Genomic DNA, 56,328 nt, shown 5'->3' on the forward strand with positions numbered 1-56,328 from the left:
GGCCCGAGAACCACAGGAGGTGCAGGTGCGCCACCGTCTCGCCCATCGCGAAGGTGATCTGGTGCAGGTCGAGCTCGCGCTTGAAGAGGATCGGCAGGCCCTCGGCCGCGGTCAGTGCGCGCGCGGTGCAGGCTTCGAGCAACTCGGCCAGCCGGTCGCGGTGGTGTTCCTGCAACTGGTCGACGCGACGGTGGATGCCGGTGAAGGGCTTGCCGTGCGAGGGCAGGCCCACCGTGTCGGCCGGCAGCGCCTTGAACTTGTCGATGCTGTCCAGGAAGAGCCGCAGCGAATTGGCCTCGGGCTCGCCCGCGTGCACGCTCACGTTGGTCGAGATGCGCGGCAGCATCATGTCGCCGCCCAGGAGCAGCTTCTGCGCGTCGCAGTACAGCGCGATGTGCTCGGGGGCGTGGCCGTAGCCGCTGATGCAGCGCCACGCGTGCCCGCCGATGGTCACGATGTCGCCGTCCATCATGCGCACGTAGCGGTCGGGCACCGCGGGCACCATGTTCGCGTAGTAGTTGGTGCGCGCGCGGATCTTGGCGATGCCTTGCGCGTCGGTCATGCCGTGCGAGGCGAAGAAGTCCGCCGCCGCATCGCCGCCCGCCAGCGTGTCGCCCGCGGTGCTCAGCACGCGGGCCACGTGGTAGTCGGTGGCGCTGATCCACAGCGGCGCGCCCCAGCGCTTGCAGAGCCAGTCGGCCAGGCCGATGTGGTCGGGGTGCATGTGGGTGACGATCACGCGCAGGATCGGCAGGCCTTCCAGCTGCGTCTCGAAGATCTGTTCCCATTGCGCGCGCGCCTCGTCGTGCGAGATGCAGCAATCGACGACGCTCCAGCCCTCCACGCCGTCGATCGCATCGCGCAGCAGCCAGAGGTTGATGTGGTCCAGCGCAAAGGGCAGCCGCATGCGGATCCAGCGCACGCCGGGCGCGACTTCCAGGGCTTCGCCGGGCCCGGGCAGGGTGTCGCCCAGGGTGTAGTGGAGTTCGCGTTCGAGGAGGTTCATGTAAGATTGACGTTTACGTAAACGTCATGTGTTGGTGGCATCATTGTAGGGAGCGGGGCACAAACCTGCTGTCGCCCTCATAACACCCCTGCATCACCCCTCCTGGCGCTTTCCGGAACGTCTTTTCACCCCGCATGTCCACGCCCACCTTCACCATCAGCGAACTCGCGAAGGAATTCGACCTCACCACGAGGGCGATCCGCTTCTACGAGGACATGGGCCTGCTCACGCCCGAGCGCGCGGGCCTGCAGCGCGTGTACAGCGCGCGCGACCGGGCGCGGCTCACGCTCACGCTGCGCGCCAAGCGGCTGGGACTGAGCCTCACGGAGGCCAAGGACATCCTGGACATGTACGACAGCCCGCGCGACACCGTGCCGCAGCTGCAGAAGTTCCTGGGCGTGCTGGGCGCGCACCGGGCCCAGCTGGAGGCGCAGATGGCCGAGCTGCAGGCCAATCTCGCGGAAGTGCGCGAGCACGAGAAAAAAGGCCGCGCCACCCTGGCGAAGGCCCAGAAAGCGGCCAAAGCCGCCCAGGCGTCCTGACCGGTACACGACTCATCGACAATCACCTCCTATGTCCGACAACAACCTCGAAGACCTGTTCGCCCACAACCGTGCCTGGTCCGCACAGATGGAACGCGACCGGCCCGGCTTCTTCACCAGCCTGGTGAAGCAGCAGACGCCGCGCTACATGTGGATCGGCTGCTCCGACAGCCGCGTGCCCGCCAACCAGATCACGGGCCTGGAGCCCGGCGAAGTGTTCGTGCACCGCAACGTCGCCAACATCGTGGTGCACTCCGATCTGAACGCGCTCTCGGCGATCCAGTTCGCGGTGGAGCACCTGAAGGTGGAGCACATCATGGTGGTGGGTCACTACGGCTGTGCGGGCGTGAAGGCCGCGCTCAGCGGCAAGCGCATCGGCCTGGCCGACAACTGGATCCGCCACATCCAGGACGTGCGCGACCGCCACAGCGTGATGATCGAGAGCCTGCCCGAAGAAGTGCGCGTCGATGCGCTGTGCGAGCTCAACGTGGCCGAGCAGGTGGTCAACGTGGCCGTGAGCACCGTGATGGTCGATGCCTGGGCGCGCGGACAGAAGGTGCTGATCCACGGCTGGACCTTCGGCGTGCACGACGGCCTCTTGCAGGACCTGGGCCTGAGCGTGGACGGCGCCAAGCCGCTCGATGCCGCGTACAAGGCCGCGGTGCAGCGCATCCGCTACAAGTGGAGCAAGCCCCTGGGCCTCTCGCCGAGCGCGCAGGCGGGTGCCGACGGCACGGACGCTGCTGCGAAGTAAACCGGCCGGGCCCATGTTCCCGCAGCGCCTCGATTCACCGCTGGCCTACGACATCGCCAAGGCGATGATCGACGGGTTCAACCGGCACTACCGGTTGTTCCGCGCCGAATCGGCGCGCGCCAAGCACCGTTTCGAGACCGCCGACTGGCACGGCCAGCAGCGCGCGCAGCGCGAGCGCATCGAGTTCTACGACCTGCGCGTGAACGAGGCCGTGGCCCGGCTCGAGAAGGAGTTCAAGGCCGGCGACCAGCCGATGGAGGTGTGGCACCAGGTCAAGCTGCACTTCATCGGCCTTTTGGTGGACCACCACCAGCCCGAGCTGGCCGAGAGCTTCTTCAACTCGGTGACCACCAAGATCCTGCATCGCGCGTACTTCCAGAACGACTTCATCTTCGTGCGTCCCGCGATCAGCACCGAGTACATCGAGCCGCGCGGCGCGCCCACTTATCGCCCTTATTACCCCGCGCACGACACGCTGGCCGACACCCTCGTGCAGATGCTCGACGACTTCGCGCTGCAGGGCAGCTACGCCGACAAGCGGCGCGATGCCGAGCGCGTGGCGCACGTCATCCTCAACCGCTTCCACCAGGTCAAGCTGCGCGCCAACTTCCAGCTGCAGGTGCTCTCGGGCCTCTTTTTCCGGAACAAGGGCGCGTACGTGGTGGGAAAGATCATGAACGGCTTCACCGAGATCCCGTTCTCGCTGCCGATCCTGCACGACAGCGCCGGCAAGTTCTACATCGACGCGGCGCTCTTCGGCGAAGACGACCTGCAGATGCTCTTCAGCTTTGCGCGCGCCTACTTCATGGTCGACATGGAAGTGCCCTCGGCCTGGGTGCAGTTTTTGCGCTCGCTCATGCCGCGCAAGCCCCGCGCCGAAATCTACAACGCGCTCGGCCTCGCCAAGCAGGGCAAGACGCTTTTCTACCGCGACTTTCTCTCGCATCTGAACTACTCGAGCGACCGCTTTCGCATCGCGCCCGGCATCAAGGGCATGGTCATGCTGGTGTTCGACCTGCCGTCGTTCCCGTTCGTCTTCAAGGTCATCAAGGACTTCTATCCGCCGCAGAAGGACACCACGCGCGAGCAGATCAAGGGCAAGTACATGCTCGTGAAGCAGCACGACCGCGTGGGCCGCATGGCCGACACGCTGGAGTACAGCGACGTGGGTTTTCCGCTGGACCGCTTCGAGCCCGAGCTGATCGAGGAGATCCAGAAGTTCGCGCCCAGCCAGCTGGAAATCGGCGACCGCGACGGCAACGGGGAGATGGAGGTCGTGGTCAAGCACGTCTACATCGAGCGCCGCATGATCCCTCTGAACATCTACCTGCAGGAAGCCTTCGACACGCTGGCCGACCCGGAGAGCCCGGCGCATGCGAAACGTGCGAAGGACCAGCTGGCGCACGCGGTGGTCGAGTACGGCAACGCCATCAAGGACATGGTCGCGGCCAACATCTTTCCCGGCGACATGCTGTGGAAGAACTTCGGCGTCACGCGCGGCGGCAAGGTGGTGTTCTACGACTACGACGAGATCGAATACATCACCGACTGCAAGTTCCGAAAGGTCCCCGCACCGCGCAACGAGGAAGACGAGATGAGCGGCGAGGTCTGGTACTCGGTGGGCCCGAAGGACGTGTTCCCCGAGACCTTCGAGCCTTTTCTCCTCGGCAACAAGGATGTGCGCGCGGCCTTCATGGCACACCACGCCGACCTGCTCGACGCTGCCTTCTGGCAGCACCACAAGGAACGCATCCAGGCGGGACAGATGCTCGATGTGTTCCCGTACGAAGAATCGCAACGCTTCCAGCACGAGGGGCACGCGACCCATTTCTGACCGGCTGCGGCACGGGCCGCAGCCGAACACTTCACTTTCACATTCCAGAAGGAGACCCTCATGTCCGAATCCATCGTCATCGTCGGCGCCGCCCGCACCCCCATGGGTGGCTTTCAAGGCGACTTTTCTTCCCTCTCCGCGCACGACCTGGGCGGCGCGGCCATCAAGGCGGCCGTCGAGCGCGCCGGCATCGCGCCCGAGAGCGTGGGCGAAGTGCTGTTCGGCAACTGCCTGATGGCCGGCCAGGGCCAGGCGCCGGCGCGCCAGGCCGCGTACAAGGGCGGCCTGCCCGACAGCGCGGGCGCGGTCACGCTCAGCAAGATGTGCGGCTCGGCCATGAAGGCCGCGATGCTCGCGCACGACATGCTCCTGGCCGGCACGCACGACGTGATCGTCGCGGGCGGCATGGAGAGCATGACCAACGCGCCTTACCTCATGCTCAAGGGCCGCGGCGGCTACCGCATGGGCCACGACAAGATCTATGACCACATGATGCTGGACGGCCTGGAAGACGCCTACCAGCCGGGCCGCTCGATGGGCACCTTCGGCGAAGACTGCGCGGCCAAGTACAAGTTCACTCGCGAGCAGCAGGACGCCTTCGCGATCGCCAGCGTGCAGCGCGCCAAGGCCGCGACCGAATCGGGCGCGTTCAAGGAAGAGATCACCCCCGTCACCGTGAAGGGCCGCGGCGGCGACACCGTGATCTCCATCGACGAAGGCCCGGGCAAGGTCAAGCTGGACAAGATCCCGACGCTCAAGCCCGCGTTCAAGAAAGAGAACGGCACCATCACCGCCGCCTCGAGCTCGTCGATCAACGACGGCGCCGCGGCGCTGGTGATGATGACCGAGTCGCATGCCAAGAAGATCGGCGCCAAGCCCATCGCCCGCATCGTCGGCCACGCCACGCATGCGCAGGAGCCCGAGTGGTTCTCCACCGCGCCGGTCGGCGCCGTGGCCAAGCTCTTCAAGAAGACTGGCTGGACCGTCAAGGACGTGGACCTCTGGGAAGTGAACGAGGCCTTCGCCGTGGTGCCGATGGCGCTGATGCACGAGCTCGATGTGTCGCACGAGATCGTCAATGTGAACGGCGGCGCCTGCGCGCTGGGCCATCCGATCGGCGCGAGCGGCGCGCGCATCATGGTCACGCTGATCCATGCGCTGAAGGCGCGCGGCAAGAAGCGCGGCGTGGCGACGCTCTGCATCGGCGGCGGCGAAGGCACCGCCGTGGCACTCGAATTGCTTTAAACAGCACGGGCCGGCAGCGTCCGAGGGAGGACGCGCCGGCTTTCGCCATCCGGCATTTCAACAATCGATATTGCGTCAGAGCAGGAAATTTCATGCGCCCATCCATCCACCGTACCGCCCTGGCCACCCTGCTGGCCACCGCCTTCCTGGCGCCCGCCGCCAGCTGGGCGCAAAAGCGCGACAACGTGCTGTTCCAGGCCGCCACCGACGAGCAGCCCGCGGTCGTCAAGACGCTGGAAAAACTCGTCAACATCGAGACCGGCACCGGTGACGCCGAAGGCATCGCCGCCGCCGGCAACTACCTCGAAGGCGAACTCAAGACGCTGGGCTTCACCGTCACGCGCAGCAAGTCGGCCGGCATCGTGGTCGGCGACAACATCATCGGCAAGCTCAAGGGCCGCGGCGGCAAGAACCTGCTGCTGCTCTCGCACATGGACACCGTGTACCTGAAGGGCACGCTCGCCAAGGCGCCGTTCAAGGTCGAGGGCGACAAGGCCTACGGCCCCGGCATCGCCGACGACAAGGGCGGCAACGCGGTCATCCTGCACACGCTCAAGTTGCTGAAGGACTACGGCGTGCGCGACTACGGCACCATCACCGTGCTGTTCAACACCGACGAGGAGAAGGGCTCCTTCGGTTCGCGAGACCTCATCCAGGAAGAGGCCAAGCTGGCCGACTACGTGCTCTCGTTCGAGCCCACCGGCGCGGGCGACGAGAAGCTCTCGCTGGGCACCTCGGGCATCGCCTACGTGCAGGTCAACATCACCGGCAAGGCCTCGCACGCGGGCGCGGCGCCCGAGCTGGGCGTCAATGCATTGGTCGAGGCGTCGGACCTCGTGCTGCGCACGATGAGCATCGACGACAAGGCGAAGAACCTGCGCTTCAACTGGACCATCGCCAAGGCCGGCAATGTGTCGAACATCATCCCGGCCAGCGCCACGCTGAATGCCGACGTGCGCTATGCGCGCAACGAAGACTTCGACGCCGCGATGAAGACGCTCGAAGAAAAGGCGCAGCAGAAGAAGCTGCCCGAGGCCGACGTCAAGGTGCTGGTCACGCGCGGCCGCCCGGCCTTCAATGCGGGCGAAGGCGGCAAGAAGCTGGTCGACAAGGCCGTGGCCTTCTACAAGGAAGCCGGCGGCACGCTCGGCGTGGAAGAGCGCACGGGCGGCGGCACCGATGCGGCCTACGCGGCGCTCTCGGGCAAGCCGGTCATCGAAAGCCTGGGCCTGCCGGGCTTCGGTTATCACAGCGACAAGGCCGAGTACGTGGACATCAGCAGCATTCCGCGCCGCCTGTACATGGCCGCGCGCCTGATCATGGATCTGGGCTCGGGCAAGTAAGCACGAAGAAGAAAGAAGAAGGAGACACACCATGCTGCTCAGTGCCGACCAGGAAGCCATCCGCGACGCGGTGCGCGATTTCTCGCAAGCCGAACTCTGGCCCAACGCCCCCAAGTGGGACCGCGAACACAGCTTTCCGAAAGAGGCGCACCAGGGCCTCGCGGCGCTGGGCGCGTACGGCATCTGCGTGCCCGAGGAGCACGGCGGCGCGGGCCTGGACTACCTCACGCTCGCGCTGGTGCTGGAAGAAATCGCGGCCGGCGACGGCGGCACCAGCACCGCGATCAGCGTGACCAACTGCCCGGTCAACGCGATCCTCATGCGCTACGGCAATGCGCAGCAGAAGAAGAAATGGCTCGAGCCGCTCGCGCAGGGGCAGATGCTCGGCGCCTTCTGCCTGACCGAACCGCAGGCCGGCAGCGATGCATCGAGCCTGCGCACCACCGCGCGCAAGGACGGCGACGGCTACGTGATCGACGGCGTCAAGCAGTTCATCACCAGCGGCAAGAACGGGCAGGTCGCGATCGTCATCGCGGTGACCGACAAGGGCGCGGGCAAGCGCGGCATGAGCGCCTTCATCGTGCCCACCGACGCGCCCGGCTACGCCGTCGCGCGCCTGGAGGACAAGCTCGGCCAGCACAGCAGCGACACCGCGCAGATCAACTTCGACGCCTGCCGCATCCCGGCGGAAAACCTCATCGGCGCCGAAGGCGAGGGCTACAAGATCGCGCTCGGCGCGCTGGAGGGCGGCCGCATCGGCATCGCCGCCCAGAGCGTGGGCATGGCGCGCAGCGCGTTCGACGTGGCGCTGGCCTATGCCAAGGAGCGCCAGGCCTTCGGCGGCTCGATCTTCGACCAGCAGGCCGTGGGCTTTCGCCTTGCCGAATGCGCAACGCAACTCGAAGCCGCGCGCCAGCTGATCTGGCACGCCGCGAGCCTGCGCGATGCGGGCCTGCCGTGCCTGAAGGAAGCGGCGATGGCCAAGCTCTTCGCGAGCGAGATGGCCGAGCGCGTGTGCAGCGCCGCGATCCAGACGCTGGGCGGCTATGGCTACGTGAACGACTTTCCGCTCGAGCGCATCTACCGCGACGTGCGCGTGTGCCAGATCTACGAAGGCACCTCGGACATCCAGAAGCTGCTGATCCAGCGCGCGCTGGCCTGACGAAGCCCCGCCGCGCGGCAGGGTGACGGTCGCGGGCCGCGACCTGTCATGTAGAGTTTCCCTTGACCAACCAAGGGGAGACAGACATGACTCAGGCAGTCGCGGCCACGCCGCCCCGTCGCCCGGGCTTCTCGATCGTTGCGGCTGCCGCGCTGGCGGCCGGCCTCGCATTCGGCGCGTTCAATGCGCCGGCGAATGCGGAAGTACTCGTCGCTTCCAGGCCCGCCGCGGCGTACCCTGCGCCGCCTTCCGCGCTGTATCCGGAGCTGTTCGCCGCGGTGCAGCTGGGGCAGGTCTTCAAGGACGGCAAGACTTTCGTCGATGCTGTTCCCAAGAGCTCGCCCGCCGCCGTCGCCGCGCAATACAAGCGCGAAAAAGACCGCCCCGGTTTCGATCTGTCCGCCTTCGTGCAGCGGCATTTCAATCTGCCGCAGGACAACGGCGACGCCTACGTCAGCGATCGTTCGCAATCGCTCGCGCAGCACATCGCCAGCCTCTGGCCGCACCTGACGCAGCAGCCGCGCAAGCCCGCCGCCGGTTCCTCGCTGCTGCCCTTGCCCGGGCCCTACGTGGTGCCGGGCGGGCGCTTTCGCGAGGTGTACTACTGGGACTCGTACTTCACCATGCTGGGCCTGCTGCAGAACGGCGAGCCGCGCGCGATACGCGACATGGTCGGCAATTTCGCGAGCCTGATCGACCGTTACGGCCACATTCCGAACGGCAACCGCAGCTACTACCTGAGCCGCTCGCAGCCGCCGTTCTATTTCAAGATGGTCGGCCTCCTGTCCACGCAGGACGAGGCCGGCGCGTATGCGCGCTACCTGCCGCAACTGCAGCGCGAGTACGCGTTCTGGATGGAGGGCGCGAAGGGCCTCGAGCCCGGCACCGCGCACCGCCGGGTGGTGGCGCTGGCCGACGGCAGTGTGCTGAACCGCTACTACGACGACCGCGCCGTGCCGCGCGACGAATCGTATGCCGAGGACGTGGCGCTCGCGAAGAAGAGCAGCCGCCCCGCCGCCGAGGTCTATCGCGACCTGCGCGCCGCCGCGGAGAGCGGATGGGACTTCAGCAGCCGCTGGTTCGCCGACGGCAAGACGCTGGCCACCATCGAGACCACCGCGGTCGTGCCCGTGGACCTGAACAGCCTGCTGTACGGCCTGGAGAACGCGATCCGCCTGGGCTGCGAGCGCGTGCGGGACGCCGCCTGCAGCAGCGATTTCACGCAGCGCGCCGAACGCCGGCGTCTGGCTGTGCAGAAATACTTGTGGAACGAAGCCGGCGGCCACTACGTGGACTACCAGTGGGTCAAGCAGCAGCCGACCGGCCGTCCGGGTGCCGCCACGCTGTACCCGCTGTTCGTCGGCCTCGCGGAACCGGCACAGGCAGCGCGCGTGGCCGAGTGGACAAGCAAGGAACTGGTGAAGCCGTATGGCCTCGTGACGACGCCGACCCCGACCGACCAGCAATGGGATGCACCCAACGGCTGGGCGCCCTTGCAATGGATCGCGGTGGACGGCCTTCGGCGCTATGGCCAGCATGCGCTCGCGCGCGACATCGCGACGCGCTGGATGGGCAAGGTGCAGCAGGTCTACGGCAGCAGCGGCAAGCTGGTCGAGAAATACAACGTGATCGACAACAGCGGCGAGGCCGGCGGCGGCGAGTACGTGCTGCAGGACGGCTTCGGCTGGACCAACGGCGTGGCCATGCAGCTGATGACGATCTATCCCGAATTGAAGCGCCCTTGACGGCCCGCAAACGCCCGTGGGGCCGGATCGCCGCCGCACTCGTGCTCGCGACGCTGGCGGCCTGGGGCTTCGTCGTCGAGCCGCGCTGGGTCGCCGCACGCGTCGAGCCGTTGGGCTCGGCGCAGTGGCAGCCGCCGGCCGGCCTCACGGTGGCGATGGCGGGCGACTGGCACCTCACCACGCGCTCGGCGTGGCGCGTCACCAGCGCGGAGCGCGCCGCGCGCATCGTCGACGAGATCAACGCGGCGCGGCCCGATGTGATCCTGCTGCTCGGCGATTTCCTCGCGGGATCGGGCGACGACGAGGCATTCTCCATCGAGGACATGGCGGCCGTGCTCGGCCGCCTGAAGGCGCCGCAGGGCGTGTACGCGGTGCTCGGCAACCACGACTGGTGGCACGACGGCGACCGCACCGCCAAGGCCTTGTCCGCGCAGGGCATCCGCGTGCTGGAGAACGCCTCGGTGCGATTGCCGGGCCACGACCTCTGGGTGGTCGGCATCGGCGACGACTCGACCGGCCATTCGCTGGCGGACAAGGCGCTGGCCGGCGTGCCCAAGGGCGCCGCGACGCTGGTCATGATGCACGACCCCTTCAGCTTCGCGACCATGCCGCGCACGCAGGGGCTGGTGGTCGCTTCGCACACGCACGGCGGGCAGATCAGCGTGCCGGGCTACGGCGCGCTGGTGGTGCCGGGCCGCGCGCCGCGCGAGTGGGCCTACGGCTGGATCGCGCACAAGGGCAGGCGCATGTACGTGACGAGCGGGCTGGGCGTGAGCATCCTGCCGGTGCGGTTCAACATGCGGCCCGAGTGGGTGATGTTCCGGTAGCGCCGCCCCGCCGCCCCGCCGTGTCATCGGTTTCGATGACAGACAGGATCACGCCGGCGGCGCAGCATGGCGATCTCTTCGTCGGAGGTCCCAGCCATGTCCATCTTCAAACCCATTTCCTTCGCCGCGGCCCTGTTGTGCCTCGGCGCATCCGCGCAAGCGCAGCCCGCCGCCGTGGACATCGCCACGCTGACCGCGAGCGATGCGATGCAGCAGCTGTGCGCCGGCACGGTGACCAGCGAGCAGTTGGTCTCTGCCTACCTTGCGCAAGCCAAGGCGAAGACAAACCTCAATGCCTTCGTCACGCTCGACGAGGCCGGCGCGCTGAAGGCCGCGCGCGCCGCCGATGCGCAGCGAAAGCGCGGCGGCGCCTGCAAGCCGCTGGCCGGCCTGCCGGTGGTCATCAAGGACAACATCCAGGTGCAGGGCCTGCCCGCCACGGCCGGTTCGCCCGCGCTCAAGGGCTTCGTGCCCGCGGCCGATGCGCCTGTGGTCGCGAAGCTGCGCGCGGCGGGCGCGGTCATCCTCGGCAAGACCAACATGCACGAGCTGGCCTTCGGCGTCACGGGCTACAACCCCGCGTTCCAGACCGGCCCCGAGGTCGGCGTGCGCAACGCCTACGACGCGAGCCGCATCGCGGGCGGATCGTCGTCGGGCAACGGCGCGGCACTCGGCGCGCGCATGGCACCGGCGGCGCTGGGCACCGACACGGGCGGCTCGGTGCGCATTCCGTGCGCGTTCAATGGCTGCGCGTCGCTGCGCCCGAGCATGGGCCGCTACTCGCAGCAGGGCATCGCGCCGATCTCGCACACCCGCGACACCGCGGGCCCGATGGCGCAGTCGATGGCCGACGTCGCGCTGCTCGACCGCGTGATCGCGGGCGGCGCGGCGATCAAGCCCGCGGACCTCAAGCGCGTGCGCCTGGGCGTGGTGCCGGCCTTCTACGCGAACCTCGATGCCGACACGCGCGCCGCCACCGATGCGGCCCTCGCCAAGCTGCGCGCGGCGGGCGTCACGCTGGTGGACGTAGAGATGCCCAAACTCATGGACCTGAACGGTGCCATCGGCTTCCCGCTCGCGCTGTACGAGGCGCACGACGACATGGTCGCGTACCTGGCGAAGTACCGCACCGGCATCGACATCGCGCAGCTCACCGCCGGCATCGCGAGCCCCGACGTCAAGGGCACCTTCGAGGCCTTCGTGATCCCGCGCAAGCTCCCCGCGCCGAACGGCACGGTCGATGCGAAGCCGGCCTACGACAACGCGATGCGCATCGCGCGGCCCGCATTGCAGAAGCTCTACCGCGACACCTTCGCGAAGAACAAGCTCGATGCGCTCGTGTTCCCGACGGTGCCGCGCGTGGCCCTGGCCGCCGCGCCCGAAGCCAGCAGCCCCGAGAACTTCGGCGCGCTGATCCAGAACACCGACCCCGGCAGCAACGCCGGCATTCCGGGTGTGCAGTTGCCCTCGGGACTCGGTGCGGCCAGCGGGTTGCCCATCGGGCTGGAACTCGACGGGCCGGCCGGCAGCGACCGCAAGCTGCTCGCCGTGGGCATGGCGGTGGAAGGCGTGCTGGGACGTTTGCCCGCGCCCAAGGCGAAGTAGGGCGGCCCCGCCGCATCAGCGCTTGGCGAGCCCCGCCAGCGCCGACCGCCGCTCGATCCCGAGCTTGTCGAAGATGCGCCGCAGGTAGGTGCGCACCGTCGGCACGCTCACCGCCATGCGCCGCGCGATCTCCTTGTCGGTGAGGCCTTCGCACACGGCGCGTGCGACGTCCTGCTCGCGTGCGCTCAACGCATTCCATGAAGTCTCCGCAGGCATCGGCACGGCAGCCGCCGTGCGCTGCGCACGCTGCAGCGCGCCGATGAACGCGGGCTCGATCAGGTCGAGCAGCCCCTTCTCGTGGTCCCCGAAATCGCCGCGCCCCTTGCGCCGCCAGATGCGCAGGTCGCCCAGCGCGCGGTCGCCCTCGAAGGCGTGCAGGTTCATGCCCCAGTGCAGCCCGTCGCGCGAGAGAAAGTCGGTGAAGAATTCCGTGCGCATCAGTTCGCGCTGCGGCATCACATCGGTCACGCGCGTGGCGCGGCGGTGCGACTGCAGCACGAAGGTGATCGGGTCGTGGTGCTGGTGCCATTCGCCGTAGCGGTCCAGGTTGGCCGGGTCCATGTTGAGCGCCACGCGGCCGTCGAAACGGCCGCTCTGGGCGTTCCACACGAAGGAGGCGAACTGGTCCGCATGCAGCAGGTCCAGCAGCGCCCAGCCCAGGCGCTCGCGGATGTCGCTTTCGCCGCGCTCCTGCGCCAGCAGCGTGAAAACGCCGCGCAGTGCCTGCTGTTCGGAGCCTGTCAGGTACATCGCCGCCTCGCTCTGGTTGTCGCCATGTAAGGCTAACGTTTAGCAAGCGCCGCGCCAAGGGTGGATGCCCCGGGGCCGTCACGGGGAGCGCGCAGAATCGCGGGCTGTACGCCCATGTCTTCGACACCGTCTTCTTCCCCTTCGCCCGAAGCGTCCCCTCCCGCATCCCCGTGGCAACGGCTGCGCGCCTACTGGGTCGAGGCGCCGAACGCCGACCCGCTGGTCGACCAGAGCCTGGCCCGCGCCTACATCGTCGATACGCGCGACACGCCGCTGTCGGCGGCCATGATCGCGGCGGTGTTCTGGGGCATGTTCCTCGTGCTGACCGGCAACCGCGGCACGCTGGTGTGGGCCGTGCTGGTGCATGCGATGCAGTGGAACATGCACCGCCACCTGCACCGGGTGGACCCCGAGGCCATCGACGTTGCCTCGGCCGCCCGCACGCGCCGGCAGCTGGAGCTGCGCATGCTGTTCCCGGGGCTGGTGTGGGCGCTGGCGCCGTGGCTCTTCTTTCCGCACGGCGACCTTGCCTACATCCTCCTGATGTACTTCTTCGTGAGCGGCACCACCGGCGTGATCATCGCCGCGCTCGCGCAGTGGTGGCTGGCCGCGGTGTGCTTCGGCGTGCCGGTGTTCCTGAGTCTGGCGCTGCGGCTGGTGCTGGAGCCGGGCAGCGTGCCGGTGATCATGGGGTGCCTGGCGGTGTCGCAGTTGCTCGCGTCGCTGCACTATGCGCGCAAGCAGAACCGGCTGATCGTGCGATCCATCGAGAACGGCTTCGAGAATGCGCGCCTGGCCGAGGCCCTGTCGCGCCAGCTCGACCATGTGGGGCAGATGGCGGCGCAGCGCGCGCGCATCTTCGCGGCCGCCAACCACGACCTGCGCCAGCCGATGCACGCGCTGGCGATCTTCGTGGACGCGCTCGACACGCGCAGCGCGCCCAGCGCCGACAACCTGCGCTTCATGCGCGACAGCGTCGATGCGCTGCGCGGCTCCATCGACGCCTTGCTGGACATCGCGCAGCTCGATGGCGGCGTGGCGCCGGTGCGGCTGGAGCCGTTGCGTCTCGACGCCTTGTTCACGTCGCTCAACGGGCGCTTCGCAGCGCTGGCCGATGCCAAGGGGCTCGCGCTGCGCATCCACCCGACCGGGGCGGTGGTCCGCGCCGATGCGCGCATGCTTGCGCGCGTGCTGGGCAACCTGGTGGACAACGCCATCAAGTACACGCCCCAAGGCACCGTGCTCGTGCTCGCGCGGCGGGTGCAGCGCCCCTCTGGCGGCGTGCCGGCCTGGCGCATCGAAGTGCGCGATTCGGGCGTGGGCATCGAGGCGCAGCACCGGGAGCAGGTGTTCGAGGAGTTCTTCCAGGTCGACAACCCCGGGCGCGACCGCAGCCGCGGCCTCGGGCTGGGCCTGTCGCTGGTGGCCGGCATGGGGCGGGTGATGGGCTCGCGCATCGAGGTGCGCTCCGCGCCGGGGCGCGGCAGCACCTTCTCGCTGGTGCTGGAGGAGGCGCCCGCACCGACCGGCGTTGTGCCCACCGAATCGGCCTTGGCGCTCGCCGGGCCCTTGGCGGGCGCCCCGGTCCGCATCCTGGTGCTCGACGACGAGCAGCCCGTGCGCGAGGCGATGCGCTCGCTGCTCTCGGGCTGGGGCCACGAGGTGGCGCTGGCCGCCAACCCGCGCGAGGCGCTGCAGCACGGCGGCGTGTTCGACCTGATGCTGAGCGACCTGCGCCTGGGCAGCGGCCTCTCGGGCCTGGCGGCCGCGCAGGCGCTGCAGGCGGTCGGCAAGGCGCGCAACGTGGTCATCCTGACCGGCGAAACCGCCCACGCCAACCGGATGGAGGTCGAGCGCGCGGGCTATGCGCTGATCTACAAGCCGGCCGATGCAAGGGCGCTGCAGGACGCCATCGCCGCGAGCCGCATCGGCTAGCTTCTCCTGGCTCCGGGGTTGCCCCATCGGAGGGATCGCCGCGAGGTGTTCCAATAGCGGTCTTCATGAGCGCCATCGATCCCACCACCGGACCTTGCCCCTGCGGCCGCACCGACCGCCGCGACAAGCCCATCGGCTACGCCCTGTGCTGTGGCCGCTATCTCGACGATTTCGAGAACACGCCCGCCCCCGACGCCGAATCGCTGATGCGCTCGCGCTATTCGGCCTTCGTGCTGCAGCGCGCCGAGTACCTGCTGGCCACCTGGCACGCGTCGAAGCGGCCGGCCTCGATCGAGTTCGAGCCGGGCGTCAAGTGGCTGGGGCTGGATATCCGCTCGCGATCGGTGCTCGATGCGGACCACGCCGAGGTCGAATTCGTCGCGCGCCAGCGCAGCAGCACGGGCACCGCCGCGCGCCTGCACGAGCGCAGCCGCTTCGTGCGAGAGGGCGAACGCTGGTACTACCTGGAAGGCGACTTGCAGCAGCCCCTGGCCTAGCGGGTTGACGCGCGGGGCCGGGGCTCGCACAATCGGCCTCGCTCCGGGGTGCACACACGTGGTGTGCTGAGATGGCAAAGCTGCCGACCCGCGAACTTGATCCGGGTCATACCGGCGTAAGAAGAGCTGCACTCCCTGACCCAGGTCCCGTCGCCCACCTTCCGCGACGGCCCCAAGTCCACCGAGCGATTGCGGAGCACCCTTTCCCTCAACAAGGAGTGCCCCGCATGAATGACCACTACAAGTTCACCTCCCTGCTCTCGCTCACGCGCGAGCCCTTTCCCGCATCGCACAAGTGCCTGATCCCGGGCAGCCGGCCCGACCTGAACGTGCCGGTGCGCGACGTGCTGCTGACCAATGGCGAGACGGTGTCGCTCTACGACACCTCGGGCCCGTACACCGATGCGAAGGTCGACATCGACGTGCGCCGCGGCCTGCCCGGCGTGCGCGATGCGTGGATCGCCGAGCGCAACGACACCGAGATCTACGACGGCCGCTCGCACCAGGCGCTCGACGAGGGCCTGAAGCACGCGCACGACCACGACGCCCAGCGCCTGGCCGAGCTGCGCGCCGGCGCCTCGGCGCTGCAGCGCACGCCGCGCCGCGCGAAGTCGGGCGCCAACGTCACGCAGATGCACTACGCACGCCGCGGCATCGTCACACCGGAAATGGAATACGTGGCCCTGCGCGAGAACGGCAAGCGCGAGTGGATGGCCGAGTACCTCGCCAACGAGGAGCGTGCGAAGCGCGTGGCCGGCAACCCGATGGGTGCGAGCATTCCGCGCATCATCACGCCCGAATTCGTGCGCGACGAGGTGGCCCGCGGCCGCGCGATCATTCCCGCCAACATCAACCATCCTGAAGTCGAGCCGATGGCCATCGGCCGCAACTTCAAGGTGAAGATCAACGCCAACATCGGCAACTCGGCCGTCACCTCGAGCATCGAGGAAGAGGTCGAGAAGCTCGTGTGGGCGATCCGCTGGGGCGCGGACAACGTGATGGACCTGTCCACCGGCAAGAACATCCACACCACCCGCGACTGGATCGTGCGCAACTCGCCGGTGCCCATCGGCACGGTGCCGATCTACCAGGCGCTGGAGAAGGTGGGCGGCGTGGCCGAGGACCTCACCTGGGAGATCTTCCGCGACACGCTGATCGAGCAGGCCGAGCAGGGCATCGACTACTTCACCATCCACGCGGGCGTGCGGCTGCCGTTCATCCACCTCACGGCCGACCGCATGACGGGCATCGTCTCGCGCGGCGGCTCGATCATGGCCAAGTGGTGCATCGCGCACCACAAGGAGAGCTTTCTCTACGAGCGCTTCGAAGACATCTGCGACATCATGAAGGCGTACGACGTGAGCTTCTCGCTGGGCGATGGCCTGCGTCCGGGCTCGGGCGCCGATGCCAACGACGAGGCGCAGTTCGCCGAGCTGCGCACGCTCGGCGAGCTCACGCAGGTCGCGTGGAAGCACGACGTGCAGACCATGATCGAAGGCCCGGGCCACGTGCCGATGCACATGATCCAGGCCAACATGGACGAGCAACTCAAGCACTGCCACGAGGCGCCGTTCTACACGCTCGGGCCGCTGACGATCGACATCGCGCCGGGCTACGACCACATCTCCAGCGCCATCGGCGCCGCGATGATCGGCTGGGCCGGCACCGCGATGCTGTGCTACGTGACACCGAAGGAACACCTCGGATTGCCCGATCGCGATGACGTCAAGCAAGGGATCATCGCGTACAAGATCGCGGCGCATGCGGCCGACGTGGCCAAGGGCCACCCCGGGGCGCGGTCGCGCGACGATGCGCTGAGCAAGGCGCGCTTCGAATTCCGCTGGCAGGACCAGTTCAACCTGGGCCTGGACCCCGACACCGCGCGCGAATTCCACGACGAGACGCTGCCGAAGGACTCCAGCAAGGTGGCGCACTTCTGCTCGATGTGCGGCCCCAAGTTCTGCTCGATGAAGATCACGCAGGAAGTGCGCGAGTACGCCGCGAAGAAGGGCGTGGCCGAGGCCGAAGCCATGGCCGAAGGCATGGAGGAAAAGTCCAAGGAGTTCATGGCGGGCGGCGGCGAGATCTACATACCGATACGCGCCGTGTCCTGAGTGCGCCGGGGGTCGTTGCTACCATGGGGGACTCCCCCGAACCCCTCCAGCGCAATGACCCCATTTCCTTTCGCCGCCGTCCTCTTCGACTGCGACGGCGTGCTCGTCGACTCCGAACCCATCACCAACCGCGTGCTCGCCGACATGCTCGGCGAGCTCGGCTGGCACCTCACCACCGAAGAGGCGATGAACACCTTCACCGGCAAGGCCGTGAAGGACGAGGCGCCCCTCATCGAAGCGAAGACCGGCTTCGCCATCACGCCCGAGTGGCTCAAGACCTTCAGGGCCCGGCGCAACGAGGCGCTCGAACGCGACCTCACCGCGATCCCCCACGCCCCCGCGGCCATTCGCCAGATCCACGCAATGCTCAAGGGCCGCATCGCGTGCGCCTCGGGCGCGGACCGCCACAAGGTCGAGCTGCAGCTGGCCAAGGTCGGGCTGCTCGACTGCTTCGAAGGGCGCATCTTCAGCGGCCATGAAATGCCGCGCTCCAAGCCGCACCCGGACGTGTACCTCGCCGCCGCCGAAGCGCTGGGCGTCGACCCCAAGCGCTGCGCCGTCGTCGAGGACACGGTCACCGGCGCGATGGCCGGCGTGGCCGCGGGTGCGACGGTGTTCGGCTACAGCACGGGCGAATCGGGCCACAGCGGCCCGGGTCCGCTGTTGAGCGTGGGCGCGGTGCGGGTGTTCAGCGACATGGCCGAATTGCCGGCGTTGCTATCGGGCTTTGGCCTGCAGGCGGCCTGAGTTTCTGGTGGAATGGTCGGCACCGTTTTCACCTCATTCGCAGGAACGAAGGAACCTCCGCCCATGACCTCCGAATACAAGACAGAACAGCCCGACCGCGCCGAGATCGACGCACGCACCGGCCCCGCCGTGGTCGAGTTCGGCACCAACTGGTGCGGCATCTGCAAAGCCGCGCAACCCAACATCGCCGAGGCCTTCGCGCAGTACCCGGACATCCCGCGCATCAAGGTCGAGGACGGCAGCGGCCGCCCGCTCGGCCGCTCGTTCAACGTGCGGCTCTGGCCCACATTGGTGTTCATGCGCGACGGCAAGGAGGTCGCCAAGCTCGTGCGGCCGGAAGACAGCCAGTCCATCGCCGACGCGCTCGCCAAGATCGCCCAGCCGGCCTAACCTCTACAGCCCCTGCGCCCGGAAGTCCCGCGGCGCATGCCCGGTCCATTGCAGGAACGCGCGCGAGAAGCTCTTCTCGTTGCGAAAGCCCACCGCCAGCGCCACCTGCTTGATCGGCCGGTTGGTGCGGCGCAACTGCTCCACCGCGAGCTCGTGGCGCACCTCGTTCTTCAGGGTCTGCAGCGAGGTGCCTTCCTCGTGCAGTTGCCGGTGCAGCGTGCGGCCCGACACGTTCAGGAGACCGGCCAGCGCCTCGGCGGTGGTGGCCTCGGCGGCGCGCGAGCGCAGCAGTTCGCGCACGCGCTGGCCCAGCAGGCGGTCGCGGCGGTACTGCAGGATGGTGAGCGGCAGCGCACGCTTGAGCATGGTGCGCAACGCGCGCTCGTCGCGCTGCAGCGGCAGCGCGAGGTAGCGCTCGTCGAAGCTGAGCGTGGCCTGCGGCGCATCGAAGCGCACCTCGGGCGTGAACATCGGCGCATAGGCGTCGCGGTGCGGCGGCGCCGCGAACGGAAAGGTGGCGCTGCGCAGCGAGATGCGCGAGTCGATCGCCCAGCACATGTAGCCGTGCATGAAGCGCAGGCTCGTGACCAGGCAGAACTCGCGGAAGGCCTCGTCCAGCGGGCGGTTCTCGGCGATGCGCAGCGTGGCCACGCCGCCCGCCACTTCGAGCGCGAGGCCGATGTCCTCGGTCAGCAGGCGGTGGTGGCGGCACCAGCGCTTGATGGCCACGCCCAGGTCGGGCGAGGTCAGCGAGGCGCGGCACAGCATGCCGTAGCTGCCCCAGGGCAGGCGCCGCGAGAACCAGCCCAGGGCCTCGTCGTCCAGCTCCTGCATGGCGTGTTCCGAGAGCGCCTCGAACTGCGCCGCCGTCACCCGCGCGCCCGGCCGGGCCAGTTCGCGCGGCGTGATCTGTGCCGCCTTCAGGGCCTCGGCGGGGTCCATGCCATAGCGCTCGTAGCCCTTGGCGATGGCTCTCACGAAGGCCATGGGGGTGACGGCGCGGGCGGGCTTCAGGAAGGCGGGCGAGGTCATGGTCGAAAGGGAAAGACGTGGCGCAATTTGCAACCATTGTGGCGCCAATTGCGGCGCGACGAGGCGTAAGCTGCAATGGTTCCAAGCGCCATTCCGCGTGGGCAGCCCTGCGCGCCGACCCCTCAGAGGAGACAACACACATGCACGATCCCGGCCTGAACTTCGACCTGGGCGAGGACATCGACTCGCTGCGCAGCGCCATCCAGGACTTCGCCGCCAACGAAATCGCGCCCCGCGCCGCCGACATCGACCGCGACAACCTGTTCCCGCACGACCTCTGGCAGAAGCTGGGCGAACTCGGCCTGCACGGCATGACGGTCAAGGAAGAGTTCGGCGGCACCGAGCTGGGCTACCTGGCGCACATCGTGGCCATGGAAGAAGTCTCGCGCGCCTCGGCCTCGGTGGGCCTGTCGTACGGCGCGCACTCCAACCTGTGCGTGAACCAGATCCATCGCAACGGCAGCGATGCGCAGAAGAAGAAGTACCTGCCCAAGCTGGTGAGCGGCGAGCACGTCGGCGCGCTGGCCATGAGCGAGCCCAACGCCGGCTCCGACGTGGTGAGCATGAAGCTCAAGGCCGAGAAGAAGAACGGCTGCTACGTGCTCAACGGCGGCAAGATGTGGATCACCAACGGCGGCGACGCCGACACGCTGGTCATCTACGCCAAGACCGAGCCTGAGATGGGCGCGCGCGGCATGACGGCCTTCATCGTGGAAAAGAATTTCAAAGGTTTTTCGGCCGGCACCAAGCTCGACAAGCTGGGCATGCGCGGCTCCAACACCTACCCGCTGTTCTTCGACAACTGCGAAGTGCCCGAAGAGAACGTGCTCGGCGGCGAAGGCCTCGGCGCGAAGGTGCTGATGAGCGGCCTCGATTACGAGCGCGCCGTGCTCTCGGGCGGACCGCTGGGCATCATGGCCGCGTGCATGGACGCGGTGCTGCCCTTCGTCCACGAGCGCAAGCAATTCGGCCAGAGCATCGGCGAGTTCCAGCTGATGCAGGGCAAGCTCGCGGACATGTATTCGACGTGGCAGGCCACGCGCGCCTACGTGTATGCCGTGGGCAAGGCCTGCGACCGCAACGACCATGCGCGCACCTTCCGCAAGGACGCGGCCGGCGCGATCCTGTATTCGGCCGAGAAGGCGACGTGGATGGCCGGCGAGGCGATCCAGGCGCTGGGCGGCGTGGGGTACACGAAGGACTTTCCAGTCGAGCGGTTGTGGCGCGATGCCAAGCTGTACGAGATCGGCGCGGGCACGAGCGAGATCCGTCGGATGCTGATCGGTCGCGAGCTCTTCGCGGAAACCGCATAAGCTGTTTTTCTCCCTCCCCCTCTGGGGGAGGGCAGGGGTGGGGGCAAGCGGCGTTCGATGAAGCACTGCGATGAACATGCGCCGCTTGCCCCCATCCCAACCTTCCCCCAGGGGGGAAGGAGCAAGACAAAACGGAGACAAGGAACATGAGCATGACTGCTGCGTTGACCGAGAGCTACGGCAAGGGCACCACCGACGTCCCGCTGATCGAGCAGACCATCGGCGATTTCTTCGACGACATGGTCCGGGCGCAACCCGACCGCGAAGCGCTCATCAGCCGCCACGAAGGCAAGCGCTTCACCTACCGCGAGCTGCAGACCGAATCGAACAAGCTCGCGAGCGCGCTGCTGAATCTCGGCCTCGTGCCCGGTGACCGCGTCGGCATCTGGTCGCACAACAACGCGCCCTGGGTGCTGATGCAGATCGCCACCGCCAAGGTCGGCCTGATCCTCGTGAACATCAACCCGGCCTACCGCACCTCGGAACTCGAATACGCGCTCAACAAGGTCGGCTGCAAGGTGCTGGTGACGATGGCGCAGTTCAAGACCAGCGACTACCTGGGCATGCTGCGCGAGCTGGGCCCCCAGCGCCTGCCGCAGCTGCGGCACACCTTCTGGATCGACGGCAAGGCCGCCGCCGATGTGCAAGAGCCCGGCATGCAGCGCTTCAGCCAGCTGCTCGCGAGCGGCGACGCCGCCGATCCGCGCGTGGCGCAGGTCCAGAAGACGCTGAAGGCCACCGAGCCGATCAACATTCAGTTCACCAGCGGCACCACGGGCTTTCCCAAGGGCGCGACGCTCACGCACCGCAACATCCTGAACAACGGCTTCTTCATCGGCGAGTGCATGAAGCTCTCGCCCATCGACAAGCTCTGCATCCCGGTGCCGCTGTACCACTGCTTCGGCATGGTGCTGGGCAACCTCGCGTGCCTCACGCACGGCTCGGCCATCGTGTACCCGAACGACGGCTTCGATCCGCTCACCGTGCTGGAGACCGTGCAGGCCGAGAAGTGCACCGGCCTGCATGGCGTGCCCACGATGTTCATCGCCGAGCTGGACCATCCGCGCTTCAAGGAGTTCGATCTCTCGACGCTGCGCACCGGCATCATGGCTGGCTCGCCGTGCCCCATCGAGGTGATGAAGCGCGTGGTGAACGAGATGCACCTTGGCGAAATCACCATCGCCTACGGCATGACCGAGACCAGCCCGGTGAGCTGCCAGAGCAGCACCGACACGCCGCTGGACAAGCGCGTGTCCACCGTCGGCACGGTGCAGCCGCACCTCGAAGTGAAGATCATCGACCCCGAGACGGGCGCCGTCATGCCCGTGGGCAAGTCGGGCGAGCTCTGCACGCGCGGCTACTCGGTGATGCACGGCTACTGGGAAGACGAGCCGAAGACGCGCGAGGCCATCGACGCCGAGCACTGGATGCACACCGGCGACCTCGCCACGATGGATGCCGAGGGCTACGTCAACATCGTCGGCCGCATCAAGGACCTGGTGATCCGCGGCGGCGAGAACATCTACCCGCGCGAGATCGAGGAGTTTCTCTACCGCCACCCGAAGGTGCAGGACGTGCAGGTGGTGGGCCTGCCCGACAAGAAGTACGGCGAGGAGCTGTGCGCCTGGATCATCGTCAAGCCCGGCCAGAGCGCGACCGACACCGAGATCCGCGACTTCTGCAAGGGCCAGATCGCGCACTACAAGGTGCCGAAATACATCCAGTTCGTCACCGAGTTCCCGATGACGGTGACCGGCAAGATCCAGAAATTCAAGATCCGCGATGCCATGACCGAGCAGCTCGGTCTCAGCCAAGAAAAAACAGCATGAGCAAACTCGAAACCAAACTGAATGCACGGTCGGCCGACTTTCAAGCCAATGCCGCGGCGATGCGCGCGCTGGTCGATGACCTGCACGCGCAGTTCGCGAAAGTGGAGCAGGGCGGCGGCGAGGCTGCGCGGGCCAAGCACACGGCGCGTGGCAAGTTGCTGCCGCGTGATCGCGTGGCCGAACTGCTGGACCCCGGCACGCCGTTCCTGGAGCTCGCGCCGCTGGCCGCGCATGCGATGTACCTCGATGCCAAGGGGGCCGAATCGGCACCCGGCGCCGGCATCATCACCGGCATCGGCCGCGTGAATGGCGTCGATTGCATGATCGTCTGCAACGACGCGACGGTGAAGGGCGGCACCTACTACCCGATGACGGTGAAGAAGCACCTGCGCGCGCAAGAGGTCGCCGAGCAGAACCGCCTGCCCTGCATCTACCTGGTCGACTCGGGCGGCGCGAACCTGCCGAACCAGGACGAGGTGTTTCCCGACCGCGACCACTTCGGCCGCATCTTCTACAACCAGGCCAACATGAGCGCCCAGGGCATCTCGCAGATCGCGGTGGTCATGGGCTCGTGCACGGCGGGCGGCGCGTATGTGCCGGCGATGAGCGATGAATCGATCATCGTGAAGAACCAGGGCACGATTTTCCTGGGCGGGCCGCCGCTCGTCAAAGCGGCCACCGGCGAGGTCGTGACGGCCGAAGACCTCGGCGGTGGCGACGTGCACACGCGCCTGTCGGGCGTGGTCGACCACCTCGCGCAGAACGACCTGCATGCGCTGGCGCTCGCGCGTTCGGCGGTGGCGAATCTCAATGCCAAGGCATCGGCAGAGCAGCCGGCCGCTCATCCGGCGGTGAACGCACCGGCGTTCCCGCGCGAAGAGCTCTACGGCGTGATCCCCACCGACACGCGCAAGCCTTTCGACGTGCGCGAGATCATCGCGCGCATCGTGGACGGCAGCGAGTTCCACGAGTTCAAGGCGCGCTTCGGCGCCACGCTGGTCTGCGGCTTCGCGGAGATCGAGGGCATGCCCGTGGGCATCATCGCCAACAACGGCATCCTGTTCAGCGAGTCGGCGCAGAAGGGCGCGCACTTCATCGAGCTGTGCTGCCACCGCAAGATCCCGCTGGTGTTCCTGCAGAACATCACCGGCTTCATGGTGGGCCGCAAGTACGAGAACGAAGGCATCGCGCGCCACGGCGCCAAGATGGTGACGGCCGTGGCCACGGCCAACGTGCCCAAGTTCACGATCATCATCGGCGGCAGCTTCGGCGCCGGCAACTACGGCATGTGCGGCCGCGCGTACAGCCCGCGCTTCCTCTGGATGTGGCCCAACGCACGCATCAGCGTGATGGGCGGCGAGCAGGCCGCGAGCGTGCTGGCGACCGTGAAGCGCGACGGCATCGAACTGAGGGGCGGCAGCTGGAGCAAGGACGAGGAAGAGGCCTTCAAGGCGCCGATCCGCCAACAGTACGAGGACCAGGGCCACCCCTACTACGCGACCGCACGCCTCTGGGACGACGGCATCATCGATCCGGCCGACACGCGCCGCGTGCTCGCGCTGGGCCTGGCCGCGTCGCGCAACGCGCCGATTCCCGAGCCGAAGTTCGGCATCTTCCGCATGTGAGAGGGGGCACCGCATGAGCAGCACCTTCACCAAACTGAATCTCTCCATCGACGGCGCCATCGCGCGCATCTGGCTCGACCAGCCCGACGCGCGCAACGCGTTCGACGACATCGTCATCGCCGAGTTGACGCAGGCCTTCACCGAAGCCGGCACCGCGCCGCAGGTGAAAGCCATCGTGCTCGGCGCGAATGGCCCGGCCTTCTGTGCAGGCGCGAACCTCAACTGGATGCGCCGCATGGCCGACTACACGCGCGACGAGAACATCGCCGACGCGGGCAAGCTCGCCGCGATGCTGCGCACCATCGCCGAATGCCCTAAGCCCACCATCGCGCGCGTGCAGGGCGATGTGTATGCGGGCGGCATGGGACTGGTCGCGGCCTGCGACATGGCCGTGAGCGTGGACACCGCCTGGTATTGCCTGAGCGAAGTCAAGATCGGCCTCGTGCCCGCGACCATCAGCCCCTACGTGCTGCGCGCGATGGGCACGCGCGCCTCGCAGCGCTACTTCCTCACGGCCGAGCGCTTCACCGCCGCCGAGGCGCACCGCATCGGCTTCGTGCATGAAGTGGTGGCCGCCGATGCGCTCGATGCCAAGGTCGATGAGCTCCTGAAGGCGCTGACCGGCGCGAGCCCGGCCGCCGTGCGCGCCTGCAAGCAACTGATCGCCGACGTGGACGGCCGCGAGATCGACGACGCGCTCATCGCCAGGACGGTCGAAGGCATTGCCGACATCCGCGCGAGCGACGAAGGCCGCGAAGGCGTGCAAGCCTTCCTGCAGAAGCGCAAGCCGTCTTGGCTCGCCGGCTGACAAGCAGGCACGCTTCATGAACGCGCTCGACATGCCCCAACTGCTCGCACTGGCCGCCGCCATCGGCTGGGCCAGCGGCGTGCGTCTGTACCTCGTGGTGCTGCTCACGGGCATCGTCGGCTACTTCGGCTGGGTGCCGTTGCCCAGCGGCCTGCAGCTGCTGGCGCATCCGGTGGTCATCGCGGCCAGCGGCTTCATGGTGTTCATCGAGTTCTTCGCCGACAAGATCCCGGGCCTCGATTCGCTCTGGGACGTGGTGCACACCGCGATCCGCATTCCCGCCGGCGCCGCGCTCGCGGCCAGCGTGTTCGGCGCGGACCATGGCGTGATGGCCATCGTCGCCGCACTGCTAGGCGGCAGCTTCGCGGCCACCGCGCACGCGGCCAAGGCCACGACGCGCGCGGCCATCAACACCTCGCCCGAACCGTTTTCCAACGTGGGCGCCTCGCTGGTCGAAGACACGATGGTGCCGGCCGGGCTGTGGCTCGCGGTCGCGCATCCGCTCGTCTTTCTCGTGCTGTTCGCCCTCGTGCTGGTGCTCAGCGTGTGGCTCATCCGCAAGAGCTGGCGTTTCCTGCGCGCGCTGTTCAGCCGCGTGGCCCGCATCTTCAGCGGCCGGCCCGATCCGGGCGTCGTGCCTGCGTTTCAACTGAAAAAGAATCCTCCGGGAGACACTCCGAATGTTTAAGAAGATCCTCATTGCCAACCGTGGCGAGATCGCTTGCCGCGTTGCGGCCACAGCGCGCCGCATGGCCATCCGCACCGTGGCCGTTTATTCCGATGCCGACGCGCATGCCAACCATGTGCGCGCCTGCGACGAGTCGGTGCACATCGGCGGCAGCGCACCCAAGGAAAGCTACCTGCGCTGGGAGCGAATCCTCGAAGCTGCCAAGGCCACGGGCGCCGAGGCGGTGCATCCGGGCTACGGCTTCCTGAGCGAGAACGAGGAGTTCGCGCAGGCCTGCGCCGACGCGGGCCTGGTCTTCATCGGCCCGCCGCCCTCGGCGATCAAGGCGATGGGCCTGAAGGCCGAATCGAAGCAGCTGATGGAAAAAGCCGGCGTGCCGCTGGTGCCCGGCTACCACGGCCACGACCAGGACCCGGCGCTGCTGCAGCGCGAGGCCGACCGCATCGGCTACCCGGTGCTCATCAAGGCGAGCGCGGGCGGCGGCGGCAAGGGCATGCGCGCGGTGGACAAGGCCGCGGACTTCGAGGCCGCGCTCGCCTCGTGCAAGCGCGAAGCCATCAACAGCTTCGGTGATGACGCGGTGCTGATCGAGAAGTACGTGCAGCGCCCGCGCCACATCGAAATCCAGGTGTTCGGCGACACGCACGGCAACTGCGTCTACCTGTTCGAGCGCGATTGCTCGGTGCAGCGCCGCCACCAGAAGGTGCTGGAAGAAGCGCCCGCGCCGGGCATGACCGAGGCGATGCGGAAGGAAATGGGCGATGCGGCCGTGGCTGCTGCGCGTGCGGTGAACTACGTGGGCGCAGGCACGGTGGAATTCATCGTCGAGCAGCGCGAAGGCGGCGAGATGAACTTCTTCTTCATGGAGATGAACACGCGCCTGCAGGTGGAGCACCCGGTGACCGAAGCGATCACCGGCCTCGATCTCGTCGAATGGCAGTTGCGCGTGGCCTCGGGCGAGATGCTGCCCGCCAAGCAATCGGACCTGCAGATCCACGGCCACGCGATCGAGGCGCGCATCTGCGCCGAGAACCCCGACAACAACTTCCTGCCCGCCACCGGCACGCTGCGCGTGTACCGCAAGCCCCAGGCGACGGCCTTCCAGCGCAGCCGCGTGCGCATCGACGACGGCGTGCGCGAGGGCGGCGAGATCTCGCCGTTCTACGACTCGATGATCGCCAAGCTGATCGTGCACGGCAGCACGCGCGAGGAGGCGCTCGCGCGGCTCGACGCGGCGCTCGCGCAGGTGCAGATCGTGGGCGTGGCGACCAACGTGCAGTTCTTGCGCGGCATCCTCGCGACCGAATCGTTCTCCAAGGCCAACCTGGACACCGCGCTCATCGAGCGCGAGCGCGCCGTGCTGTTCGACCGCGAGGCGCTGGGCCTGCCGCTGGCCGCCGCCGCCGCGATCACGCGCACGCTGGTCACCGAGTGGCCCGCGAAGATGCCCGATCCCTTTGCGCGCCGCGACGGCTGGCGCGCAATGGGCGAGTACCGGCGCCACTTCGATTTCGAATTCCGCGGCGCCGAGCAGACGGCCGTGCTGACCTACAAGCGCGACGGCGGCCTCTGGCTCGAAGCCGGCGGCACGGCCGGGCCGCTGGTCATCGGCCAGTTCCCCACCGGCGAGTTCGAGGTCGAGTTCGCCGGCGCGCGACAGACGCTCGACGTGCACCTGGATGGCGCCACGGCCCACGTGTTCGCCGCCAAGGGCGCCACGAAGATCACCGCCGTCGACCGCCTCGCCCACGCGGGCGACACGCAGTCCGAAGGCGGCCGGCTCACCGCGCCGATGCCGGGCAAGGTCGTGTCCTTCGCCGTGAAGGCCGGCGACAAGGTCAGCCGCGGCCAGCCGCTGGCGGTGATGGAAGCCATGAAAATGGAACACACCATCGCAGCACCCGCCGACGGCACGGTCGAGGAACTGATGTTCTCGCCCGGCGAGCAGGTGGCCGAAGGCGACGAACTGCTGCGGATGGCCGCCGCGGCCTGACGACGGCCTGAAGAGCTTCGCGGAGGTCCCGCGAAATTCGGTAACCCCGTTGCGGGGGCTCGCCCGTATCAGCTGCGGTAGTCATCACTTCAAGGGATTTTCATGATGCATCGCACGCTCTCGGTTTCGCCCCGCTTCGCCATCCTTTCACTGGCGGCCGCGCTCGCACTGGCCGGCTGCCAGCGCAGCGAAGTCGCCTCGCTCGACGCGGCGCCGCCGCCAGCCCCCATGTCGGCGCCCGCGGGCTTTGCGGGTGGCATGGCGATGAAGGAGCGCTCGCGCGGCGCGCCGCAGGCCGAGCAGGCGGCCGATGCCGGCCAGGCGGAAGCGCCGCTGCAGCGCTATCTCGCGGTGCGCCAGGACCTGAACGTCGAGGTGCCGCCCGAGCAACTGGCCGACGCCTGGGGCAAGGTGCGCGACCTGTGCGGCACGCTGCAGTGCGAGCTGCTGTCTTCGTCGCTGCTGCGCGAGACGCCGCAGCAGCCCGGCAACGCCATGCTCGAGATGCGCGTGGCGCCGGCCGATGTCGACAAGCTGCTCAATGGCCTCGCGGGCGTGGCCAAGGTGGTGTCGCAGAACACCACGAGCGAGGACAAGACGGCCGAGGTGATCGACGTCGAGGCGCGCATCAAGAACCGCACCGAGTTCCGCGACAGCCTGCGGCTGATGCTGCGCGACACGGTCACCAAGCGCACCATGGCCGACCTGCTGGCAATCCAGCGCACGCTCTCGGACACGCAGGCCGAACTGGACGCCATCGCCACCCAGCGCAAGGTGCTGGCGCAGCAGACGAGCAAGCAGCACATCCAGATCCAGTTCACGCCCAGCCGCACGCTGGTGCAGGGCGGCCGCAGCTACAACCCGATGATGCGGGCGCTGCGCGAGGCCGGCTCGGTGCTGGCCGAGAGCGTGGGCGTGCTCATCACCTTCCTGGCGGCGGTGTTGCCGTGGCTGCTGCTGGTGGGGCTGCCACTGGCGTGGCTGGTGCGGCTGGTGTGGCGCCGCCGCCGCGCGAAGGCGGCGTGAAAAAGCGGCTTAAAAAAAACGGCGTAAAAGGGCGGTGGACGATCAGCCCACCACCACTTCGCTCATCTGCAACACCGGCGCGATGTCGGTGTAGTTCTTGATGTCGCCCAGGATCTCCTTGGCATGCGGTCCGAACGCGGCCTGGAAGGCCTCGGCCGATTCGCAGAACACGTGGCACATGCCGACGTAGGTGGGTGGCGTCCCCGGGGCGCCGCCGGCCAGGCCCTTGTCGATGGTGTACGAGAGGCAGGCATCGCCCATGCGGGCCTTCAGGAGCGGCATGTGCTTGTCGCGGTAGTAGGCGTGGTCGAAGCGGGCATCGGCCGTGTACGGGTACATCACGCTGACTTTGATCATGAGGGTCTCCTGTTGGGATGGGACGGGATGGGTGTGGTTGGTGTTCGAGCATAGCCATCCATGCCCGCCGCGTCAGCGGCCTCACTAAGATTCGTCCCCATGCGAATCACCGTCTACCTCACCGACAACCGCCCAGACCCCTGGATCGAGGGCCTCAAGGCCGAACTCCCCGATGCCGTCATCGAAGCCTGGAAGCCCGGCGCGCCGCAGGCCGACCATGCCGTGGTGTGGGCGCCGCCGCAGGAATTCATCGACCAGCAGCCCGCGCTGCGCGGCATCTTCAACATTGGCGCGGGCGTCGATGCGCTGCTCAAGCTCAAGGTGCCCGCGCACACGCGCATCGTGCGGCTCGACGATGCGGGCATGTCGGTGCAGATGGCCGAATACGTGTGCCACACGCTCATCCGCCACTTCCGCGAATTCGACGTGTACGAGGCGGATGCGCGCGAAGGCAAGTGGAGCTACCGCAAGCCGAAGCTGCGGCGCGACTTTCCGGTCGGGATCATGGGCCTGGGCGTGCTGGGCGAACGCGTGGCCAAGGCCGTCGCGCAGTTCGAGTTTCCGGTGCTGGGCTGGAGCCGCTCGCCCAAGGCGATCGATGGCGTGCAGGTGTTCAGCGGCGAGGCGCAGTTCGATGAGTTTCTTTCGTCCACGCGCGTGCTGGTCAACCTGCTGCCGCTGACCGAGGCCACGCGCGGCATCCTCAATCGCAAGACGCTGGGCAAGTTGAAGCCCGAGGGCTATCTCATCAGCATCGCGCGCGGTGCCCACCTCGTGGAAGAAGACCTGATCCCCATGCTGGACGCCGGCGAACTCGCGGGCGCCACGCTCGATGTGTTCCAGGTCGAGCCGCTACCGGCTGACCACGCCTTCTGGCGCCATCCAAAGATCACCGTCACGCCCCATGGTTCGGCGCGCACGCTGCGCGAGGAGTCCATCGCGCAGATCGCCGGGAAGATCCGCGCGATGGAAGAGGGCCGGCCGATCAACGGCATCGTCGATCCCGTCCGGGGCTACTGACGCGATGCGCCACCGGCGATCTCGCTGAAAGGAGGCGAATGAAGGGGAAACCCTGACGCTTTTGTTTTTCACATACGCGAAAATTTATTCATGGTTGTGAAAACAGCGTTTCGCGTGATCGAGATCGTCGAGCTCTTCGCCCGGGAGAAGCAGCCGCTGGCGCTGTCCGAGATGGCGCGGCTGCTCGACATGCCGGTGTCCAGTTGCCTCGGCCTCATCCGCACGCTCGAAGAGCAGGGCTACATGTACGAGACCGGCCGCCGCCAGGGCTACTACCCGACGGGCAGGCTGCTCGCGATGGCGCAGGTCATCGCCGCGCACGACCCGGTGCTCGACCGGGTGAAGGCCACGCTCGAAGAACTGCGCGACGCCGCGCGCGAGACCGTGGTGTTCGGCAAGTTCCGCGATGCGACCCAGGTGGTCTACCTCGACGTGCTGAGCGCGCCGCAAAGCATCCGCTACACGGCCGAGTCGGGCGAGACGCGGCCCGCCTACGCCAACTCTCTGGGCCGCGCGCTGCTTTCCACGCTCGCGCCCGATACGCGCCGCAAGCTGCTGGACGGCATGCCGCTCCTGCCGCTGACCGACGCCACGCTCACCACCACCGACGCCATCGAGGCCGAACTGCAGCGCTCCGCCGCGCGAGGCTGGTACGGCAACCTCGGCGAAAGCATTCCCGACCTGATCGGCCTGGCCTGGCCGCTGCGCATCGGCGGCGAGGCCTACGCGATCTCGGTCGCGGGCCCGCGCTACCGCATGGAGCCGCGCATCGAGGAGATCGCCGCGATGCTGCGCTCGGCGTGCCTGGCGATCGAACCCAAGACAGAAAGCCCCCGATGACCACCACCACCACCACCACCACCGCTGCACGCTACTTCGTCCGCGAAGACGAGATCGCCGGCTACCACCCGGCCAACCACACCGGCACGCTGAACAAGCGCCTGATCGGCCCCGAGACTGTGGGCGCGAAGCAGCTCGAAGTGCTGGTGGGCCACATCCAGAAGGGCAAGGGCGCGCTGCCGCATGCGCACCCGGGCATCGAGCAGGTCTGCTACATGCTCGAAGGCCGCGCGGTCGCCGAGGTGGGCGGCCAGCGGCAGGAGCTGCACCCCGGCGACAGCTGCTTTTTTCCGGCCGACGCGATGCACACCTTCACGGTGGTGAGCGACGAGCCGGTGCGCGTGCTGGTGATCTACAGCCCGCCGTACGAGGAACTGCCGGAGCGCGTGATCCGGCCCTGAACGACAACCACCCGGAGACAAAAAACCATGCAGACGAAGAACGCGACAGAAACAGTCGCGGTGGAAAGCCGCCGCCGTTTCATTTCCATCGGCGCCGCCGCGAGCATCGCCGGCGCCGCGCCGTGGGCCTTCGCGCAGGACGGCGGCTACCCGAAGCAGCCGATCCGCCTGGTCGTGCCCTTCGCGGCCGGCAGCGGCACCGACGCGGTGGCGCGCATCACGGGGCAGATGCTCGGCGAAGCGCTCAAGGGCTCGGTCATCGTGGACAACAAGGCGGGCGCCAACGGCGTGATCGGCGCGGAGGCCGTGGCCAAGGCGCCGCCCGACGGCTACACGCTCTTCATGACCACCAACACCACGCACTCGGCCAACCCGAGCCTCATGAAGCACCTGCCCTACGACCCGGTGAAGGACTTCGCGCCCATCAGCCGCATGGGCAACCTGCCGTTCATGCTGGTGGTCAACAACGACCTGCCGGTCAAGAGCGTGGCCGAGCTGCTGGCCTGGGGCCGCGCGCATCCGGGCAAGCTCACCTATGCGAGCGGCAACAGCACCGGCATCGTGAGCGGCGCCACGCTCTCGCGCATGAGCGGCGTGCCGATGCTGCACGTGCCCTACAAGAGCACGCCGCCGGCCATCGCCGACCTGATCGGCGGGCAGGTGTCGATGATGGTGGTCGACCTCGCCGCGGGGCTCGCCACGGTGAAGGCCGGCAAGATGCGCGCGATCGCGGTCACCACGCAGGAGCGCACCAAGCTCTTTCCCGAACTGCCGCCGCTGGCCGACACGCCCGAGCTCAAGGGCTTCGACATCACTTCGTGGAACGGCGTGTTCGCACCGGCCGGCACGCCGCGCGACATCGTGCAGAAACTCAACAAGGCGCTGTCGGAGATGGCCAACGGCGCGGTCTTTCGCGAGCGCGTGAGCAAGCTGGGCTTCGATGCGTTCGGCAGCACGCCGGAAGAACTCGGCGCATTCACCGTGTCGGAGTTGGCCAAGTGGAAGAAGCTGATCCAGGCCGCCGGCATCCAACCCGAATGAGTTCGCAAGACACGTCCGCCGCTGGCCCGCTGCAGGGCCTGCGCATCCTCGACCTCACGGCCGTGGTGATGGGCCCCTACGCCACGCAGACGCTCGGCGACCTGGGCGCCGACATCGTCAAGGTCGAGCCGCCTTCGGGCGACAACCTGCGCGCCGTCGGCCCGATGCGTCATGCGGGCATGGGCGCGATGGCGATGCACCTGAACCGCAACAAGCGCTCGATCGTGCTCGACCTGAAGCAACCCGAAGGCCGCGAGGCGTGCCTGCGGCTCGCGGCGGGCTGCGATGCGCTCATCTACAACACGCGCCCGCAGGCGATGGCGCGGCTCGGGCTCGGCTACGAGGCGGTGGCGGCGGTTAACCCGAAGATCGTCTATCTCGGCGCGTTCGGCTACGGCGAAGAGGGCCCGTATGCCGGCAAGCCCGCGTACGACGACCTGATCCAGGGCGCGGCCGGCGTCGCCTCGCTCTTCGCGCAGCAGAGCGGCGACGCGCCGCGCTATGCGCCAGTCACGCTCGCCGACCGCGCGGTGGGTCTGCAAGCGGCCATCGCGCTCCTTGCCGCGGTGCTCAACGCGCAGCGCACCGGCAAGGGCCAGGCGGTGGAGGTGCCGATGTTCGAGGCGCTCTCGCAGTTCGTGATGGGCGACCACCTCGGCGGCCACAGCTTCGAGCCGCCGCTCGGACCCACCGGCTACGCGCGGCTGCTCGCGCCGCATCGCAAGCCGTATGCGACGGCCGACGGGCACCTGAGCGTGCTGATCTACAACGACAAGCACTGGCAGGCCTTCTTCGACGTGATCGGCCGGCCCGAGCTGCGCGCCTCGCCGATGTTCGGCACGCACACGGCGCGCGCCGCGAACATCGGCGCGGTCTATGCGTTCGTCGCCGAAGTGATGGCCACGCGCGGCAGCGATGAATGGATGGCGGTGCTGGAGGCGGCCGACATTCCGGTCGCGCGCCTGCACAGTACCGAGAGCCTGCTCGACGACGCGCACCTGCGCGCGGTCAATTTTTTTCCCGAGTTCGATCACCCGAGCGAAGGCCGCATCCGCACGCTCGCACCGGTCGGGCGCTACAGCGCCACGCCCGCATCGATCCGCCGCCCCGCGCCGCGCATCGGCGAGCAGAGCGTCGAGCTGCTGCGCGAAGCGGGCTACGCGGACGACGACATCGAACGCATGCTCGCGCGCGGCGTCACGCTGCAGCCGGAACCCACGAAAGACAGCGAATGAATTTCTCCCTGAACGAAGACCAGCGCTCGCTCGTCGCGGCCATCGAACGCCTCTGCGAAGACTTCCCCATCGAATACTGGCGCGACCACGACGAGCGCGCCGCGTTTCCGCACGAGTTCCACCGCGCCGTTGCCCAAAGTGGCTGGCTCGGCATCGCGATGCCCGAGGCGCAGGGCGGCGCGGGCCTGGGCATCACCGAGGCGGCGCTGATGATGCGCGCCATCAGCGCGTCGGGCGCGGGCATGTCGGGTGCGTCGTCGGTGCACATGAACATCTTCGGACTCAACCCGGTGGTGGTGTTCGGCAGCGAGGCGCAGCGCCAGCGCTTCTTGCCGCCGCTGATCGCGGGCACCGAGAAGGCGTGCTTCGCCGTGACCGAGCCCGACGCAGGGCTCGACACCACCAGCCTCAAGACACAGGCGGTGCGCCAGCCGAACGGCGGTTACCTGCTGCACGGCCGCAAGATATGGATCTCGACCGCGCAGGTGGCCGACCGCATGCTGATCCTCACGCGCACCACGCCCATCGAGCAGGCGAAGAAGCCGACGCAGGGCTTGACGCTCTTCTACACGGCGCTGGACCGCAGCAAGGTCGAGGTGCGCGAGATCCACAAGCTCGGGCGCGCGGCGGTGGACTCCAACATGCTCTTCATCGACGGCCTCGAAGTGCCCGAGGAAGACCGCATCGGCGAGGAAGGCCGCGGCTTCGAATACATCCTGCACGGCCTCAACCCCGAGCGCATATTGATCGCCGCCGAAGCCATCGGCATCGGCCGCGCCGCGCTGCGCATCGCCGCGCAGTACGCGCAGGAGCGCGTCGTGTTCGGCCGGCCCATCGGCCAGAACCAGGGCGTGGCGCATCCGCTCGCGCGCGCCTGGGCCAACCTGGAGGCGGCCGACCTGATGATGCTCAAGGCCGCGACGCTGTACGACACGAACGAGCCCTGCGGCATCGAGGCCAACGCGGCCAAGTACCTGGCCGCCGAGGCGGCGCACGACGCCTGCCAGAACGCCGTGCTTACGCTCGGTGGCATGGGCTATGCGAAGGAATACCATGTCGAGCGCCTGCTGCGCGAGAGCTACATACCGCGCATCGCGCCGGTGAGCCCGCAGATGATCCTGAACTTCATCGCAGAGAAGGCGCTCGGGCTGCCCAAGTCGTACTGACCGCTGTCCATATGAACCTCAACGCCACCGTCACCCGCCATCTCGTCGTCCGCGGCCTCGTGCAGGGCGTGGGCTATCGCTGGTCGATGGTGCAGGCTGCGCAGCGGCTCGGCCTGCGCGGCTGGGTGCGCAACCGGCGCGACGGCAACGTGGAGGCGCTCGCGATGGGAGATGCCGACGCGGTCGAGGCGCTGGTCCGCTGGGCGCGCCAGGGGCCGGCCGGTGCGCGCGTGGATGCGGTCGATGTGAACCAGATCGCGCCCGCGAGCGATGCGCCCGACGGCTTCGCGCAGCGCGAAACCGTCTAGTCTTGCTGTGTCACGGGTTCTGGGGTTGAACTGGAATGAGTGCTCAAGTCAAAACGGAATGGCTGCCTGTCGATGTTGTGCTCGCCTGCGCAGGTGCATAGCGTTCGATCCACTTCGCTGCGACTGCATATGCCATCGTTGGGCGCTTCGGACGGCAATCCTTGACCGGGTAGCCGCAGTCTTGAGCCATCACCTTGGTTTTCGCGATGCGCTGCTCGACCAAGCCGATGATCAGATCATCGTTCACGAGCGCGCCTGCAGCCATCACCGTCTCGACCTGCTTTCCCAACGCTGTCCCGGCCTTGATTGCCGCGCGCAGCATGTCGCCTGTCGATATCTGGGGAATTGCGAACTCTTGGCAGATCAGGCTGGCTTGCGTGCCTTTGCCTGCGCCTGGAGGACCAGGTAAAACCAGCTTCATCAAACGCCCCGAGAACTTGTGCTGTCGCCTGATGCCGAAAACTGCTCAAGAATGGCGGGGTTCTCGAGTGTCGAGGTGTCCTGTTTGACCTCTTCCCCATTGGCGATCGAGCGGAGCAGACGACGCATGATTTTTCCGCTTCGTGTCTTGGGCAGACTTTCTCCGAATCGGACCTCCTTGGGCTTTGCGATGGGACCAATCTCTGAGCCCACCCAGTTGCGCAGTTCGCTGATGAGCTGCAATGCCTCGTCGCCGCTCGGCAGGCTTCGCTTGAGAACCACGAACGCGCTGATCGCCTCGCCTGTGACGTCGTCCGGACGTCCTACCACTGCGGCTTCAGCGACCAACGGGTGCGCGACCAGCGCGGATTCAATCTCCATCGTTCCCATGCGATGTCCCGACACGTTCAGCACGTCATCGATGCGTCCTGTGATGGTGAAGTACCCGGTGAACTCATCGCGGATGGCGCCATCGCCAGCCAGATACAGATTGCCGCCGAGTTCGGCGGGGAAATACGCGCTCCTGAAGCGCTCGGGATCGCCCCAGATGGTTCGAATCATCGAAGGCCAGGGCCGCTTGACCACCAAGAGCCCGCCCTGTCCATTGGGAACCTCTACGCCCGATTCATCCACGATGGCAGCCTGAATGCCCGGTAGTGGCAAGGTACAGGAACCGGGCACCAGATCTGTGGCCCCCGGCAGCGGGGCAATCAGATGCCCTCCAGTCTCGGTCTGCCAGAACGTGTCGATCACCGGGCAGCGCTCGCCGCCGATGTTCCGGTGGTACCACATCCAGACTTCAGGATTGATAGGTTCTCCTACGGTGCCGAGCAGCCGCAAACTGGAAAGGTCGTACTGTTTCGGATGGATGTCCGCGTTCGTTTCCGCGGCCTTGATCAACGCACGGATCGCGGTAGGCGCCGTATAGAAAATACTGACCTTGTGACGCGCGATCATGTCCCAGAAGCGGCCGCTATCCGGGTAGCTTGGCACGCCTTCGAAAACCACCTGCGTCGCGCCGGCGATCAAGGGACCATATGCGATGTACGTATGACCCGTGACCCATCCGATATCGGCTGTACACCAGAAGAGGTCGTCAGGCTTGAGGTCAAACGTCCACTGCATCGTCATCAATGCCCACAGCAGGTAGCCCGCGGTGCAGTGTTGAACCCCCTTGGGCTTACCGGTGGAGCCGGATGTATAGAGTACGAAGAGCGGATGCTCTGCATCGACGGGCTCTGCATCGCAGCTTTGTGGCTGGTTCGCCACGAGCTCACTCATCCAGCGATCACGGCCTTCGACCCATTCGATCTGGCCCCCGGTCCGACGATAGACCACTACCGCCCTGACGGCTGCACAGCCTCCCATCGCCAGCGCTTCGTCGACGATGGCCTTCAGCGGCAAATTTTTGCCGCCACGTACCTGTTGATCGGCGGTGATCAATGCCACCGCGCCCACATCCACCACCCGCTCTTGCAGCGACTTGGCGGAGAACCCTCCGAACACCACGGAGTGCGTTGCGCCGATGCGGGCACAGGCTTGCATGGCCACGATTCCCTCGATCGACATCGGCATGTAAATGACGACTCGATCACCAAGCCTCACACCCAGTTCTTTCAGCCCATTGGCGAGCTGGCAGACACGAGCGTGCAATTGGCCGTAGGTGATCTGGGTAACAGCTCCATCGTCCGCCTCGAAAATGAGGGCAACCTTCTGCGCGTTTCCGTTCTTCAGATGACGGTCCAGACAGTTGTAAGAAGCATTGAGGGTGCCGCCATCAAACCATCGACAGAACGGTGCGTCGCTCTCGTCAAGTACCGTTGTGAAGGGCTTGCTCCAGTGCAACAGATCGCGCGCGCGACGACTCCAAAATCCTTCGTAGTCCCGCTCGGCTTCGTTGCACAGTGCGTGATAGGCATCCATGCCTGCAACCTCGGCGTTTCTTGCGAAGGAAGCCGGAGGATGGAAGGCACGATGCTCCGGGATTTTGGATTCCATGGATGACATAGTCCTGGTTCCTGAACTCTGGGTAGTAGCTTTGGACTTACCAGGGCAGCGAATAGGTCTTGGTGTTGGTGAAGCTCTTCATCGCCTCGAGCACGCCTTCCTTGTAGCCCAGGCCCGAGTCCTTGATGCCGCCGAAGGGCGTGAGCTCCAGCCGGTAGCCCGGCACTTCGCGCACGTTGACGCTGCCGACATTCAGCTCGCGGATGAAGCGCGTGATGTAGTCCAGGCGATTGGTGCAGACCGCCGACGAGAGGCCGTAGGCCGTGCCGTTGGAGATGCGGATCGCCTCGTCGATGCTCTTGAAGCGGATCACCGGCGACACGGGCCCGAAGGTCTCGTGCTTGGCCACGGTCATCTCCGGGTCCACGTGGTCGAGCACCGTCGGCGAATAGAGCGCGCCGCGGCGCTCGTTGCCGTAGCGCAGCTTGGCGCCGGCGGCGATGGCTTCGTTGACCACGGCCTCGAACTGCTTGGCCGCGGCCTCATCGATGACGGTGCCCATGTCCGTTTCAGGGTCCATCGGGTCGCCATATTTCAGCGCACGGGTCTTGGCGACCAGCAGTTCGACGAACTGGTCAGCCACCGACTCATGCACCAGCATGCGTTTGACTGCCGTGCAGCGCTGGCCCGAGTTCTTGTACGAGCCGTTGGCCGCGAGCGTGGCGGCCTCCTCGACGTCGGCGTCTTCCATCACGATGATCGGATCGTTGCCGCCCAGCTCCAGGATCTGGCGCTTGTAGACGGCCTTGCCCGCGATGTACTTGCCGATGGGCACGCCGCCGGTGAAGGTGACCAGGTCCACGTCGGCGTTGGTGAGCAGCTCGTCGGCGATCTCCTTCGGGTCGCCGGTGAGCACCGACAGCATCTGCGGCGGCAGGCCCGCTTCGTAGAGGATGTCGGCCAGCAGGAACGCGGTGAGCGGCGTCTTCTCGCTGGGCTTCAGAACGATGCGGTTGTTGGTCGCGATGGCCGGCGCCACCTTGTGGATCACCTGGTTCAGCGGATGGTTGAACGGCGTGATGGCAGTGATGGCACCCAGCAAGGGCTCGCGCATCGTGTAGACCTTGCGGCTCTTGCCGTGGTGCGTGAGGTCGCACGAGAACACCTGGCCATCGTCCACCAGCGCCTGGTTGGCGGCGAACAGCAGCACGTCGGACGCACGGCCCACTTCGTACAGCGAGTCCTTGCGCGAGAGCCCCGACTCCAGCGTGATGGTGCGCGACATCTCGTCCAGGCGCGAGGCGATGATCTCGCCCGCGCGCATCAGGATCTTGTAGCGCTCGTAGCGGGTGAGCGTGGGCTTGTAGTCGCGGGCGATGCGCAAGGCGTTGCGCACGTCGTCCAGCGTGGCCTTGGGCACGGTGGCGATCACTTCGCCGGTGTAGGGGTAGGTCACGTCGATCGTGCGATCGCGATGGACCTTTTCTCCGGCGATGCGCAGGGCCTCGCGGTGGATGGTGCCTGGCTTCAGGATGGCTTGGCTCACTTGGCTCATGGAGGTGCTCCGGATGACGTTTCGTTATGGGGCGTGGTTCAGCGCGATGTCCAGCGCATCGAAGTTGCGCAGGCGCCGGCCGGCGGCGATGCCGGTCACCGGACGGTTGCAGATCAGCGGCACGCGCTGCTCCGACACGCCGCCGTGCGAGCGCAGCGGCACTTCGAGTGCCGACAGGTCGTGGCGGCTCGCCGAGGTGCCGATGACCGTGTTGCGCTCGCTCACGACCACGATGTCGCCGATGCGGTCGGGCGGCAGTTCGAAGCGCTGGGCGGCGTCCTTGCGCGAGAGCACGAGCTCCATGCCCGGCACCTGCCTGATGCGATCGATCCAGCCGGGCGCGCTCGCCTCGTCGGGCGCATAGACGGTGGCGAACGAGCCGAGCGCACCGTGGTGCACCACGTAGGGGTCGGTGATCGGCAGGATCACGCGCGCCGTGCCGGCGCCGTACCAGCCGTCCAGCACGTCCTGCAGGTAGATGACGTTGGGCGAGCCGTCGGCGCCGTGCTTGTCGTTCATGCCGTGGTCGGCGGTGACCACGATGGTGGCGCCCAGCGCATCGAGCTGCGCGAGGTAGCCGTCCATCATCGCGTAGAAGGCATTGGCCGCGGGGCTGCCGGGCGCGGCCTTGTGCTGCACGTAGTCGGTGGTCGAGAGGTACATGAGGTCGGGCCGCTGGCGCTCCATCAGCTTCACGCCCGCCGCGAACACGAACTCCGACAGCTCTGCGCTGTAGACCGAGGGCACCGGCATGCCGACCATGCCGAGCACGTCGTCGATGCCGTTTTCTTCCATCGTCACCTGGTCCGACTTCTCCGACGAGAAGCAGATGCCCTTCATCTTGTGGCCCAGGAGCTTGCGCAGCTTGTCCTTGGCGGTGACCACCGCCACCTTGGCGCCCGCATCGGCGAACGCGGCCAGCACGGTGCCGGCGCGCAGGTACTTGGGGTCGTTCATCATCACTTCCTGGCCCAGCTCGCGGTCGAAGAAGTAGTTGCCGCAGATGCCGTGCACCGCGGGCGGCACGCCGGTCACGATCGACAGGTTGTTCGGGTTGGTGAACGAGGGCACCACGCAATCGCCCAGCAGGTTGGCGCCCGACTTGATCATGCGATCGAAGTACGGGGCGACGCCGGCCGCGATGGCCGCGTCGAGGTAGGCCGGTTCGCTGCCGTCCACGCACACGACCACGACGGGGCGTGCCATCCAGCGATAGCTTCGACCGTTGACTTCGAGCAGGTTGGGTTTCACGAATTGCACTCCTTGGTTGTTGAGATGTGAGCTGTCCTGCTTGCGGCTCAGCGACGGATGAACGCCGCGATGCACGCACTGATCAAGCAGCTCGCCGCGACGATGGGAAACACCAGCGAGGTGTTGCCCGAGTGGTCCAGCATCCGGCCGATCAGCGGCTCACCGAGCCCGGCGAGCAGGTAGGAAAAGAAGTTCATGACGCCGGTGGCGGTGCCCGCGCGCTTCGCTCCGACCAGGTCGGGACACAGGGCCCAGAACGACGAGGCCGGTCCGTAGACGAAGAAGCCCGCAAGGAAGAGCAGGCCCAGGCCGAGGATGCTCGTGGGCAACAGGTACATGCCGATCGAAGCGGCCGCACCGAGCAGCATGTACAGCACGATGGCCTTGTAGCGCTTCGAGCCGAAGACCTTGTCGGAGATCCAGCCGTTGGTGAGCGCACCGAAGGCCATGCCGACCGGCAGTGCGACGGAGATCCATGCCGGATCGATCATGCCGTCGGCGGCCTTGGCCCAGTCCTTGCCGAGAAAGTGCACCGGCACCCACACGATCAGCCCGTAGCGCGCCGCGTTCTGGAAGCCGATCGACAACGCGGCAATCATCAGCTTCGGGTTGCTGAGCACGGCCTTGTAGCGCGCCCACGAGCTTTCTTCGGCTTCGTGCCCGGCATGGGCTGCCCTGGCATCCTCCGCATTGGCAACGCCGGTGTCGGGCGACTTGAAGCCGAGGTCTTCCGGACGCTCACGAGCGATCAGATAGAAGGTGATGCCACCCACCAACATCAGCAACACCGGAAGCCGGAAGATCCAGCGCCAGTCGAGGTGGAACACGTTCACGACCAGGATGGACGTGACGAAGGACAGCACCGACGCGCAGCCTGCCGCGAAGGTGTAGCAGCCGAACACCTTGCCGCGCTCCTGCGCGCCCCACCAGTTCGACAGCAACCGGCTGCCGGGCGCCCAGCCCAGGGCCTGGAAGTAGCCGTTCACGCCCCAGGGGATGGCCAGGCTCTTGAACCCGATCGCGAAGCTGACGACCCAGTTGGCGGCACACGAAAGAATGGCGCCGGCCGTCATGACGCGCCGGCCGCCGAACTTGTCGGCCAGATTGCCATTGATGGCCTGGCCCACGGCGTAGCACCACAGAAGGCAGCTCGAGGCCCAACCGAGGACTTCCTTCGAGAGCCCGAATTCCTTCTGGATGCCCGGAATGGCAAAGCCGAATGTCTGCCGCCCCGTGTAGAAGAAGAAGTAGCAGAACATGGCGGCCAGCAGCATCCGCCACTGGGCCTTTCTGAACGAATTCTCGAGAGGCGGAGCGTAGGTGCCCGCCGGCAGGGTCTGGTTGGTTGCTTGCATGGTTTGTCTCCATTTCTTGACGGGCGTGGGGCCCGTAAGACCGGCTCGAAACGGCCGGCATTGCTGTCTTGCTGTATCTGTCTTTTCTCGCTGCGCAGTCCCTGCCTGTCAGGCCAACGCCGCCGCGCCGATGAAGTTCTTGCCGCGCGCCCCGTCCATGGCGCGCGTGATCATGGCCGCCGCTTCGCTGTCTGCGACGCCATAGTCGGCAAACTCGGTCTTCACGCCAAGCCCCTGCAGGAATGCTCGCAGGCGCTGTGTGGCAGTCGCCAGGTCGGTGCCGAAGATCAGCTGCAACGTCCGGTCGCGGTCGGGCGAACGGGCCCATGCTTTTTCCAGCACGATCGGCAGCGTGAACGAGCACGCGATGCCGTGGGCCAAGCCGTGGCGCAGCGTCATCTCGTAGGAGATGGAGTGCGCCAGCGCCGTCTTGGTGTTGGAAAACGCCATGCCGGCCTTCAACGCGGCCAGCGCCATGCGCTCGCGCAGGTCGAGGTTGCCCAGGTCCTTGAGCAGCGCCGGCAGGCAGTCGAAGATGTCGCGCACGGCCGAGACGGCGAAGGTGTCGGAGACCGGGTTGGCGTTGACGTTCCAGATGGCTTCGAGCGCATGCGAGAGCGCATCGAGCCCCGTCGACACCGTGGTGCCCGCCGGCACCGAGAGCATGAGCTCGGGGTCGACGATGGCGGCCTCGGGCCAAGTGGCGTCCAGGTGCAGCGAATACTTCTTCTGGTTGCCGGCGTCCCAGATGGTGGCCCAGGGCGTTACTTCGCTGCCGGTGCCGGCCGTGGTCGGTACGGCAATCAGCGGCTTGACGCTGGTGGGCACAAAGGGCTGGCCGGTGGCCAGCAGCGCGAGGAGTTCGTCGAACTGCCCGTTGGCCGTGCCCACCATCAGGGCCTTGGCCGTGTCGATGGCGCTGCCGCCGCCGACCGCCACGATGGCGTCGCAGTGCGCATCCGATTGCCAGAAGGTGTTGTAGAGGTCGCGCAGGTGGGCGACATCGGGGTTGGGGCGCACGTCATCGATCACGGTGACGAGCGCGTCGCCCAAGAGCGCCTGCAGGCGATCGACCAGGCCGAGCCCTCGGGCCTCGGGGAAGGTGACGAGCGCGACGCGGCGGCCCGCCAGAAGCGAGGGCAGCCGTTCGAGGCTGCCTCGGCCGGAATGAGTGGACACGGGATTGTGATAAGCGTGGGGCATCTGTTTTGTCTCCGATGAGGAGCAGTTCCTGGCGGACTCTTTCGGGTCCCCTCGGGCCTGCGGTTTTTGCTTGGGCCGCAGTGTCGAATTCGTGGGGCACGCCGTCCAATCGCATTTTTGACGTCGGCATGATCAGAAACCGATAGTTCGCGCTCGGGCGATCGATCACGGGGAAACCGCTCATGCCCCTTGACTTCAGATGTGAGACGCTTGCTGCGTTTCTCTTTCGCGACTATTCGCGCCTCGCCGCATGTTTCATCAGTACTACAAGTGGATCCGGTGCTTCCACGCCGTCGCCAAAACGGGCGGATTCACGTCGGCAGCACATTACCTACATATCGGCCAGCCCACTGTGACCGATCAGGTCAAGGCTCTGGAGGAGCGCTTCAACGTAGAGCTGTTCCTTCGCGGTGGGCGCAACGTTCGATTGACCCCTGCAGGCGAGCGCCTCTATGGCATTACTCAAGGTCTTTTTGGCCAAGAGGAAGAGACGATCCAGTACTTGCAGAGCGCACACAAACTCGAAGCCGGGCTGATTCGCATTGGAGCGGTGTCTCCCCCAATAGCTCTGGAACTAATCCGCAACTTCAAACGCGCGCATCCCTCGCTCGAACTGACGATATCCATTGGATCGGAGGAGTCGACCCTGCACGGACTCCAGGACTTCGACATCGATGTCGGCATCATGGTCGAGCCGCCGCCCGTCCAGGGCTTGCACACCATCGCCTTTCGCAGCGAGCGGATCATCGCCGTAGTCCCTGCAGGTCATCCATGGACCCAGCGCCTCTCGATCTCGACGCAGGACATCGAGCACGAGTCGCTCATTCTTCGAGAGCCGGGATCGAAGACTCGTCAGCGCGTTGAGCGCGCCTGCCAGCATAAAAGTGTGCGCATGAACTGCGTTATGGAAATCAACAGCCGTGAGGCCATCCTGCATGCTGTGGCCAACGGTATGGGTATTGGCTTCGTCACGCAGGTCGAATTCATCCCCTTGCCAGGGCTCGCTGCGGTACTGATCGATGACGAGGAGCTCTCGATCAGCTACTCGATTTGCTGCCTGTCCGTGCGTACGGATCGGCCGTTGATCAACGCGCTGCTGACGGTGGCGCTTGAGTCGCGCTGACGGTCAGAAGCGAGCGTCTATGGAGGTTAGGGACGGTCTGAAAAAGCCTTCAGTTGGCTTGATGGCGAGCACGCATATTCGGTCGTTGCGCTTGCAGCGCCGCCTCGCCGATCCCGCCATGCGTTTGAAAGCCCTGCGGCTCTTCACGCCGTCTGCAGACGCAATGTGCATTGCACGCTGCGCTTCACTCGGCTTTGCGCTCCGCGATAGCCCGAGTCCGCCCACACCGCGTCCTCTCTGTCGTGCAGCAGGTCGCCCACCTTCTCGACGTCTGCCTCGTTGGCCGCGGTAGTCGTCACCATGTGCACCGACCCCGAATCCGCATCACACCGATGTGCGCCTTCATCCCGAAGTGCCACTGGTTGCCCCTCTTGGTCTGGTGCAGCTCGGGGTCTCGCTTGCCGCTCGCGTTCGTCATGGAACTGGGTGCCGCGATGATCGTGGCATCCACGATGGAACCCGTCTTCAGAAGCAGCCCCTTCCTGGCCAGATGAGCGTTGACCTGCTTGAAGATGTCCTCGGCCAGATCGCTGGCTTCCAGCAGATGGCGGATGTTCAGGATCGCCGTCTCGTCGGGAATCGACTCCATGCTCATGCCTGCGAACATGCGCAGCGAGGTGATCTCGTACAGGACTCCTCCATCGCCGGGTCGCTCAACGGAAAACTGATCTGGCTCATCGCTGGCGCTCCTTCATTCGGCATGCGTGATCAACGTTCAGAGCGGCCGTCCGTCGGCTTGATGAGATATCCCTAGCGCATCGCATCAATCCACCCGGATGTTCTTCGCCTTCACGATGCGGCTGTAGATCTCCGCATCGCGCCGCACCGCCGCGGCCATCTCGGTCTGCGTGAGCCCGAGCGGCTCGCTGTTCAGGTCGCGGATGCGCTTGGCGAGGTCGGGGTCCTTGCTGGCCTCGATCATCACGGCGTTGAAGCGCTGCTGTATCGCGACCGGCGTCGCGGCCGGCGCCCAGAGGCCGTGCCACGAGGTCATCACGAGTCCGGGCACCACTTCGGAGAGCGTGGGCACGTCGGGCATCGCGGGGTGGCGGCTCGGGCCCGAATAGGCCAGGGCCTGCACGCGGCCGCTGCTGATGAGCTGGTAGCCGGTGGCGATCGGCTCCATCACCGTGTCGACCTGCCCGCCCACCACGTCGACCACGGGGCTCGCGCGGTAGGGCACGTGCAGCATGTCGGTGCCGGTCTCGTCTTTCAGCCACTCCACGATCAGGTGCGAGGGGCTGCCCGCGCCGTAGGAGGCATGCGAGATCGTGCCCGGCTTCGCCTTCGCGGCGGCCACCAGTTCCTTGACCGATTTCGCGGGGAATTTCGGGCTCGCGATCAGCACCAGCCCCTGCCGCATCGTGGTGGCGACCGGCACCAGGTCCTTCTGCGGATCGAAGGGCAGCTTGGCGTAGATGTAGGGGTTGATCGTGAACGCCGTCGAGAGGTTGTAGAGGAAGGTGTAGCCGTCGGGCGGCGCCTTCGCCACCGCGTCGGAGGCCAGGTTGCCGGCGGTGCCCGGCTTGTTGTCGATGACGACCGGCACGCCCAGCTGGCGCGCCATGTACTCGCCGTACAGCCGCGCGAAGATGTCCGGCGGCGTGCCGGGCGCGAAGCCCACCACGATGCGGATCGGCTTGCTGGGCCACGCCGCGCCCTGCGCGAAGGCGAGGCTGCACGCAAGGCCGAGAAGGAGGCCGATGAAGGGGCCCGTCAGCCATTTGAATGTCGAACGCATGAATGTCTCCTGTCGCGGGTCGTGCCCGCTCTTGTTTGCATGAATCGGCTCTGCGGCCTTTGCTCTTGTCTCTCGCCCTCCCGATCCGTCGAGGGCCTGGACTCCTTTGCGCTTGCGGGCTCGCGCGGTGCGTGCCGTCAGTCGATCTGCGCGCCCGAGCGGCGCACGGCCTCGCCCCACTTGGCGATCTCCGCACGCGCGAAGGCGTCGAGCTGTTCGGCGTTCATCTCGGCGTGTTCGATGCCTTGCTGCGCGAGCTTTTCGCGCACCTCGGGCTGGGCCAGCACCTGGCGCGTGGCCTCGCGCAGCCGGTCGCGCTGTGCGGCGGGCATGCTGCTGGGCGCATACAACATGAACCACGCGACGAGGTCGAAGTCCTTCACGCCCTGTTCCATCAGCGTGGGCACATCGGGTGCCGCAGCGCTGCGCTTCGCGCCCGATGCACCGAGCGCGCGCAGCTTGCCCGCGCGCACCTGCGGCATCACCGCGGCCGGGTGATAGAACATGAACTGCACGTTGCCGGCCATGAGCTCCGTCAGGGCCTGCGCGCCGTCGCGGTAGGGCACGTGCATGAAGTTCTTCGCGAGACGCACGTTGAGGAGCTCTCCCGCGAGATGGCCCGAGGTGCCGTTGCCGGCCGAGGCGAAGTTCACGTTGCCGGTCGCGGCGCCCATGTCGGCCACGCTCTTCCACGGCGAGTTGGCGGGCACCACCAGCAGCGTGGGCGTGGCGCCCGCGAAGCCCAGCGGCACGAAGTCGCGCAGCGGCTGGTAGGCCAGGCGCTTGTAGAGCGAGGGGTTGATCGCATGCGTGCCGACCGTGCCCATCAGCAGCGTCTGGCCATCGGTGGCGCGCGCGACCTGCTCGCTGCCGATCGAGCCGCCCGCGCCGGGCTTGTTCTCCACGATCGCGGCCACGCCGAGCTGGCGGCCCAGCGCATCGGCCAGGATGCGGCCGACGATGTCGGTGGACGTGCCCGCGCCGAAGGGCACCACGATCTTCAGCGGGCGCGACGAGCCCTGCGACGGCGCCTGCGCCAGCGCGGCGCCCGCGGCCAGCAGCGCGCTGGCGAGCAGCAGCCGGCGCTTCATGCGGCGCTCCCGAAGCCCGCGGGCAACTCGCCGTCGTACTGCAGCTCGCGCGTCGCCTGGTAGGAGAGGGCGAAGCCGCTCGGCGTCTGGGCCTCCTCGGCCAGGTGCGCGATCAACCCCGCGGTGCGCGCGAGGATCGGCACGCCGCGCAGCGACGCCACCGGAAAGCCCACGCCCAACAGCACGGCCGGGATGGCGGCCGAGACGTTCATGCGCAGCTCGCGGCCCACGATGCCGGGGATCGCGCGCTCCAGCGCCTGCGCGATGCGCACGTAGCGCAGATCGGCGCCGGCCTCGGCGGCCACTTCGATGAGCCGGTCCACGCGCGGATCGTTGGCCTTGTGCAGCGGATGGCCGTAGCCGGGGATGGCCTGGCGGCTTTCCTTCAGCGTGCGGATCGTGGCGGCGGCCACGTCGTCGAGCGCCTCGCCCGCATCCACGCGCGCGGCCACGTCGGCGAACAGGCGCCCCGCGGTTTCCGATGCGCCGAGGATCACCGAGCCGCAGCCCAGGATGCCCGCGGCGACCGCGCCCTGCAGCGCGTCGGGCGCGGCGGCGAAGGTCATGCGGCTGGCCTGCACGCTGGGCACGAGGCCATGCTCGGCGATGGCCACCAGCGTGGCGTTGAGCACGGTGCTGCAGGCCGCGTCGGGCTCTTTGCCGGTGAGCAGCAGGAAGAAGTAGTCCGCGAAGGAGAGCTTGCCGATCAGGTCGCGGCACAGGTCCTGGCCGCGAACGACGATGGTGTGTTCGTCCGAGGTGCAGATGGCGGTGCGTGGGACGGTGGATTTGCCGATTTTCATGAGAGCGTACGCAGTGGATCGAGACTCAGGCGGCCTCGGGTTGGAGATGGAAGTCGTAGTGCGCAGACCAGTACGGCCGCTCGATCGCGCGGCCGTCGGGCGCCTTGCCCGGCGGATGCGATTCGAAGTCGACGACCAGGCTGGGCCGCACGCCGAACACCGCGTCCGAGTCGATGTAGGGGCTGCCCGCCACGAAGAGGTGCGTGGTCACCGGCACGTGCCCTTCGGCCGCCACCTTCATGTGGATGTGGCCGGGCCGGTTGGGGTGGCGGCCCATGCCGGCGAGCATGCGGCCCACCGGGCCGTCGACCGGCACCGGGTAGTACGAAGGCTTGATCGACCAGAACCAGTAGCGGCCCTCGGCGTCGGTGCGGATGCGCGCGCGCGCCGCCATGCCCGCGCCTTCGACCTGCATGTCGTACACGCCCTCGCCGTCGCCCGACCAGATGTCGAGCAGCGCGTTCGCCAGCGGCTGGCCGCGGGTGTCGGTGACGCGGCCGCTGTAGAAGGCGGGCTCGCCGCGCACGCCGGGCGCGATGTCGGCGCCCAGCGGCAGGTCGGGCGCGCCGTCCCAGTAGTAGGGGCCCTGCACCGTGGCCTCGGTGGTCTCGGTCGCGTGCAGCGTGTTGTTGCTCTGGCCCGCCTGTCCTGTGCGGGCGGCGGCGCGCAGCTGGTCGAGCATCACCACCATCATCGAGGCGCCCAGCGTGTCCGACAGCAGGATGAACTCCTGGCGCTTGTCGTCGCAGGCCTGGCCCACGGCGGTCAGGAACTCGATGCCGGCCATCCATTCGCCCGGCTGCAGGTCGACCTCGCGGATGAAGGCGTGCAGGTGCGTGATGAGCGAGCGCATCACCTCGGCGAAGCGCGGATCGGTGGCGCCCTCCAGGCGCTGCAGCGCGGCCTGGGTGAGCTCGTTCTCGTTCGAGGGGGTCATGGGGCTTGTCTCCTTTTTCTTGTTTGTCGATGGGATGGATGGGATGGGTTCAGGCGGCCGGCCGCAGGCGCCGCCGTATCGGTTCGACGATGGCGTCGTTGTCCGCACCCAGGAGCGGTGGCGCGGTGACCTCGAGTGGCCGTTCGCCGTCGAAGCTCACGGGCGAGCGGATGGTCCGCCATTCGCCGCCTTCGGGGTGCGGCGCGCTCACCTCCAGCTGCAGGTGGCGGGCCTGCGGGTCCTGCATCGCTTCGCGGGTGTCGTACATGGGGGCGTGGGGCACGTCTTCGGCTTCCAGCCGGGCGCACCAGTCGGCGCGGGTGCGCGCGCGGAACAGGCCGTCGAGCAGCGCGATCATCTCGGTCTGGTGCGCGATGCGGCCTTCGCGCGTCGCGAAGCGCGGGTCCTGGAACAGGTCCGGCCGCTCGATCGCGTTGGCCAGGCCCTGCCAGAACTTCTCGGGCGAGGACATGTGCAGCGCGATCCACAGGCCGTCGGCGCATTCCAGCACGTACGACTGCGAGACGCTTGGCCGGCTGAACGGACCCATGATCTCGTTCTCGGAGAAGTAGTGCGTGAACGCATCGAGGTTGAAGTGGCACATCGCCTCCAGCATCGACACCTCCACCTTGCGGCCCTGCCCGGTGCGCCCGCGCTCCACCAGCGCGCCCATCACGCCATAGGCCGCATAGAAGCCGGTCATCGCATCGGCCACGGCCGGGCCCACCACGCGCGGGTTGGCCGGGTTCACCAGCAGCTTGAGGAAGGCGCTGGCCGCCTGCGCCACCGTGTCGTAGGCGGGGCGGTTGGCGGCCGGGCCGGTCTGGCCGAAGCCGCTGATGGCGCAGTACACCAGCCGCGGGTTGAGCGCGCGCAGCCGCGCCTCGCCCGCGCCCAGCCGCTCGGCCGCGCCGGGGCGAAAGTTCTGGATGTAGACGTCCGACGCCTTCACCAGCTCGTCGAACACCGCCGCGTCTTCGGGCAGCTTGGGGTTGAGCGTGATGCTGCGCTTGTTGCGGTTGTAGGTCTGGAAGTGCGGGCTGTAGAGGCCGCCGCGGAACGACCGGAACGGATCGCCGCTGCCCGGCTGCTCCAGCTTCACCACCTCGGCGCCCAGGTCGGCCAGGAACATGCCCGCCGCCGGCCCGGTGATGAACGTGCCTTGCTCCAGCACCTTGATGCCGCTGAGGACTTTGTGCACCGCGTTGTCTCCTGTGTGTGTTCGTGACTGGGAGCGAACTCTATGCAGGCGCGGCGATTTTTAACAATGATGGATTCGCATGGATACCATCGATGCCATCGATCATTCGACGGACCGGGGACTTCCATGGAATTGCGTCACCTGCGCTACTTCAGCGCGCTGGCCGGCTCGCTCAACTTCACCCGCGCGGCCGAGCGGCTGCATGTGACGCAGTCGACGCTGTCGCACCAGATCAAGCAGCTGGAAGAAGAGCTGGGCACGCTGCTCTTCGACCGCGTCGGCAAGCGCGTGGCGCTCACCGAGGCCGGCGAGGCCTTCCTGCACCACGCCACGCGCGCGCTGCAGGAAATCGACCGGGGCCTGGGCGCGCTGCGCGAAGACCCACAGGCGGCGGCCGGCGAGCTGCGCATCGGCTCGACCCACACCTTCAACCTGGGCTTCATTCCGGACTGCATCGCGGGCTTCCAGCAGCGCTATCCGCGGGTGCGCGTGATGGTGGACGAGCTCGCGGCCGACCTGATCGCCGAGCGGCTGCAGGCGGGCACGCTCGACCTGGGCATCGCCTACCGGCCGGGCGTGCCGGGGACGCTGCAGTTCGAGCCGCTCTACAACGAGGAGATGGTGCTGGTGGTGGCCGAGAACCATGCGCTCGCGCGCCGCAAGCGCGTGCGCATGGTGGAGCTGCACAGAATGCCGATGGTGATGCTGCCCGCGAGCTTCGCGACGCGGCAGATGCTGGACGAGTGCTTTCGCTCCTGCGGCGCCGAGCCGCAGGTGGTGGCCGAGATCAACACGCTCGCCCCGATCATGGGGCTGGTCGCAAAGACGCAGCTCGCGGCCATCGTCTCGGCCAACGCGGTGCAGCCGAATTCGGGTCTGGCCACGGTGCGGCTGGAGAGCCCGACGCCGGTGCGCACGCCCGGCATGCTGTGGTCACCCGAGGCGCGCGAGTCGGCGCCCACGCGCGCCTTCGCCGCCATCGTGCGCAAGGTGGCGTTCCGCACGAGCATGCTGGAGCGGGCGGACCCGAAACCCGAGCGATGAGCGCGGGCTGGCACCATTTGCAACCGCTCTGGCGCGCATTGCTACCTTCCGCGCGGTCTGTACCAGGCAGGGCCTTCCCATGTGTCCGACAATCGAAGGCGGCTTTTTCATCCTCCCGCTCCTCCCGCGACACCAGAGACATCCCATGAAACTTCCCACCCGCGTCCAGCTCGTCGACGTCGGCCCGCGCGACGGCCTGCAGAACGAAAAGCAGCCCGTCTCGGCCGAGATCAAGATCGGCCTCGTGCACCGCCTGCAGGATGCGGGGCTCAAGGAAATCGAGGTCACCAGTTTCGTCTCGCCCAAGTGGGTGCCGCAGATGGCCGACAACGCCGAGGTGATGCACGGCATCGCGCGCAAGCCTGGCGTTCTCTACTCGGTGCTCACGCCCAACATGAAGGGCTTCGAGGCGGCCATTGCCGCGCCGCGCGAGGAGTGGCCCGACGAGATCGTGGTGTTCGGTGCCGCGAGCGAGGCCTTCAGCCAGAAGAACATCAACTGCTCGATCGCCGAGAGCATCGAGCGCTTCGCGCCCGTGGTGGCCGCGGCGCGCGAGAAGGGCATCCATGTGCGCGGCGCGATGTCGTGCACGGTGGGCTGCCCCTATGAAGGCGAGATCGCGCCGGCCAAGGTCGGTTATCTCGCGCAGCTGATGAAGGGCATCGGCGTGCAGCGTGTGGACGTGGCCGACACCATCGGCGTGGGCACGCCGCGCAAGGTGCAGGCGGCGATGGAGGCCACCCTCGCGCACTTCGATGTCGATGCCATTTCGGGCCACTTCCACGACACCTATGGGCAGGCGTTGGTCAACACGCTGGCGGCGCTCGAGATGGGCGTGTGGAACTTCCAGTCGTCCTCGGCGGGCCTGGGCGGCTGCCCCTACGCCAAGGGCGCGACGGGCAACGTCGCGACCGAGGACGTGGTCTACATGCTGCACGGCATGGGCATCGAGACCGGCATCGACCTGGACCAGCTGATCGACGCGGGCGTCTACATCAGCCAGGCGCTCGGGCGCGAGCCGAACTCGCGCGCATCGAAGGCCATCCGCACCAAGCGGGCCGGCTGAAACAACAACACACGCGCACAGGAGTTTTCGTGGACCTGCATGTTTGGCTTGCATTTCTGGTGGCCAGTTGCGTCATCGCGGTTTCGCCCGGTTCGGGCGCGGTGCTCAGCATGAGCCATGGCCTCTCCTACGGCGTGCGGCGCACCACGGCCACCATCGTCGGCCTGCAGCTGGGGCTCGCGGTGATCCTGCTGGTGGCGGGCCTCGGCGTGGGCGCGGTGCTCACCGCCTCGGCCACCGCGTTCACGGCGATCAAGGTGGTCGGCGCGTGCTACCTGCTGTGGCTGGGCTGGCGCCAGTGGCGCGCGCCGGTCGCGAAGGTCGGTGGCGACGCGGCGCAATCCGTCGGCGAGCCCGACCTCACGGCACGCCAGCGCGTGCTGCGCGGCTTCCTCACCAACGTGACCAATCCCAAGGGCATCGTCTTCATGGCGGCCGTGCTGCCGCAGTTCATCCAGCCGATGCGCCCGCTGTGGCTGCAGCTGCTGGTGCTGCTGGCCACGACGGTGATGGTCGACGTGACCGTGATGCACGGCTACGCCTGGCTGGCCGCGCGGCTGCAGGGCGTGCTGCGTTCGGTGCGCGCGCGGCGCGCGCAGAACCGCGTCTTCGGCGGCGTGCTGATGGCGATGGGCGCGTTCCTGTTCATGTTCAAGCGCAGCGCCTGAGAGCGCTCGGTCTTCTCTTGTAGATTCGAACCCATGTGCGGCTCTGAACTCCACTCCCTCCCCGAAGGCGTCCAGCGCGTCTCCCGCGTGCTGCAGGACGCCGGCCATCCCCACTCCCCGCGCATGCTCGACGACGCCTGCCGCACCGCGCAGCAGGCCGCCGATGCGCTGGGCATCGCGGTCGGGCAGATCGCCAAGAGCATCATCTTTCGCCGCAAGAGCGACGACGCGGCGGTGCTGGTCATCACCTCGGGCGACAAGCGCGTGGACGAGAAGAAGGTCGATGCGCTCATCGGCAAGACCGGCCGCGCCGATGCCGAGTTCGTGAAGGCGCGCACCGGCTTCACCATCGGCGGCGTCTCGCCCGTGGGGCATGCAACCAAACCGGTGGTGCTGATCGACCGCGAGCTCTTCCGCTTCGAGGAAATCTGGGCCGCGGCGGGCCATCCGCATGCGGTATTCCAGCTCCGGCCGCAGGACCTCGAAGCGCTCACCGGCGCGCCGGTGGCGGACGTGGTTTGAACTTCGCGGAAGCCGAGACCCTGGCTGCGCGCGCGGTGGCCGTGCGCGACCTGCCCGAAGACGTTCCCTCGCCCTGCACATCGGTCTGCCGCATGGACCGCCTGAGCGGCTTCTGCGAAGGGTGCCTGCGCACCATTCCCGAGATCGCGGGCTGGAGCAAGATGGAAGACGATGCGCGGCGCGGCGTGTGGCGCGCGATAGAGTTGCGGGCCCGGGCCGGCATCTGGCGCGTTCCGGAAACCTCCGGAGACCACGACGCATGAAGCACATCGACTTCTATATCGACTTCATCTCGCCCTACGCGCACCTCGCGTTCGAGCACCTGCCAGAGGCGCTCCAAGGGCTGAGCTACAGCGTGGCCTACAAGCCGGTGCTGCTGGGCGCGCTGCTCAAGCAACACGGCCAGCTCGGGCCGGCCGAGATTCCGTCCAAACGCAGCTGGACCTACCGCCACGTGCTGTGGCTCGGACAGGCCCACGGCATCCAGATCGAGATGCCGGCCTCGCACCCCTACAACCCGCTGCCGCACCTGCGCCTAGCGGTGTCGACGAGCGACGACGGCACCGTCAGCCGCCTGGCGGCCGAGACCATCCTGCGCAACGTGTGGCGCGGCGGCGAAGAAGCTGCCGATGCCGCGCGGCTCGCCGCACTCACCGCGCAATTGCAACCCAGGCGCGAAGCGGGCAGCGACGAGAGCAAGGCGCTCCTCAAACGCAACACCGACGAAGCGCTCGCGCTCGGCGTGTTCGGAACGCCCGCGTATGTGGTCGACGGGCGTCTCTTCTGGGGCTTCGACGGCCTCGCGATGCTGCGCGCATACCTGTCGGGCGATGCGTGGTTCGACGGCTCGCAATGGGCGAATGCCGACCAGCGCCCCTCATTGCTGCGCAGCAGCAAGGCCTGAAAAGGCTTCTGAGGACAAACCCGCGCAGGGTTGCGATTTCTTACAGGCTGAAACGCGCACCGCGGGTTTCACCTTAATCCGTAAGCATCGGTTCAGTTTCGCGCAAGTCTCGGGTCAGTCACGCCTCCAAGAATGCCTCACGGCCCCGGATACCGGGTGCCGCATGAACGCAAACACACAGGAGACGACGCAATGGCCGCCACACTAGATTCACGGGGAGTGCCGCACCCGGCCCCCCGGCCCATGTCCTCGGAGGAGAAGAAAGTCATCTTCGCCTCCTCGCTCGGCACCGTGTTCGAGTGGTACGACTTCTACCTCTACGGTTCGCTCGCGGCGATCATCGCCAAGCAGTTCTTCAGCGGCCTGGATGCGGGCGCCGCCTTCATCTTCGCGCTGCTGGCCTTTGCTGCCGGCTTCCTGGTGCGTCCGTTCGGCGCCATCGTGTTCGGCCGGCTGGGCGACATGATCGGGCGCAAGTACACGTTCCTGGTGACGATCCTGATCATGGGCCTGTCGACGTTCATCGTCGGCCTCCTGCCCAGCTACGCGACCATCGGCGTCGCGGCGCCGGTGATCCTGATCGCGCTGCGCATGCTGCAGGGCCTGGCGCTCGGCGGCGAGTACGGCGGTGCCGCCACCTACGTGGCCGAGCACTCGCCGCACGGCAAGCGCGGTGCGTACACCTCGTGGATCCAGACCACGGCAACGCTGGGCCTGTTCCTGAGCCTCCTGGTGATCCTGGGCGTGCGCGAAGGCCTGGGCGAAGCGGTGTTCAACGACTGGGGCTGGCGCGTGCCGTTCCTGGTGTCGATCCTGCTGCTGGGCATTTCGGTGTGGATTCGCCTGACGCTGTCCGAGTCGCCCGCCTTCCAGAAGATGAAGGCCGAGGGCAAGACCTCCAAGGCGCCGCTGGCCGAATCGTTCGGCGAGTGGAAGAACCTGAAGATCGTGATCCTGGCGCTGGTCGGCCTCACGGCCGGGCAGGCGGTGGTCTGGTATTCGGGCCAGTTCTACGCGCTCTTCTTCCTCACGGCACAGCTGAAGGTCGATGCGACCACGGCCAACCTGATGATCGCCGCCGCGCTCCTGCTGGGCACGCCGTTCTTCGTGATCTTCGGCACGCTGTCGGACAAGATCGGCCGCAAGCCGATCATCATGGCCGGGTGCCTCCTGGCCGTGGTCACCTACTTCCCGGTCTTCAAGATGCTGACCGAAGCCGCCAACCCGGACCTCGCCCGCGCGCAGGCCACCGCCGGCGTCACGGTGACGGCCGACCCGGCGACCTGCTCGTTCCAGGGCAACCCGGTGGCCCGCGAGATCGACTTCCGAAGCTCGTGCGACATCGCCAAGCGCTACCTCGTGCAGAACTCGGTGAGCTATGAGAACGTGGCCGGCGCGCCGGGTTCGAAGGCCGTCGTGAAGATCGGCGACAAGACGGTCGAGGCACCCATCGGCAACGTCGTGAACCTCAAGTTCGACGAAGGCTCCGCCAAGGAAATCGCCGCCTTCAAGAAGGGCGTGGCCGAAGACCTGAAGATCGCGGGCTATCCGGCCAAGGCCGACCCCGCCAAGATCAACAAGGTGCTGACCATCGTGCTCCTGTTCTGGCTGGTGCTGCTGGTGACGATGGTCTACGGCCCGATCGCGGCGATGCTGGTGGAGATGTTCCCCACGCGCATCCGCTACACCTCGATGAGCCTGCCGTATCACATCGGCAACGGCTGGTTCGGCGGCCTGCTGCCGACCACGGCGTTCGCCATCGTGGCCTCGACCGGCAACATGTACAACGGCCTGTGGTACCCGATCATCATCGCGGGCGTCACGCTCGTGGTGGGCACGCTCTTCATCCGCGAGACGAAGGACGTGGACATCTACGCGAACGACTGATCGCACGCATCGACCGTGCGAGAGGAGGGCTGCGCGAGCGGCCCTCCGTTCAACAAAGGGGCTTCATGCCATCCAACGGCATGAGGCCCTTTTCTTGAACCCCTTCATCCTCGTCATCACCATCCTCTTCAGGAGACAGCACCCATGTGGAAACTCGCCATCGGCTTCGTCATCTTTGCCGCCATTGCCCTGTACGTGATCTCCAAGGCCGGCGACAAGGTCGACATGTCGGGCGAGAAGCACGGGGGCGACACCACGCACGAGCCGGCGCCCGCCGCCGCGCCCAAGTAATCGGCGCGGCAGGGAAAGCGATCAGCGCTTGAAGCGGCCCTCGCTGATGATCGAAAGATCGACGTAGTCGATGCCCGAGTGATCCGTCGGCGAATAGCTCACGTCGAGCCCGCCGCCCACGTCGTACTGGAAGCTGTTGAG

52 protein-coding genes, 2 pseudogenes and 1 riboswitch (2 of these 55 cut by a window edge) are annotated in these 56,328 nt (G+C 67.2%); of the genes and pseudogenes, 37 read left to right on the top strand and 17 right to left on the bottom strand.

Going from position 1 to position 56,328, the window contains the following annotated elements; all coding sequences use genetic code 11:
• Positions 1–1,006: the 5' portion of an MBL fold metallo-hydrolase gene (locus ACZYRS_RS04670; RefSeq protein WP_463418291.1), read on the bottom strand. Its footprint begins 65 nt before the window's first position; only the first 1,006 of its 1,071 coding nucleotides appear in the window; the start codon lies at positions 1,004–1,006; its stop codon lies off the left edge, out of view.
• Positions 1,007–1,140: 134 nt separating this feature from the next.
• On the opposite strand from ACZYRS_RS04670, the gene ACZYRS_RS04675 reads away from it, so the two are divergent.
• The 9 genes from ACZYRS_RS04675 (at position 1,141) to iaaH (ending at position 12,063) form a co-directional block, all read left to right on the top strand.
• Positions 1,141–1,548: a MerR family transcriptional regulator gene (locus tag ACZYRS_RS04675; protein ID WP_463418292.1), complete on the top strand. Its 408-nt coding sequence runs from the start codon at positions 1,141–1,143 to the stop codon at positions 1,546–1,548.
• Between the two features lie 31 nt (positions 1,549–1,579).
• Entirely contained in the window at positions 1,580–2,302 is a 723-nt protein-coding gene (can, locus tag ACZYRS_RS04680; RefSeq protein WP_198789022.1) for a carbonate dehydratase, read from the top strand.
• Between the two features lie 13 nt (positions 2,303–2,315).
• On the top strand, positions 2,316–4,136 hold the full coding sequence (gene aceK, locus ACZYRS_RS04685; protein ID WP_463418293.1) for a bifunctional isocitrate dehydrogenase kinase/phosphatase: 1,821 nt from the start codon (positions 2,316–2,318) through the stop codon (positions 4,134–4,136).
• Between the two features lie 60 nt (positions 4,137–4,196).
• A complete protein-coding gene (locus ACZYRS_RS04690) occupies positions 4,197–5,381 on the top strand; it encodes an acetyl-CoA C-acyltransferase (RefSeq protein WP_198789025.1) in 1,185 nt (394 codons plus the stop codon).
• A gap of 92 nt (positions 5,382–5,473) precedes the next feature.
• The gene (locus ACZYRS_RS04695; RefSeq protein WP_463418294.1) at positions 5,474–6,724 is read left to right on the top strand and encodes a M20 family metallopeptidase; all 1,251 of its coding nucleotides are present in this window, start codon (positions 5,474–5,476) and stop codon (positions 6,722–6,724) included.
• 31 nt (positions 6,725–6,755) lie between these two features.
• Positions 6,756–7,886, top strand: coding sequence for an acyl-CoA dehydrogenase family protein (locus ACZYRS_RS04700; protein ID WP_463418295.1), 1,131 nt, complete (start codon positions 6,756–6,758; stop codon positions 7,884–7,886).
• A gap of 86 nt (positions 7,887–7,972) precedes the next feature.
• A complete protein-coding gene (gene treF, locus ACZYRS_RS04705) occupies positions 7,973–9,631 on the top strand; it encodes an alpha,alpha-trehalase TreF (protein ID WP_463418296.1) in 1,659 nt (552 codons plus the stop codon).
• Positions 9,628–10,458: a metallophosphoesterase gene (locus tag ACZYRS_RS04710; protein WP_463418297.1), complete on the top strand. Its 831-nt coding sequence runs from the start codon at positions 9,628–9,630 to the stop codon at positions 10,456–10,458. Before treF ends, ACZYRS_RS04710 begins: the two co-directional genes overlap by 4 nt.
• A 96-nt stretch (positions 10,459–10,554) precedes the next feature.
• A complete protein-coding gene (gene iaaH / locus ACZYRS_RS04715; RefSeq protein ID WP_463418298.1) occupies positions 10,555–12,063 on the top strand; it encodes an indoleacetamide hydrolase in 1,509 nt (502 codons plus the stop codon).
• Positions 12,064–12,078: 15 nt separating this feature from the next.
• Here the strand turns inward: iaaH and ACZYRS_RS04720 are convergent, their stop codons facing one another.
• The gene (locus tag ACZYRS_RS04720) at positions 12,079–12,813 is read right to left on the bottom strand and encodes a helix-turn-helix transcriptional regulator (protein ID WP_463418299.1); all 735 of its coding nucleotides are present in this window, start codon (positions 12,811–12,813) and stop codon (positions 12,079–12,081) included.
• Positions 12,814–12,927: 114 nt separating this feature from the next.
• Between ACZYRS_RS04720 and ACZYRS_RS04725 the strand changes: the two genes are divergently transcribed.
• The 5 genes from ACZYRS_RS04725 (at position 12,928) to ACZYRS_RS04745 (ending at position 18,496) form a co-directional block, all read left to right on the top strand.
• Entirely contained in the window at positions 12,928–14,748 is a 1,821-nt protein-coding gene (locus ACZYRS_RS04725; RefSeq protein ID WP_463418300.1) for a sensor histidine kinase, read from the top strand.
• Between the two features lie 65 nt (positions 14,749–14,813).
• Positions 14,814–15,245: a YchJ family protein gene (locus tag ACZYRS_RS04730; RefSeq protein WP_463418301.1), complete on the top strand. Its 432-nt coding sequence runs from the start codon at positions 14,814–14,816 to the stop codon at positions 15,243–15,245.
• A gap of 34 nt (positions 15,246–15,279) precedes the next feature.
• Positions 15,280–15,385: riboswitch (TPP riboswitch) on the top strand.
• 87 nt (positions 15,386–15,472) lie between these two features.
• The gene (gene thiC, locus ACZYRS_RS04735) at positions 15,473–17,359 is read left to right on the top strand and encodes a phosphomethylpyrimidine synthase ThiC (protein WP_463418302.1); all 1,887 of its coding nucleotides are present in this window, start codon (positions 15,473–15,475) and stop codon (positions 17,357–17,359) included.
• Positions 17,360–17,413: 54 nt separating this feature from the next.
• On the top strand, positions 17,414–18,106 hold the full coding sequence (locus ACZYRS_RS04740; protein ID WP_463418303.1) for an HAD family hydrolase: 693 nt from the start codon (positions 17,414–17,416) through the stop codon (positions 18,104–18,106).
• Between the two features lie 63 nt (positions 18,107–18,169).
• Complete coding sequence (locus tag ACZYRS_RS04745; RefSeq protein WP_198789036.1) at positions 18,170–18,496, top strand: thioredoxin family protein; 327 nt, start codon at positions 18,170–18,172, stop codon at positions 18,494–18,496.
• A 3-nt stretch (positions 18,497–18,499) separates the two neighbouring features.
• On the opposite strand, the gene ACZYRS_RS04750 is transcribed toward ACZYRS_RS04745, so the two are convergent.
• Positions 18,500–19,528 carry an AraC family transcriptional regulator gene (locus tag ACZYRS_RS04750; protein ID WP_463418304.1) on the bottom strand — a complete coding sequence of 343 codons (1,029 nt, stop codon included), beginning with the start codon at positions 19,526–19,528 and terminating at the stop codon, positions 18,500–18,502.
• A gap of 140 nt (positions 19,529–19,668) precedes the next feature.
• Here ACZYRS_RS04750 and ACZYRS_RS04755 point away from each other — a divergent pair, with 140 nt between their 5' ends.
• The 7 genes from ACZYRS_RS04755 to ACZYRS_RS04785 all read left to right on the top strand — a co-directional run bounded on the left by ACZYRS_RS04755 (position 19,669) and on the right by ACZYRS_RS04785 (position 28,810).
• The gene (locus ACZYRS_RS04755) at positions 19,669–20,841 is read left to right on the top strand and encodes an isovaleryl-CoA dehydrogenase (protein ID WP_198789039.1); all 1,173 of its coding nucleotides are present in this window, start codon (positions 19,669–19,671) and stop codon (positions 20,839–20,841) included.
• A gap of 146 nt (positions 20,842–20,987) precedes the next feature.
• The gene (locus tag ACZYRS_RS04760) at positions 20,988–22,670 is read left to right on the top strand and encodes an AMP-binding protein (protein WP_463418305.1); all 1,683 of its coding nucleotides are present in this window, start codon (positions 20,988–20,990) and stop codon (positions 22,668–22,670) included.
• The gene (locus ACZYRS_RS04765; RefSeq protein WP_463418306.1) at positions 22,667–24,295 is read left to right on the top strand and encodes a carboxyl transferase domain-containing protein; all 1,629 of its coding nucleotides are present in this window, start codon (positions 22,667–22,669) and stop codon (positions 24,293–24,295) included. The genes ACZYRS_RS04760 and ACZYRS_RS04765 overlap by 4 nt, the downstream gene beginning before the upstream one ends.
• A gap of 13 nt (positions 24,296–24,308) precedes the next feature.
• A complete protein-coding gene (locus tag ACZYRS_RS04770) occupies positions 24,309–25,103 on the top strand; it encodes an enoyl-CoA hydratase/isomerase family protein (RefSeq protein ID WP_463418307.1) in 795 nt (264 codons plus the stop codon).
• Positions 25,104–25,119: 16 nt separating this feature from the next.
• Entirely contained in the window at positions 25,120–25,791 is a 672-nt protein-coding gene (locus ACZYRS_RS04775) for a DUF4126 domain-containing protein (protein WP_463418308.1), read from the top strand.
• A complete protein-coding gene (locus ACZYRS_RS04780) occupies positions 25,784–27,784 on the top strand; it encodes an acetyl/propionyl/methylcrotonyl-CoA carboxylase subunit alpha (RefSeq protein ID WP_463418309.1) in 2,001 nt (666 codons plus the stop codon). Before ACZYRS_RS04775 ends, ACZYRS_RS04780 begins: the two co-directional genes overlap by 8 nt.
• Positions 27,785–27,886: 102 nt before the next feature.
• The gene (locus tag ACZYRS_RS04785) at positions 27,887–28,810 is read left to right on the top strand and encodes a DUF4349 domain-containing protein (protein ID WP_463418310.1); all 924 of its coding nucleotides are present in this window, start codon (positions 27,887–27,889) and stop codon (positions 28,808–28,810) included.
• Positions 28,811–28,852: 42 nt separating this feature from the next.
• Here the strand turns inward: ACZYRS_RS04785 and ACZYRS_RS04790 are convergent, their stop codons facing one another.
• Entirely contained in the window at positions 28,853–29,167 is a 315-nt protein-coding gene (locus tag ACZYRS_RS04790) for an EthD family reductase (protein WP_198789048.1), read from the bottom strand.
• A 99-nt stretch (positions 29,168–29,266) separates the two neighbouring features.
• Between ACZYRS_RS04790 and ACZYRS_RS04795 the strand changes: the two genes are divergently transcribed.
• From ACZYRS_RS04795 to ACZYRS_RS04825, 7 genes are all read left to right on the top strand, one after another.
• Positions 29,267–30,187 (top strand): 2-hydroxyacid dehydrogenase, encoded by a 921-nt coding sequence (locus ACZYRS_RS04795; protein ID WP_463418311.1) that lies wholly within the window; start codon positions 29,267–29,269, stop codon positions 30,185–30,187.
• Positions 30,188–30,277: 90 nt separating this feature from the next.
• Positions 30,278–31,027, top strand: coding sequence for an IclR family transcriptional regulator (locus tag ACZYRS_RS04800; protein ID WP_463418312.1), 750 nt, complete (start codon positions 30,278–30,280; stop codon positions 31,025–31,027).
• Positions 31,024–31,428 (top strand): cupin domain-containing protein, encoded by a 405-nt coding sequence (locus ACZYRS_RS04805; protein WP_463418313.1) that lies wholly within the window; start codon positions 31,024–31,026, stop codon positions 31,426–31,428. Before ACZYRS_RS04800 ends, ACZYRS_RS04805 begins: the two co-directional genes overlap by 4 nt.
• Positions 31,429–31,455: 27 nt before the next feature.
• Complete coding sequence (locus ACZYRS_RS04810) at positions 31,456–32,469, top strand: Bug family tripartite tricarboxylate transporter substrate binding protein (protein WP_463418314.1); 1,014 nt, start codon at positions 31,456–31,458, stop codon at positions 32,467–32,469.
• Complete coding sequence (locus ACZYRS_RS04815) at positions 32,466–33,704, top strand: CaiB/BaiF CoA transferase family protein (protein WP_463418315.1); 1,239 nt, start codon at positions 32,466–32,468, stop codon at positions 33,702–33,704. The genes ACZYRS_RS04810 and ACZYRS_RS04815 overlap by 4 nt, the downstream gene beginning before the upstream one ends.
• Complete coding sequence (locus ACZYRS_RS04820) at positions 33,701–34,870, top strand: acyl-CoA dehydrogenase family protein (RefSeq protein WP_463418316.1); 1,170 nt, start codon at positions 33,701–33,703, stop codon at positions 34,868–34,870. The genes ACZYRS_RS04815 and ACZYRS_RS04820 overlap by 4 nt, the downstream gene beginning before the upstream one ends.
• A gap of 11 nt (positions 34,871–34,881) precedes the next feature.
• Entirely contained in the window at positions 34,882–35,178 is a 297-nt protein-coding gene (locus tag ACZYRS_RS04825; RefSeq protein WP_463418317.1) for an acylphosphatase, read from the top strand.
• 199 nt (positions 35,179–35,377) lie between these two features.
• On the opposite strand, the pseudogene ACZYRS_RS04830 reads toward ACZYRS_RS04825, so the two are convergent.
• The 6 genes and pseudogenes from ACZYRS_RS04830 to psrA form a co-directional block, all read right to left on the bottom strand.
• Positions 35,378–35,599, bottom strand: a pseudogene (locus ACZYRS_RS04830) (adenylate kinase family protein); the annotation flags it as partial.
• Positions 35,599–37,605, bottom strand: coding sequence for an acetate--CoA ligase (acs, locus tag ACZYRS_RS04835; protein ID WP_463418318.1), 2,007 nt, complete (start codon positions 37,603–37,605; stop codon positions 35,599–35,601). The gene acs and the pseudogene ACZYRS_RS04830, both read right to left, overlap by 1 nt.
• Before the next feature lie 37 nt (positions 37,606–37,642).
• On the bottom strand, positions 37,643–39,100 hold the full coding sequence (gene phnY / locus ACZYRS_RS04840) for a phosphonoacetaldehyde dehydrogenase (protein WP_198789811.1): 1,458 nt from the start codon (positions 39,098–39,100) through the stop codon (positions 37,643–37,645).
• 24 nt (positions 39,101–39,124) lie between these two features.
• The gene (gene phnA, locus ACZYRS_RS04845; protein ID WP_463418319.1) at positions 39,125–40,351 is read right to left on the bottom strand and encodes a phosphonoacetate hydrolase; all 1,227 of its coding nucleotides are present in this window, start codon (positions 40,349–40,351) and stop codon (positions 39,125–39,127) included.
• Between the two features lie 47 nt (positions 40,352–40,398).
• Positions 40,399–41,706: an MFS transporter gene (locus ACZYRS_RS04850; protein ID WP_463418320.1), complete on the bottom strand. Its 1,308-nt coding sequence runs from the start codon at positions 41,704–41,706 to the stop codon at positions 40,399–40,401.
• 108 nt (positions 41,707–41,814) lie between these two features.
• Positions 41,815–42,909: an iron-containing alcohol dehydrogenase PsrA gene (gene psrA / locus ACZYRS_RS04855; protein WP_463418321.1), complete on the bottom strand. Its 1,095-nt coding sequence runs from the start codon at positions 42,907–42,909 to the stop codon at positions 41,815–41,817.
• Between the two features lie 250 nt (positions 42,910–43,159).
• On the opposite strand from psrA, the gene ACZYRS_RS04860 reads away from it, so the two are divergent.
• On the top strand, positions 43,160–44,032 hold the full coding sequence (locus ACZYRS_RS04860) for a LysR substrate-binding domain-containing protein (RefSeq protein ID WP_198786685.1): 873 nt from the start codon (positions 43,160–43,162) through the stop codon (positions 44,030–44,032).
• 188 nt (positions 44,033–44,220) lie between these two features.
• Here ACZYRS_RS04860 and ACZYRS_RS04865 read toward each other — a convergent pair.
• The 6 genes and pseudogenes from ACZYRS_RS04865 to ACZYRS_RS04890 all read right to left on the bottom strand — a co-directional run.
• Positions 44,221–44,695, bottom strand: a pseudogene (locus tag ACZYRS_RS04865) (IS5 family transposase); the annotation flags it as partial.
• Between the two features lie 100 nt (positions 44,696–44,795).
• Positions 44,796–45,773 carry a Bug family tripartite tricarboxylate transporter substrate binding protein gene (locus tag ACZYRS_RS04870; RefSeq protein WP_463418322.1) on the bottom strand — a complete coding sequence of 326 codons (978 nt, stop codon included), beginning with the start codon at positions 45,771–45,773 and terminating at the stop codon, positions 44,796–44,798.
• A 137-nt stretch (positions 45,774–45,910) separates the two neighbouring features.
• Positions 45,911–46,864, bottom strand: coding sequence for a Bug family tripartite tricarboxylate transporter substrate binding protein (locus ACZYRS_RS04875; RefSeq protein WP_463418323.1), 954 nt, complete (start codon positions 46,862–46,864; stop codon positions 45,911–45,913).
• Entirely contained in the window at positions 46,861–47,667 is an 807-nt protein-coding gene (locus tag ACZYRS_RS04880) for a citryl-CoA lyase (protein ID WP_463418324.1), read from the bottom strand. The genes ACZYRS_RS04875 and ACZYRS_RS04880 overlap by 4 nt, the downstream gene beginning before the upstream one ends.
• 25 nt (positions 47,668–47,692) lie before the next feature.
• Complete coding sequence (locus tag ACZYRS_RS04885) at positions 47,693–48,604, bottom strand: dioxygenase family protein (RefSeq protein ID WP_463418325.1); 912 nt, start codon at positions 48,602–48,604, stop codon at positions 47,693–47,695.
• A 49-nt stretch (positions 48,605–48,653) separates the two neighbouring features.
• Positions 48,654–49,805, bottom strand: a complete 1,152-nt coding sequence (locus tag ACZYRS_RS04890) for a CaiB/BaiF CoA transferase family protein (protein ID WP_463418326.1) — start codon at positions 49,803–49,805, stop codon at positions 48,654–48,656.
• 126 nt (positions 49,806–49,931) lie between these two features.
• Here ACZYRS_RS04890 and ACZYRS_RS04895 point away from each other — a divergent pair, with 126 nt between their 5' ends.
• From ACZYRS_RS04895 to ACZYRS_RS04930, 8 genes are all read left to right on the top strand, one after another.
• Positions 49,932–50,849 carry a LysR substrate-binding domain-containing protein gene (locus ACZYRS_RS04895; RefSeq protein WP_463418327.1) on the top strand — a complete coding sequence of 306 codons (918 nt, stop codon included), beginning with the start codon at positions 49,932–49,934 and terminating at the stop codon, positions 50,847–50,849.
• Positions 50,850–50,994: 145 nt separating this feature from the next.
• Positions 50,995–51,915, top strand: a complete 921-nt coding sequence (locus tag ACZYRS_RS04900) for a hydroxymethylglutaryl-CoA lyase (protein WP_463418328.1) — start codon at positions 50,995–50,997, stop codon at positions 51,913–51,915.
• Between the two features lie 29 nt (positions 51,916–51,944).
• Positions 51,945–52,583: a LysE family transporter gene (locus tag ACZYRS_RS04905; RefSeq protein ID WP_463418329.1), complete on the top strand. Its 639-nt coding sequence runs from the start codon at positions 51,945–51,947 to the stop codon at positions 52,581–52,583.
• 33 nt (positions 52,584–52,616) lie between these two features.
• Positions 52,617–53,105 (top strand): YbaK/EbsC family protein, encoded by a 489-nt coding sequence (locus ACZYRS_RS04910; protein WP_198786676.1) that lies wholly within the window; start codon positions 52,617–52,619, stop codon positions 53,103–53,105.
• A complete protein-coding gene (locus ACZYRS_RS04915) occupies positions 53,102–53,368 on the top strand; it encodes a DUF1289 domain-containing protein (protein WP_463418330.1) in 267 nt (88 codons plus the stop codon). The genes ACZYRS_RS04910 and ACZYRS_RS04915 overlap by 4 nt, the downstream gene beginning before the upstream one ends.
• Complete coding sequence (locus ACZYRS_RS04920; protein ID WP_463418331.1) at positions 53,365–54,009, top strand: DsbA family protein; 645 nt, start codon at positions 53,365–53,367, stop codon at positions 54,007–54,009. The genes ACZYRS_RS04915 and ACZYRS_RS04920 overlap by 4 nt, the downstream gene beginning before the upstream one ends.
• A gap of 192 nt (positions 54,010–54,201) precedes the next feature.
• Positions 54,202–55,896: an MFS transporter gene (locus ACZYRS_RS04925; protein WP_463418332.1), complete on the top strand. Its 1,695-nt coding sequence runs from the start codon at positions 54,202–54,204 to the stop codon at positions 55,894–55,896.
• 144 nt (positions 55,897–56,040) lie between these two features.
• Positions 56,041–56,187 carry a hypothetical protein gene (locus tag ACZYRS_RS04930; protein ID WP_198786672.1) on the top strand — a complete coding sequence of 49 codons (147 nt, stop codon included), beginning with the start codon at positions 56,041–56,043 and terminating at the stop codon, positions 56,185–56,187.
• Between the two features lie 21 nt (positions 56,188–56,208).
• Here the strand turns inward: ACZYRS_RS04930 and ACZYRS_RS04935 are convergent, their stop codons facing one another.
• On the bottom strand, positions 56,209–56,328 hold the final stretch of the coding sequence (locus ACZYRS_RS04935; RefSeq protein WP_463418333.1) for an ABC transporter substrate-binding protein. 996 nt of this gene lie beyond the right edge of the window; only the last 120 of its 1,116 coding nucleotides appear in the window; its start codon lies off the right edge, out of view; its stop codon occupies positions 56,209–56,211.

The organism is Variovorax sp. AC194, assembly GCF_979257995.1.

Excerpts from the sequence above, each read along its gene's own strand:
- ACZYRS_RS04880 (WP_463418324.1), bottom strand. The coding sequence starts at position 47,667 with ATGAAAATCGGCAAATCCACCGTCCCACGCACCGCCATCTGCACCTCG.
- can (WP_198789022.1), top strand. The coding sequence starts at position 1,580 with ATGTCCGACAACAACCTCGAAGACCTGTTCGCCCACAACCGTGCCTGG.
- ACZYRS_RS04910 (WP_198786676.1), top strand. The coding sequence starts at position 52,617 with ATGTGCGGCTCTGAACTCCACTCCCTCCCCGAAGGCGTCCAGCGCGTC.
- ACZYRS_RS04820 (WP_463418316.1), top strand. The coding sequence starts at position 33,701 with ATGAATTTCTCCCTGAACGAAGACCAGCGCTCGCTCGTCGCGGCCATC.
- thiC (WP_463418302.1), top strand. The coding sequence starts at position 15,473 with ATGAATGACCACTACAAGTTCACCTCCCTGCTCTCGCTCACGCGCGAG.
- ACZYRS_RS04690 (WP_198789025.1), top strand. The coding sequence starts at position 4,197 with ATGTCCGAATCCATCGTCATCGTCGGCGCCGCCCGCACCCCCATGGGT.
- ACZYRS_RS04825 (WP_463418317.1), top strand. The coding sequence starts at position 34,882 with ATGAACCTCAACGCCACCGTCACCCGCCATCTCGTCGTCCGCGGCCTC.
- ACZYRS_RS04900 (WP_463418328.1), top strand. The coding sequence starts at position 50,995 with ATGAAACTTCCCACCCGCGTCCAGCTCGTCGACGTCGGCCCGCGCGAC.
- ACZYRS_RS04815 (WP_463418315.1), top strand. The coding sequence starts at position 32,466 with ATGAGTTCGCAAGACACGTCCGCCGCTGGCCCGCTGCAGGGCCTGCGC.
- ACZYRS_RS04695 (WP_463418294.1), top strand. The coding sequence starts at position 5,474 with ATGCGCCCATCCATCCACCGTACCGCCCTGGCCACCCTGCTGGCCACC.
- ACZYRS_RS04675 (WP_463418292.1), top strand. The coding sequence starts at position 1,141 with ATGTCCACGCCCACCTTCACCATCAGCGAACTCGCGAAGGAATTCGAC.
- ACZYRS_RS04875 (WP_463418323.1), bottom strand. The coding sequence starts at position 46,864 with ATGAAGCGCCGGCTGCTGCTCGCCAGCGCGCTGCTGGCCGCGGGCGCC.
- ACZYRS_RS04720 (WP_463418299.1), bottom strand. The coding sequence starts at position 12,813 with ATGTACCTGACAGGCTCCGAACAGCAGGCACTGCGCGGCGTTTTCACG.
- ACZYRS_RS04730 (WP_463418301.1), top strand. The coding sequence starts at position 14,814 with ATGAGCGCCATCGATCCCACCACCGGACCTTGCCCCTGCGGCCGCACC.
- ACZYRS_RS04760 (WP_463418305.1), top strand. The coding sequence starts at position 20,988 with ATGAGCATGACTGCTGCGTTGACCGAGAGCTACGGCAAGGGCACCACC.
- ACZYRS_RS04785 (WP_463418310.1), top strand. The coding sequence starts at position 27,887 with ATGATGCATCGCACGCTCTCGGTTTCGCCCCGCTTCGCCATCCTTTCA.
- ACZYRS_RS04780 (WP_463418309.1), top strand. The coding sequence starts at position 25,784 with ATGTTTAAGAAGATCCTCATTGCCAACCGTGGCGAGATCGCTTGCCGC.
- ACZYRS_RS04930 (WP_198786672.1), top strand. The coding sequence starts at position 56,041 with ATGTGGAAACTCGCCATCGGCTTCGTCATCTTTGCCGCCATTGCCCTG.
- ACZYRS_RS04700 (WP_463418295.1), top strand. The coding sequence starts at position 6,756 with ATGCTGCTCAGTGCCGACCAGGAAGCCATCCGCGACGCGGTGCGCGAT.
- ACZYRS_RS04850 (WP_463418320.1), bottom strand. The coding sequence starts at position 41,706 with ATGCAAGCAACCAACCAGACCCTGCCGGCGGGCACCTACGCTCCGCCT.
- psrA (WP_463418321.1), bottom strand. The coding sequence starts at position 42,909 with ATGCCCCACGCTTATCACAATCCCGTGTCCACTCATTCCGGCCGAGGC.
- ACZYRS_RS04860 (WP_198786685.1), top strand. The coding sequence starts at position 43,160 with ATGTTTCATCAGTACTACAAGTGGATCCGGTGCTTCCACGCCGTCGCC.
- ACZYRS_RS04775 (WP_463418308.1), top strand. The coding sequence starts at position 25,120 with ATGAACGCGCTCGACATGCCCCAACTGCTCGCACTGGCCGCCGCCATC.
- ACZYRS_RS04895 (WP_463418327.1), top strand. The coding sequence starts at position 49,932 with ATGGAATTGCGTCACCTGCGCTACTTCAGCGCGCTGGCCGGCTCGCTC.
- ACZYRS_RS04765 (WP_463418306.1), top strand. The coding sequence starts at position 22,667 with ATGAGCAAACTCGAAACCAAACTGAATGCACGGTCGGCCGACTTTCAA.
- treF (WP_463418296.1), top strand. The coding sequence starts at position 7,973 with ATGACTCAGGCAGTCGCGGCCACGCCGCCCCGTCGCCCGGGCTTCTCG.
- ACZYRS_RS04795 (WP_463418311.1), top strand. The coding sequence starts at position 29,267 with ATGCGAATCACCGTCTACCTCACCGACAACCGCCCAGACCCCTGGATC.
- ACZYRS_RS04885 (WP_463418325.1), bottom strand. The coding sequence starts at position 48,604 with ATGACCCCCTCGAACGAGAACGAGCTCACCCAGGCCGCGCTGCAGCGC.
- ACZYRS_RS04870 (WP_463418322.1), bottom strand. The coding sequence starts at position 45,773 with ATGCGTTCGACATTCAAATGGCTGACGGGCCCCTTCATCGGCCTCCTT.
- iaaH (WP_463418298.1), top strand. The coding sequence starts at position 10,555 with ATGTCCATCTTCAAACCCATTTCCTTCGCCGCGGCCCTGTTGTGCCTC.
- ACZYRS_RS04755 (WP_198789039.1), top strand. The coding sequence starts at position 19,669 with ATGCACGATCCCGGCCTGAACTTCGACCTGGGCGAGGACATCGACTCG.
- ACZYRS_RS04725 (WP_463418300.1), top strand. The coding sequence starts at position 12,928 with ATGTCTTCGACACCGTCTTCTTCCCCTTCGCCCGAAGCGTCCCCTCCC.
- ACZYRS_RS04740 (WP_463418303.1), top strand. The coding sequence starts at position 17,414 with ATGACCCCATTTCCTTTCGCCGCCGTCCTCTTCGACTGCGACGGCGTG.
- phnY (WP_198789811.1), bottom strand. The coding sequence starts at position 39,100 with ATGAGCCAAGTGAGCCAAGCCATCCTGAAGCCAGGCACCATCCACCGC.
- ACZYRS_RS04770 (WP_463418307.1), top strand. The coding sequence starts at position 24,309 with ATGAGCAGCACCTTCACCAAACTGAATCTCTCCATCGACGGCGCCATC.
- ACZYRS_RS04810 (WP_463418314.1), top strand. The coding sequence starts at position 31,456 with ATGCAGACGAAGAACGCGACAGAAACAGTCGCGGTGGAAAGCCGCCGC.
- aceK (WP_463418293.1), top strand. The coding sequence starts at position 2,316 with ATGTTCCCGCAGCGCCTCGATTCACCGCTGGCCTACGACATCGCCAAG.
- ACZYRS_RS04805 (WP_463418313.1), top strand. The coding sequence starts at position 31,024 with ATGACCACCACCACCACCACCACCACCGCTGCACGCTACTTCGTCCGC.
- ACZYRS_RS04750 (WP_463418304.1), bottom strand. The coding sequence starts at position 19,528 with ATGACCTCGCCCGCCTTCCTGAAGCCCGCCCGCGCCGTCACCCCCATG.
- ACZYRS_RS04925 (WP_463418332.1), top strand. The coding sequence starts at position 54,202 with ATGGCCGCCACACTAGATTCACGGGGAGTGCCGCACCCGGCCCCCCGG.
- ACZYRS_RS04745 (WP_198789036.1), top strand. The coding sequence starts at position 18,170 with ATGACCTCCGAATACAAGACAGAACAGCCCGACCGCGCCGAGATCGAC.
- ACZYRS_RS04800 (WP_463418312.1), top strand. The coding sequence starts at position 30,278 with ATGGTTGTGAAAACAGCGTTTCGCGTGATCGAGATCGTCGAGCTCTTC.
- acs (WP_463418318.1), bottom strand. The coding sequence starts at position 37,605 with ATGTCATCCATGGAATCCAAAATCCCGGAGCATCGTGCCTTCCATCCT.
- ACZYRS_RS04790 (WP_198789048.1), bottom strand. The coding sequence starts at position 29,167 with ATGATCAAAGTCAGCGTGATGTACCCGTACACGGCCGATGCCCGCTTC.
- ACZYRS_RS04920 (WP_463418331.1), top strand. The coding sequence starts at position 53,365 with ATGAAGCACATCGACTTCTATATCGACTTCATCTCGCCCTACGCGCAC.